At 48.8% G+C, this 57,671-nt stretch carries 56 protein-coding genes, 2 tRNA genes and 1 pseudogene (2 of these 59 running past the window's edge); 8 read left to right on the plus strand and 51 right to left on the minus strand.

Translation table 11 applies throughout. From position 1 onward, the window contains the following. On the plus strand, positions 1 to 1,052 hold the 3' portion of the coding sequence (locus RJD28_16450) for an alanine--glyoxylate aminotransferase family protein (protein WNV57757.1). Its footprint begins 76 nt before the window's first position; the window shows 1,052 of its 1,128 coding nt (coding positions 77-1,128); its start codon lies off the left edge, out of view; the stop codon is at positions 1,050 to 1,052. A 207-nt stretch (positions 1,053 to 1,259) separates the two neighbouring features. On the opposite strand, the gene RJD28_16455 is transcribed toward RJD28_16450, so the two are convergent. The 3 genes from RJD28_16455 to RJD28_16465 all read right to left on the minus strand — a co-directional run bounded on the left by RJD28_16455 (position 1,260) and on the right by RJD28_16465 (position 3,364). Then, the gene (locus tag RJD28_16455) at positions 1,260 to 1,730 is read right to left on the minus strand and encodes a methylglyoxal synthase (protein ID WNV57758.1); all 471 of its coding nucleotides are present in this window, start codon (positions 1,728 to 1,730) and stop codon (positions 1,260 to 1,262) included. A gap of 72 nt (positions 1,731 to 1,802) precedes the next feature. Continuing rightward, the gene (gene fsa, locus RJD28_16460; GenBank protein WNV57759.1) at positions 1,803 to 2,456 is read right to left on the minus strand and encodes a fructose-6-phosphate aldolase; all 654 of its coding nucleotides are present in this window, start codon (positions 2,454 to 2,456) and stop codon (positions 1,803 to 1,805) included. Positions 2,457 to 2,599: 143 nt separating this feature from the next. Further along, on the minus strand, positions 2,600 to 3,364 hold the full coding sequence (locus tag RJD28_16465) for a helix-turn-helix transcriptional regulator (GenBank protein WNV57760.1): 765 nt from the start codon (positions 3,362 to 3,364) through the stop codon (positions 2,600 to 2,602). A gap of 365 nt (positions 3,365 to 3,729) precedes the next feature. On the opposite strand from RJD28_16465, the gene RJD28_16470 reads away from it, so the two are divergent. The 3 genes from RJD28_16470 (at position 3,730) to RJD28_16480 (ending at position 4,952) form a co-directional block, all read left to right on the plus strand. After that, positions 3,730 to 4,434 carry an AzlC family ABC transporter permease gene (locus RJD28_16470; protein WNV57761.1) on the plus strand — a complete coding sequence of 235 codons (705 nt, stop codon included), beginning with the start codon at positions 3,730 to 3,732 and terminating at the stop codon, positions 4,432 to 4,434. Next, on the plus strand, positions 4,431 to 4,766 hold the full coding sequence (locus RJD28_16475; protein WNV57762.1) for an AzlD domain-containing protein: 336 nt from the start codon (positions 4,431 to 4,433) through the stop codon (positions 4,764 to 4,766). Before RJD28_16470 ends, RJD28_16475 begins: the two co-directional genes overlap by 4 nt. Before the next feature lie 112 nt (positions 4,767 to 4,878). Then, a tRNA-Pro gene (locus RJD28_16480) sits at positions 4,879 to 4,952 on the plus strand. Positions 4,953 to 4,994: 42 nt separating this feature from the next. Here the strand turns inward: RJD28_16480 and RJD28_16485 are convergent. The 19 genes and pseudogenes from RJD28_16485 to larB form a co-directional block, all read right to left on the minus strand. Beyond that, a complete protein-coding gene (locus RJD28_16485) occupies positions 4,995 to 5,777 on the minus strand; it encodes a ZIP family metal transporter (GenBank protein ID WNV57763.1) in 783 nt (260 codons plus the stop codon). Positions 5,778 to 5,951: 174 nt separating this feature from the next. Then, the gene (locus RJD28_16490) at positions 5,952 to 6,647 is read right to left on the minus strand and encodes a V-type ATP synthase subunit D (protein ID WNV57764.1); all 696 of its coding nucleotides are present in this window, start codon (positions 6,645 to 6,647) and stop codon (positions 5,952 to 5,954) included. 331 nt (positions 6,648 to 6,978) lie between these two features. Continuing rightward, positions 6,979 to 8,355, minus strand: coding sequence for a V-type ATP synthase subunit B (locus RJD28_16495; protein WNV57765.1), 1,377 nt, complete (start codon positions 8,353 to 8,355; stop codon positions 6,979 to 6,981). Further along, a complete protein-coding gene (locus RJD28_16500) occupies positions 8,355 to 10,127 on the minus strand; it encodes a V-type ATP synthase subunit A (GenBank protein ID WNV57766.1) in 1,773 nt (590 codons plus the stop codon). The genes RJD28_16495 and RJD28_16500 overlap by 1 nt, the downstream gene beginning before the upstream one ends. Then, positions 10,128 to 10,451 carry a V-type ATP synthase subunit F gene (locus tag RJD28_16505; protein ID WNV57767.1) on the minus strand — a complete coding sequence of 108 codons (324 nt, stop codon included), beginning with the start codon at positions 10,449 to 10,451 and terminating at the stop codon, positions 10,128 to 10,130. After that, positions 10,444 to 11,439 (minus strand): V-type ATP synthase subunit C, encoded by a 996-nt coding sequence (locus tag RJD28_16510; GenBank protein WNV57768.1) that lies wholly within the window; start codon positions 11,437 to 11,439, stop codon positions 10,444 to 10,446. The genes RJD28_16505 and RJD28_16510 overlap by 8 nt, the downstream gene beginning before the upstream one ends. A 22-nt stretch (positions 11,440 to 11,461) precedes the next feature. Next, positions 11,462 to 12,031, minus strand: a complete 570-nt coding sequence (locus RJD28_16515) for a V-type ATP synthase subunit E family protein (GenBank protein WNV57769.1) — start codon at positions 12,029 to 12,031, stop codon at positions 11,462 to 11,464. An 18-nt stretch (positions 12,032 to 12,049) separates the two neighbouring features. Then, positions 12,050 to 12,520 carry a V-type ATP synthase subunit K gene (locus RJD28_16520; protein ID WNV57770.1) on the minus strand — a complete coding sequence of 157 codons (471 nt, stop codon included), beginning with the start codon at positions 12,518 to 12,520 and terminating at the stop codon, positions 12,050 to 12,052. Next, positions 12,521 to 14,482 (minus strand): V-type ATP synthase subunit I, encoded by a 1,962-nt coding sequence (locus RJD28_16525; protein ID WNV57771.1) that lies wholly within the window; start codon positions 14,480 to 14,482, stop codon positions 12,521 to 12,523. A gap of 1 nt (position 14,483) precedes the next feature. Beyond that, positions 14,484 to 14,810, minus strand: coding sequence for a hypothetical protein (locus tag RJD28_16530; protein ID WNV57772.1), 327 nt, complete (start codon positions 14,808 to 14,810; stop codon positions 14,484 to 14,486). Between the two features lie 342 nt (positions 14,811 to 15,152). Then, positions 15,153 to 15,788, minus strand: coding sequence for a uracil phosphoribosyltransferase (upp, locus tag RJD28_16535; protein WNV57773.1), 636 nt, complete (start codon positions 15,786 to 15,788; stop codon positions 15,153 to 15,155). 19 nt (positions 15,789 to 15,807) lie between these two features. Continuing rightward, positions 15,808 to 16,659, minus strand: a complete 852-nt coding sequence (gene larE, locus RJD28_16540) for an ATP-dependent sacrificial sulfur transferase LarE (GenBank protein WNV57774.1) — start codon at positions 16,657 to 16,659, stop codon at positions 15,808 to 15,810. Positions 16,660 to 16,696: 37 nt separating this feature from the next. Further along, positions 16,697 to 17,578 carry an ATP-binding cassette domain-containing protein gene (locus tag RJD28_16545; GenBank protein WNV57775.1) on the minus strand — a complete coding sequence of 294 codons (882 nt, stop codon included), beginning with the start codon at positions 17,576 to 17,578 and terminating at the stop codon, positions 16,697 to 16,699. Then, the gene (locus tag RJD28_16550) at positions 17,563 to 18,594 is read right to left on the minus strand and encodes an ABC transporter ATP-binding protein (GenBank protein ID WNV57776.1); all 1,032 of its coding nucleotides are present in this window, start codon (positions 18,592 to 18,594) and stop codon (positions 17,563 to 17,565) included. The genes RJD28_16545 and RJD28_16550 overlap by 16 nt, the downstream gene beginning before the upstream one ends. 14 nt (positions 18,595 to 18,608) lie before the next feature. After that, the gene (locus RJD28_16555) at positions 18,609 to 20,210 is read right to left on the minus strand and encodes an ABC transporter substrate-binding protein (GenBank protein ID WNV57777.1); all 1,602 of its coding nucleotides are present in this window, start codon (positions 20,208 to 20,210) and stop codon (positions 18,609 to 18,611) included. 35 nt (positions 20,211 to 20,245) lie between these two features. Then, positions 20,246 to 21,160, minus strand: a complete 915-nt coding sequence (locus RJD28_16560; GenBank protein WNV57778.1) for an ABC transporter permease — start codon at positions 21,158 to 21,160, stop codon at positions 20,246 to 20,248. Beyond that, positions 21,154 to 22,083: an ABC transporter permease gene (locus tag RJD28_16565; protein ID WNV59661.1), complete on the minus strand. Its 930-nt coding sequence runs from the start codon at positions 22,081 to 22,083 to the stop codon at positions 21,154 to 21,156. Before RJD28_16565 ends, RJD28_16560 begins: the two co-directional genes overlap by 7 nt. 83 nt (positions 22,084 to 22,166) lie before the next feature. After that, a pseudogene (larC, locus tag RJD28_16570) lies at positions 22,167 to 23,517 on the minus strand (nickel pincer cofactor biosynthesis protein LarC). After that, complete coding sequence (gene larB / locus RJD28_16575) at positions 23,514 to 24,263, minus strand: nickel pincer cofactor biosynthesis protein LarB (GenBank protein WNV57779.1); 750 nt, start codon at positions 24,261 to 24,263, stop codon at positions 23,514 to 23,516. Before larB ends, larC begins: the two are co-directional and overlap by 4 nt. A 333-nt stretch (positions 24,264 to 24,596) precedes the next feature. Between larB and RJD28_16580 the strand changes: the two genes are divergently transcribed. After that, positions 24,597 to 26,672 (plus strand): hypothetical protein, encoded by a 2,076-nt coding sequence (locus RJD28_16580; protein ID WNV57780.1) that lies wholly within the window; start codon positions 24,597 to 24,599, stop codon positions 26,670 to 26,672. Positions 26,673 to 26,702: 30 nt separating this feature from the next. Here RJD28_16580 and RJD28_16585 read toward each other — a convergent pair whose 3' ends face one another. From RJD28_16585 to RJD28_16650, 14 genes are all read right to left on the minus strand, one after another. Beyond that, positions 26,703 to 27,722: a tetratricopeptide repeat protein gene (locus RJD28_16585; GenBank protein WNV57781.1), complete on the minus strand. Its 1,020-nt coding sequence runs from the start codon at positions 27,720 to 27,722 to the stop codon at positions 26,703 to 26,705. A gap of 56 nt (positions 27,723 to 27,778) precedes the next feature. Then, positions 27,779 to 28,975, minus strand: a complete 1,197-nt coding sequence (locus RJD28_16590) for an AI-2E family transporter (protein ID WNV57782.1) — start codon at positions 28,973 to 28,975, stop codon at positions 27,779 to 27,781. 306 nt (positions 28,976 to 29,281) lie between these two features. Continuing rightward, a complete protein-coding gene (locus tag RJD28_16595; protein WNV57783.1) occupies positions 29,282 to 29,851 on the minus strand; it encodes a TetR/AcrR family transcriptional regulator C-terminal domain-containing protein in 570 nt (189 codons plus the stop codon). A 108-nt stretch (positions 29,852 to 29,959) separates the two neighbouring features. Then, positions 29,960 to 31,375 (minus strand): radical SAM protein, encoded by a 1,416-nt coding sequence (locus RJD28_16600; GenBank protein WNV57784.1) that lies wholly within the window; start codon positions 31,373 to 31,375, stop codon positions 29,960 to 29,962. Between the two features lie 31 nt (positions 31,376 to 31,406). Next, entirely contained in the window at positions 31,407 to 31,982 is a 576-nt protein-coding gene (locus RJD28_16605) for a manganese efflux pump (GenBank protein WNV57785.1), read from the minus strand. Positions 31,983 to 32,143: 161 nt separating this feature from the next. Next, the gene (locus RJD28_16610; protein WNV57786.1) at positions 32,144 to 35,404 is read right to left on the minus strand and encodes an aldehyde dehydrogenase family protein; all 3,261 of its coding nucleotides are present in this window, start codon (positions 35,402 to 35,404) and stop codon (positions 32,144 to 32,146) included. Between the two features lie 163 nt (positions 35,405 to 35,567). After that, complete coding sequence (locus RJD28_16615; protein ID WNV57787.1) at positions 35,568 to 37,253, minus strand: alpha-glucosidase; 1,686 nt, start codon at positions 37,251 to 37,253, stop codon at positions 35,568 to 35,570. 204 nt (positions 37,254 to 37,457) lie between these two features. Next, the gene (locus tag RJD28_16620) at positions 37,458 to 37,865 is read right to left on the minus strand and encodes a putative toxin-antitoxin system toxin component, PIN family (protein ID WNV57788.1); all 408 of its coding nucleotides are present in this window, start codon (positions 37,863 to 37,865) and stop codon (positions 37,458 to 37,460) included. A gap of 11 nt (positions 37,866 to 37,876) precedes the next feature. Then, positions 37,877 to 38,170: a type II toxin-antitoxin system RelB/DinJ family antitoxin gene (locus tag RJD28_16625; protein ID WNV57789.1), complete on the minus strand. Its 294-nt coding sequence runs from the start codon at positions 38,168 to 38,170 to the stop codon at positions 37,877 to 37,879. Between the two features lie 241 nt (positions 38,171 to 38,411). After that, positions 38,412 to 38,485, minus strand: a tRNA-Pro gene (locus RJD28_16630). A gap of 165 nt (positions 38,486 to 38,650) precedes the next feature. Next, entirely contained in the window at positions 38,651 to 39,370 is a 720-nt protein-coding gene (locus tag RJD28_16635) for a GntR family transcriptional regulator (protein ID WNV57790.1), read from the minus strand. A gap of 94 nt (positions 39,371 to 39,464) precedes the next feature. Beyond that, positions 39,465 to 40,229 carry a CoA-transferase gene (locus RJD28_16640; protein WNV57791.1) on the minus strand — a complete coding sequence of 255 codons (765 nt, stop codon included), beginning with the start codon at positions 40,227 to 40,229 and terminating at the stop codon, positions 39,465 to 39,467. Beyond that, on the minus strand, positions 40,226 to 41,155 hold the full coding sequence (locus RJD28_16645; protein ID WNV57792.1) for a CoA transferase: 930 nt from the start codon (positions 41,153 to 41,155) through the stop codon (positions 40,226 to 40,228). The genes RJD28_16640 and RJD28_16645 overlap by 4 nt, the downstream gene beginning before the upstream one ends. Before the next feature lie 2 nt (positions 41,156 to 41,157). Next, on the minus strand, positions 41,158 to 41,934 hold the full coding sequence (locus tag RJD28_16650; protein ID WNV57793.1) for a hypothetical protein: 777 nt from the start codon (positions 41,932 to 41,934) through the stop codon (positions 41,158 to 41,160). 195 nt (positions 41,935 to 42,129) lie between these two features. Here RJD28_16650 and RJD28_16655 point away from each other — a divergent pair, with 195 nt between their 5' ends. Further along, the gene (locus RJD28_16655) at positions 42,130 to 43,152 is read left to right on the plus strand and encodes a MaoC family dehydratase (protein WNV57794.1); all 1,023 of its coding nucleotides are present in this window, start codon (positions 42,130 to 42,132) and stop codon (positions 43,150 to 43,152) included. An 86-nt stretch (positions 43,153 to 43,238) separates the two neighbouring features. Here the strand turns inward: RJD28_16655 and RJD28_16660 are convergent, their stop codons facing one another. The 11 genes from RJD28_16660 to RJD28_16710 all read right to left on the minus strand — a co-directional run bounded on the left by RJD28_16660 (position 43,239) and on the right by RJD28_16710 (position 53,018). After that, positions 43,239 to 43,871, minus strand: coding sequence for a lactate utilization protein (locus RJD28_16660; GenBank protein ID WNV57795.1), 633 nt, complete (start codon positions 43,869 to 43,871; stop codon positions 43,239 to 43,241). A gap of 94 nt (positions 43,872 to 43,965) precedes the next feature. Next, positions 43,966 to 44,787 (minus strand): CoA-transferase, encoded by an 822-nt coding sequence (locus RJD28_16665; GenBank protein ID WNV57796.1) that lies wholly within the window; start codon positions 44,785 to 44,787, stop codon positions 43,966 to 43,968. Beyond that, positions 44,787 to 45,686: a CoA-transferase gene (locus RJD28_16670; GenBank protein WNV57797.1), complete on the minus strand. Its 900-nt coding sequence runs from the start codon at positions 45,684 to 45,686 to the stop codon at positions 44,787 to 44,789. The genes RJD28_16665 and RJD28_16670 overlap by 1 nt, the downstream gene beginning before the upstream one ends. Before the next feature lie 32 nt (positions 45,687 to 45,718). Further along, positions 45,719 to 46,129, minus strand: coding sequence for a thiamine pyrophosphate-dependent enzyme (locus RJD28_16675; protein WNV57798.1), 411 nt, complete (start codon positions 46,127 to 46,129; stop codon positions 45,719 to 45,721). Beyond that, the gene (locus tag RJD28_16680) at positions 46,086 to 47,171 is read right to left on the minus strand and encodes a thiamine pyrophosphate-binding protein (protein WNV59662.1); all 1,086 of its coding nucleotides are present in this window, start codon (positions 47,169 to 47,171) and stop codon (positions 46,086 to 46,088) included. Before RJD28_16680 ends, RJD28_16675 begins: the two co-directional genes overlap by 44 nt. Before the next feature lie 222 nt (positions 47,172 to 47,393). Further along, positions 47,394 to 48,827, minus strand: coding sequence for an FGGY family carbohydrate kinase (locus tag RJD28_16685; protein WNV57799.1), 1,434 nt, complete (start codon positions 48,825 to 48,827; stop codon positions 47,394 to 47,396). A gap of 65 nt (positions 48,828 to 48,892) precedes the next feature. Then, positions 48,893 to 49,966 (minus strand): TRAP transporter substrate-binding protein, encoded by a 1,074-nt coding sequence (locus RJD28_16690; protein ID WNV57800.1) that lies wholly within the window; start codon positions 49,964 to 49,966, stop codon positions 48,893 to 48,895. Positions 49,967 to 50,029: 63 nt separating this feature from the next. Next, positions 50,030 to 51,109, minus strand: a complete 1,080-nt coding sequence (locus RJD28_16695) for a TRAP transporter large permease (protein WNV57801.1) — start codon at positions 51,107 to 51,109, stop codon at positions 50,030 to 50,032. Continuing rightward, the gene (locus RJD28_16700; GenBank protein ID WNV57802.1) at positions 51,106 to 51,321 is read right to left on the minus strand and encodes a TRAP transporter large permease subunit; all 216 of its coding nucleotides are present in this window, start codon (positions 51,319 to 51,321) and stop codon (positions 51,106 to 51,108) included. The genes RJD28_16695 and RJD28_16700 overlap by 4 nt, the downstream gene beginning before the upstream one ends. 3 nt (positions 51,322 to 51,324) lie before the next feature. Then, positions 51,325 to 51,801 (minus strand): TRAP transporter small permease, encoded by a 477-nt coding sequence (locus tag RJD28_16705; protein ID WNV57803.1) that lies wholly within the window; start codon positions 51,799 to 51,801, stop codon positions 51,325 to 51,327. Positions 51,802 to 51,818: 17 nt separating this feature from the next. Continuing rightward, positions 51,819 to 53,018 (minus strand): CoA transferase, encoded by a 1,200-nt coding sequence (locus tag RJD28_16710; protein WNV57804.1) that lies wholly within the window; start codon positions 53,016 to 53,018, stop codon positions 51,819 to 51,821. Between the two features lie 414 nt (positions 53,019 to 53,432). Here RJD28_16710 and RJD28_16715 point away from each other — a divergent pair, with 414 nt between their 5' ends. Both RJD28_16715 and RJD28_16720 read left to right on the plus strand, forming a co-directional pair. Further along, the gene (locus RJD28_16715; protein WNV57805.1) at positions 53,433 to 53,741 is read left to right on the plus strand and encodes an ATP-binding protein; all 309 of its coding nucleotides are present in this window, start codon (positions 53,433 to 53,435) and stop codon (positions 53,739 to 53,741) included. A gap of 53 nt (positions 53,742 to 53,794) precedes the next feature. Continuing rightward, positions 53,795 to 54,880 carry an ATP-binding protein gene (locus RJD28_16720; protein ID WNV57806.1) on the plus strand — a complete coding sequence of 362 codons (1,086 nt, stop codon included), beginning with the start codon at positions 53,795 to 53,797 and terminating at the stop codon, positions 54,878 to 54,880. Between the two features lie 192 nt (positions 54,881 to 55,072). Here RJD28_16720 and yaaA read toward each other — a convergent pair whose 3' ends face one another. The 4 genes from yaaA to RJD28_16740 all read right to left on the minus strand — a co-directional run. After that, the gene (yaaA, locus tag RJD28_16725; GenBank protein WNV57807.1) at positions 55,073 to 55,867 is read right to left on the minus strand and encodes a peroxide stress protein YaaA; all 795 of its coding nucleotides are present in this window, start codon (positions 55,865 to 55,867) and stop codon (positions 55,073 to 55,075) included. Further along, a complete protein-coding gene (bcp, locus tag RJD28_16730; GenBank protein WNV57808.1) occupies positions 55,864 to 56,319 on the minus strand; it encodes a thioredoxin-dependent thiol peroxidase in 456 nt (151 codons plus the stop codon). Before bcp ends, yaaA begins: the two co-directional genes overlap by 4 nt. A 149-nt stretch (positions 56,320 to 56,468) precedes the next feature. After that, the gene (locus RJD28_16735; protein ID WNV57809.1) at positions 56,469 to 57,110 is read right to left on the minus strand and encodes a TetR/AcrR family transcriptional regulator; all 642 of its coding nucleotides are present in this window, start codon (positions 57,108 to 57,110) and stop codon (positions 56,469 to 56,471) included. Next, a protein-coding gene (locus tag RJD28_16740) for an efflux RND transporter permease subunit (protein WNV57810.1) crosses the window boundary here: on the minus strand, positions 57,049 to 57,671 show its 3' portion. It continues 2,458 nt past the right edge of the window; 623 of the gene's 3,081 nt are visible here — the last part of the coding sequence; its start codon lies beyond the right edge, outside the window — the gene reads right to left on this strand; the stop codon is at positions 57,049 to 57,051. Before RJD28_16740 ends, RJD28_16735 begins: the two co-directional genes overlap by 62 nt.

Below are 57,671 nucleotides of genomic sequence, written 5' to 3' on the forward strand. Positions count from 1 at the left end.
ACCCGGATATCGACCCTGATTTTTATGACTTTTACCGCGACACCTGCCGCCTCATGAGCGACCTGCTCCACACAAAAGATGAGACACTCATCCTTGGCGGCGAGGGCATCCTGGCTCTGGAAGCGGCCTGCGCCTCCCTGACAGAGCCCGGCGACCGGGTGCTTGTGCTGGACAACGGGGTCTTTGGCCGGGGCTTTGAGGACTTTGTCCGTCTGTACGGCGGCACACCCGTCCTCTACACCGTCCCCTCGGATCGTCCCATCGACCCGGAAGCTCTCAAGAAGTTTCTGGACAAAGACCACGACTTCAAATATGCCACCGTTGTCCACTGCGAGACGCCCAGCGGTGTGCTCAATGACCTGCACGCCCTGTGCACCCTGCTGAAATCCTACGACATCATGACCGTTGCGGATTCCGTCTCCGCCATGTTCGCCGTGGATGTCAGCATGGAAAACGACCAGATCGATATCCTGTGCGGCGGTTCCCAGAAGGTACTCTCCGCCCCTCCCGGACTGTCCTTTGTCACCTTAAGCCCGCTGGCAAAAGAGACCATCCGGAACCGTAAGACACCGGTGGCCTCCTTCTACGCCAATTTGCAGCCGTTTTTCACCTATTATGAGGATCAGTGGTTCCCGTACACCATGCCCATCAGCGACATCACCGGTCTCCGCCAGGCTGCCGAAAACATCAAGGCAGAGCCCGGCATCCAACAGCGCCACGCGACCCTGGCCAAAGCCACCCGCGCAGCCGTTCAGGCCGCAGGCCTTACGCTCTACCCGGTGTGCGCCTACTCTCCTACCGTAACAGCTGTTGTCATCCCGCAGGAGACCACCTCCAAGGCTCTGCTCGGCGCCGTGCGGGAGCAGCACAACATCCTGCTGGCAGGCTCCTTCGGCTGCTTCTCCGGAAAACTGTTCCGCATCGGCCACATGGGCGAAAATGCCTACAAAGAGCCACTGCAGGCTTCCATGCAGGCACTGGACGATGTTCTGCCCCAACTTGGCGTGAAAGTGAAAGAGTCCATGGAAGAAACTTTCCTCGCAAACCTTTAAAACACGCAAAATTCGCATGATCAACAGAATCACATTCACCGCTCGTCGCGTATGCCAGCATGGTGACTCACTTGCGTTCATTAAGTGCTAACAGTAATACTTTTTTGAATACAGAAAACCGCAGGGATCGGGATTTCCGGCATCCCGCCTGCGGTTTTTATCTCTTATTTGCTTTGATGATATTTTGAGAAACTTTCTCATTTTAAATCAGAGGGTTTCTGCCCGTTCTTCGATATTTCTTCGGAAATTGATGACCTCATGATCGTATTCCTTGTCCATATACGGGGAAGTGATCATGAAATCAGCGGTGGCTTTCGTATTGGCGATGGGAATATCGTATACCTGCGCAATACGAAGGAGCGCCTTTACGTCCGGGTCGTGAGGCGCTGCGGTCAGCGGGTCAGAAAGGAAGATCACCAGGTCGATCCGGCCCTCTACGATCTTGGCGCCGATCTGCTGGTCGCCGCCCAGCGGGCCGCTGTTGTAGCCTTTGACACTTAAGCCGGTCTGGTCTGTGATCATGCGCGCGGTCGTCCCGGTTCCGCACAGATCATGCTTTGCAAGAATGTCTTTGTTCGCCCGGCACCACTCGATGAGCTCGTGCTTTTTGCTGTCATGGGCAATGAGCGCAATGCTCTTCTTCACCGGGATTGTCAGGGTAATAAATGCCTCGTTCATCTGTTTCTCTCCTTTTCTTCCGCATATCGAATCACAGGTTCCTTCGTTCCAGTATGTACGTTTTCCCGGAGATTAGTCGCCGAATACGGCCCGGTAATCTGCCTGGAACTTCTCAATGCCCTGTGCGGTCAGCGGATGCTTGGTCATCTGCTCCAGAACCGCATACGGAACCGTCGCAATATCAGCGCCTGCCAGTGCACAGTCTGTCACATGGATGGGGTTGCGCACGCTTGCTGCGATGATCTCGGTCTCAATGCCATGGATATTGAAGATCTCTGCGATGTCGCTGACCAGATCGATGCCCGGCTGGGAAATATCATCCAGACGTCCCAGGAACGGGGATACATAGGTAGCGCCTGCTCTTGCAGCCAGTAATGCCTGGTTGGCGGAAAAGATCAGTGTCACGTTGGTCTTGATGCCCTCTTTGGACAGCACCTTGACAGCCTTCAGGCCTTCTACGGTCATCGGGATCTTCACTACCATATTCGGGTGGATCGCTGCGATCGCCCTGCCCTCTGCGATCATGCCTTCTGCATCTGTCGTGGTTGCCTTTACCTCGCCGCTGATGGGGCCGTCTACGATAGATGCGATCTCTGCGATCACCTCTTCAAACACGCGTCCTTCCTTTGCAATGAGAGAAGGGTTGGTGGTCACTCCGCAGATCACCCCCATATCATTGGCTTTACGGATGTCCTCCACATTCGCTGTGTCGATAAAAAATCTCATGTTATTTTCCTCCATTTCCCATTTCCAGTATAAGTTTCATTCGTAACTTGATAGTTCCATCATACCATTCTGCTTCTCATTTGTAAAGAAAAACAAAGAAGGACCGGGATGCTTTTTCCAGCCGTCCGGTCCTGCCATTTTTACTAATTTTCTTTTTCTTTTACGAGTTTAAACATCTGCACCCGGTTACGGATGCCCAGCTTTTTGTAAATATTGAGAATGTGTTTTTTCAGCGTGTTGTTGGTGATACAGGCGTTCTGACAAATCACGTCCGCCTCCAGGCCGTCCACCAGACAGCGCAGGATCATTTCCTCCCGGCGTGTCAGTCCGTACAGCTCCACACATTCATGGACGGTGTGTTTCGGATCGGAGTCCGGATGTTCACTCATATCCTGATACAACCGCAGCGCCAGATGATCCTGGAGCATTTCCAGCACAAACACGTCCTTGTAACTGAAATCCTCCTTGCCCTGCCTGCGGAACAGGGCCAGTGTCCCGACAGAACGTTTTTCAAAGGCCAGCGATGCATGCAGGGAATAATGCCAGCCATTTGGCTGATAAAACTGCTTATAATACTCCGTCTCCTGCCGTTTCTTGTCTTCCATAATGTCCGTCTCCCGGTAAACCCGGCTCTTGCCGTCGAACATCAGCCCCTTCTGGTAATCCAGCTTCTCGTACAGCCCCACATAATCCTCCCCCAGCTTCTCTGAGAAATTATAACCGGCCATATTTTTCAGAATGCGGGGATCCTCACTGTCCGTCACAAAAAAATTGGCACTGTCAAAGTCGATGATGAGCAGCAGCTGCTTCAACAGATTCTCCCGCATTTCCTGGGAATCCTTCAGGTAGTTGATCTGATAAATAATATTGTTAAGAACCATCCAGTCATTTGTCTCTAAAAGTGCCATGGGCAATACACTCCTCTCATAATGAAAAAAGTCCATGCCGGGGAACTGTATGCTCCTTCGCATGAACTTTTCATATATTCTAAAATACTTTCTTCCAAAAATCAATACCTTTTTTTGAAAATCTTCTCCTTTTTTAGTATAATGACTACCAGTTCACTCGCATATTCTGTGGACAGATTTCGTGCTCGCATGAAAATCTGTCTGCGGAAATATGCGAAGGGAGCGCCTTTTCATGAGCAAAAGTGAGCTGCGAAGCAGCGGAGAGCATCTCTGATGCGGTTTTGCGAATGGCGCGGGTGAACTGGTATTTGCTGTGGTTGCCATTCCTATTATTTTTTGATAAAATACGGCAGGAGGTTTTTACCATGAAGAAAAAATTACTGTCCTTTGCTTTCCTCACGACTTTGCCGGTCTTTTTCGGCTATCTGTTCCTGGGCATCGCCTTCGGGCTGCTCCTGGCTGACGCAGGCTACGGCGCCCCCTGGGCCCTTTTTATGAGTATTTTTGTCTATGCCGGTTCCGCCCAGTTCATGCTGGCAGGCCTTCTCGCAGGAGGCACTTCGATTCTGACTGTTTCCATTATGACATTGCTGATCAACAGCCGCCACATGTTTTACGGGTTGTCTTTTCTGGAAAAATTCCGCCAGATGGGGCGGCGGTATCCTTACATGGTATTTTCCCTGACCGATGAGACCTATTCCCTGATCTGCTCCCTGAAAGTACCGCCAGAGTATGCCGAAGACGATGCCCTGTTCCTGATCTCCCTGCTGGATCATCTCTACTGGATCTTCGGATCCGTGCTGGGCGCCCTGCTGGGACAGATCGTCCCCTTCGACACCACCGGCATCGACTTTGCCATGACCGCTCTGTTCATCGTCATTTTCACCGAACAGTGGCTGTCCTATCCTACCCATCTGCCCGCCATCCTCGGCTTCATCTGCGCTGTCATCAGCCTGGTGATCTTCGGGCCGTCCAACTTCATCCTGCCCGCACTGATCGTCACTGTGACATTGCTGTTTGTCTGCCGCAGGTACCTGGAACCATTTACAAAGGAGGAAGAACAAGCATGACCCCATTCGACACTCATGCAGCGCTAATCATCGCCGCTGCCGCTATCTGTACTGTTTTCACCCGGGCACTGCCCTTCCTCTTCTTCGGAGGCAGCCGCGGCATTCCCGGCCCCATCCGTTATCTGGGAAAAATCCTGCCCCCCGCCATCATGGCGGTGCTTGTCGTGTACTGCCTGAAAAATATTTCCCTTCTGCAGGCCCCTTTTGGCGCCCCGGAGCTGCTGGCCTCAGCTCTCACCGTCATCCTGCATGTATGGAAGCGGAACAACCTGCTGAGCATCGCCGGCGGAACGATCTGTTATATGCTGTTGGTACAGGTGGTATTTGCGTAAATTTGAGGGGATTTTTTGGTGAATTTTTTTATGAAGTTCTTAAAATAACGCTTGCATTTTTTCTATATCCATGATAGAATAGATTTGCTTTTGACGAGTAGTTATAAGCAATCGATGCGTGGCTCAGCTTGGTAGAGCACTACGTTAGGGACGTAGGGGTCGCAGGTTCAAATCCTGTCGCATCGATTTTTTTATTGCCCGGATATCTGCCATTCCGGCATTCCTGTTTTATGTGCCAAGCGCCACATCCAGCATCATCATGATGCTGAAGCCTGCGGCAAAGAAGATGGCACCTCTGTTTTTATCTTTTTCCCGCGCCATTTCCGGGATCAGTTCTTCCACCACGACATAAAACATAGCACCTGCAGCAAAACTCAGCAGATAAGGCAATGCTGCTGCCATCATCTGCGCTGCCGCCATCGTCACCCCGGCACCAACAGGCTCTACCACGCCGGACAGGACGCCGCTGCCAAACGCTTTTCCTTTGCTCATTCCTTCTGCCCGAAGCGGAAGTGAAATGATCGCACCCTCCGGAAAATTCTGAACAGCGATTCCCATGGATAAAGCCAGTGCCCCGGCCATGGTGATCTGTACATTTCCCGAAAGATACCCTGCATATGCCACACCAACCGCAATCCCTTCCGGAATATTATGAAGGGTTACTGCCAATACCATCATCCTTGTCCGCTGAGGCTGACTTTGGGAAATCATAGCCTCCCCACTTTTTACACACAGGCACCTGACCATTTGATCAAGCAGCAGTAATGACAGAATGCCCGCCCAGAATCCAAGAAAAGCCGGCAGAAACGAAAATCTTCCCAGGGACATTGACTGCTCAATGGCAGGAAGCAGCAGACTCCACACAGAGGCAGCAACCATCACACCGGCAGCAAATCCCTGCAGTGCGCACTGCACCATGTCATCCAGCGCCTTTTTCATAAAGAACACACACGCCGCACCAAGCGTTGTACCAAAAAACGGAAGAAGTATTCCATAAAAGATCTGCAGCATAGAGAGGGGAACCTCCTTCATGAATCATATCAGTTAAATATATGCAAAAGATACGCTGCAAGACACGCCGAAAAAGAGCCGATCGACCCTGCACCTGGGTCTTTCGGCTCTTTTCTAAAAAGATATTCTTCCTGATTGCTTTTCTTTTTCGTTTCCGGGCAAAAATCCGCTCTCTTAACCCGCAAACGCTTCCAGAGACTCTTTGTCTCTTTCCCGCTTCTCCTCGATTGCCTCTTTTACCATCATATCTTTTACCTTCATCAGACGGGTCTGGTTGCCTCGCTCGTCCTCATCCAGCTTCATAGAGATATAACGGATGGTCTCCTCATACTGAGGGATTTTCACATACTCCAGCGCATTGACACGGCGGCGGGTCTTTTCGATCTCATCGGAAAGCATCCCGGCCTCCTTTTCCATAGCCGCCAGCTCCAGCATCTTCGGAAAGATTTCCGAGAGCTTCTCGATGGCGGTATCCAGTTCACCGGAGGTATTGGCGAAACCATAGGGGAAGACGTTTCCTTCCGCTCCTGCGCCGTTTTCGGTCTCGAAATCGAAAACAGGAACGTCCACACTCATGATGTTCTTACTGCCCACGGTCAGAGACACGCCCTGCTTGGGATACATGAGCGCCTCCTCCATCATGGCCGGTGTCATTACGGCACTGGCGATGGAGAAGCTTGCATATACCTCCATCAGCTGGGCTTCCACTTCCTCACGGAGCCGTTTGTTCTCACGGGCCAGCTCCAGGAAGCGCTTCATCAGCTCATCCCGCTTATCCTTCATCAGCTTGTGGCCGCGGACAGCGACCTTCATCTGTTTTTTCAGGTTGGTAAGCACCATTCGGGTGGGATTCACATTTAATCTTGCCATCTTCTCACCTTCCTTACTATGACTGTTAATAATATATCCGGCCTTCTACGGCATGCGTCAGCTCACGCCCTCTTGCAGCCGTCGCTGCGGGCGTTCGCTGATGGCTGATCGCCATATAAAAAGCTTCGTCCATCCCACGCTCTGGATGCAAGCATCCTCACGCGAAATGACTTTACTTCATATGGCTTTCTACGGCATGCGTCAGCTCACACCCTCTTGCAGCCGTCGCTGCGGGCGTTCGCTGATGGCTGATCGCCATATAAAAAGCTTCGTCCATCCCACGCTCTGGATGCAAGCATCCTCACGCGTGATGGCCTTGCTTTTTGCATGCCTAGACAGGTTGGTCATAGTATTTATCCAGGTATTCGTCACGGATACGCTTGAGCTCTGCCCTGGGCATGTCACGCAGCAGCTTCCAGCCGATCTCCAGCGTTTCCTCGATGGGACGGTTGGTCTCGTAGCCCTGGGATACATATTCTTTCTCGAATGCGTCTGCAAATTTTGCATACATCTTATCCACATCACTGAGAGCTGCCTCACCCAGGATGGACATGAGCTCTTTACACTCTTTGCCTCGCGCATAAGCGGCAAACAGCTGGTTCATGGTGTCTGCGTGGTCTTCTCTTGTCTTGCCCTTACCGATACCTTTATCCTTCAGACGGGACAGGGACGGCAGTACGTCGATGGGCGGCTTCACACCTTTACGGTACAGCTCACGGGAAAGAATGATCTGTCCCTCTGTGATGTATCCGGTCAGGTCAGGGATGGGATGGGTCTTGTCATCCTCAGGCATGGTCAGGATCGGGATCATGGTGATGGAACCGTCGATGCCTTTCTTTCTTCCGGCACGCTCATACATGGTAGCCAGGTCGGTGTACAGGTAACCCGGGTATCCACGACGGCCGGGAACCTCTTTCCGGGCTGCGGAGATCTCACGCAGTGCTTCGGCGTAGTTGGTGATATCTGTCATGATGACCAGTACGTGCATGTGCTGCTCGAAAGCCAGATACTCGGCAGCGGTCAGCGCCATACGGGGGGTTGCGATACGCTCAACGGCCGGGTCGTTTGCCAGGTTCATGAACATGACGGTACGGTCGATGGCGCCGGTCCGACGGAAGTCGGAAATGAAGAAGTCTGCTTCCTCATAAGTAATACCGATGGCTGCGAATACAACGGCAAAGTTACTGTCTGTATTCAGCACCTTTGCCTGACGGGCGATCTGTGCGGCCAGCTCTGCGTGGGGCAGACCGGATCCGGAGAAAATCGGAAGCTTCTGTCCACGAACCAGCGTGTTCAGTCCGTCGATGGCAGATACACCGGTCTGGATGAACTCGGACGGGTAGTCACGGGCTGCCGGGTTCATGGGCAGGCCGTTCATGTCAGCCATTTTGTCCGGGATGATCTCCGGGCCACCGTCAATGGGGTGTCCCATACCATCGAAGACACGGCCCAGCATATCCGGGGATACGGCCAGTTCAATGCCGTGGCCCAGGAAACGAACCTTGCTCTCTGCCAGGTTGATACCGGCGGAGTTCTCAAACAGCTGTACCAGTACGTTGTTGCCGTTGATCTCCAGAACACGGCAGTGGCGGATGTCGCCGTTGGGGAGCTCGATCTCACCCAGCTCGTCGTATCCGACGCCTTCTACTCCTTTCACCAGCATCAGCGGGCCGGTAACTTCGGATATGGTCTTATATTCTTTCAACATTATTCCTCTGCCTCCTTCCCGATCAGCTCATGAAGGGAATCCTGTAAAATCGTCTGGATCCGTTCAAACTCACCGTCAACCTTGTCTTCTGTCACATATTTGTAACGGCCGATCTCCTCGCGGACTTCCAGTGCGGAAATCTTGTTGAAGTCTGCGCCGTTTTTCAGTGCCTCCAGTCCCTCTTCGTAGAACAGAAGAACGGATTTCAGCATCTTGTACTGCTTGTTCATGGAGGTGTAAGTATCTACCTCATGGAAGGAGTTCTGATGCAGATAGTCCTCACGGATCATCTTACAGGTCTCCAGCTTCAGGCGGTCAGTTGCGGACAGTCCGTCCACGCCGACCAGCTGTACGATCTCGTTCAGCTCTGCCTCATCCTGCAGAAGGCTTAATGCCTGTGCACGAAGCTCCGGGAATTCCTTATTTACATGCTCTGCATACCACTTGTTCAGACGGTCGGAATACAGAGAGTAGCTGTTCAGCCAGTTGATGGCCGGGAAATGACGCTTGTATGCCAGAGAGGAATCCAGGCACCAGAATACCTTGACGATACGAAGGGTTGCCTGGGATACCGGCTCGGATGTATCACCACCCGGAGGGGATACCGCACCGATGGCGGACAGGGCACCTTCTCTGCCCTCTTTGCCCAGGCTGATGACCTTACCTGCTCTCTCATAGAACTGTGCCAGACGGGAACCCAGGTATGCCGGGTAACCTTCCTCACCGGGCATCTCCTCCAGACGGCCGGACATCTCACGGAGAGCCTCGGCCCAACGAGAGGTGGAGTCTGCCATCAGGGCTACGGAATACCCCATGTCACGGAAATACTCTGCAATGGTGATACCTGTATAAATAGAAGCCTCACGGGCTGCAACCGGCATATCGGAGGTGTTGGCGATGAGGACGGTTCTCTTCATCAGGCTCTCTCCGGTCTTGGGGTCTTTCAGCTCCGGGAACTCCATCAGTACGTCGGTCATCTCGTTACCACGCTCGCCGCAGCCGATGTAAACAACGATGTCTGCGTCAGCCCATTTTGCCAGCTGATGCTGGGTTACCGTCTTACCGGAGCCGAACGGTCCGGGGATGGCTGCCACACCGCCCTTGGCGATGGGGAACATGGTATCGATAACACGCTGTCCTGTGATCAGCGGTGTCTCGGGAACCAGCTTGGTCTTATACGGACGGCTCACACGAACCGGCCATTTCTGCATGAGCGTCAGCTTCTCTTCTGTGCCGTCGGGTTTTTCCACCACGCACACGGTCTCCTCTACGGTGTAGGAACCGGAAGCAATGCTCTTGATCTTACCTCTCACACGGTAAGGCACCATGATCCGCTGCTCAACTACAGCAGTCTCCTGTACAGTACCGATGATATCTCCTGCCTCTACCTCGTCACCGACAGACGCCGTAGCCACGAACTCCCATTTTTTCTCACGATCCAGCGCCGGAACGGAAATACCTCTTGTGATGTTCGGTCCGGATAATTCCATCATGCCCTTCAGCGGTCTCTGGATACCATCGTACATGGTCTCGATCAGTCCGGGTCCGAGTTCTACGGAAAGCGGTGCTCCCGTGGAATACACGCTGGATCCCGGTTTCAGACCTGCAGTCTCCTCATATACCTGTATGGATGCCATGCCGTCGCGCATCTCGATGATCTCTCCGATCAGGTTCTGCTCGCCGACACGAACCACATCAAACATATCCGCGTCCTGCATGCCTTCTGCAACAACAAGCGGGCCGGATATCTTAACAATCTTTCCCTGCGTCATCTACCTGTCACCTCCAAATAAAATATCTGCACCAACGGCCCGTTCCACAGACTTCTTTACATTGGCAATGCCGATGCCGAAGTTGCCGTCCACGCCGGGGATCGGGATGATGGCAGGGGTACGTTCACTGACATACCGGTCCATCTCCTCCTGCAGCTCCTGACAGAACCGCTCCGTGATGTAGATAATCCCATATCCTTCTTTTGCAATCTGATGAAGCTTTGCTGCGGCCTCCTCTGCCGTATTGCAGGCAAACACATCGAGGCCGAACGCCTTGAATCCCAGGATGCTCGTGGCATCCCCGATCACTCCTATTTTAGCCATATGTTTCCCTCAACCTTTCCCGGATCAGATTCGGTGCAAGACCGGCCGCCTTGCCCGCCAGCACGATGCGGACGCATCGGATCTCCGCCTGCTTCGCCGCCATGTAGGCGATCAGCGGCTCGATACCGAAGGAAATGTATTTCGCGTCCTTCACATAATCCATCAGTGCATCATCACACAGCCGCTCAATGTCTGTGAAGCTGCCGGTCTCCTTCATGGAAGCCAGCCCTTCCTCAGCCGCTTTTTTCAGCGCTGTGCCTTCCAGCCTTGCGGCAAACTGCGCCACAGGCTCCTCATAACCTGACACAAATACTTTCTCGGAAATGTCGCCGCCGCTGATAAATACCGTTCCGAAGAAGCTCCAGGGCTGGCCCATCTTCCTGGCCCGCACAAACGTCTTCAGATTGATCGTATCGATCAGAAGCTTCACATATCCGATCACAAATGCATTGCCGGAGCGTTTTGCCGCCTCGCAGATGTCTGCGTAACACTCCCTGTCACAGATCAGATCCACACACTGGGGATCCTTCGTTCTGGCGTGGGTGTCCACCGACTCCTCAATGGCTGCGCGCATGTGACGGGTCATCCCCATGTAATTGCGCTCCTTCACAAGAACGGCCATGGCAGCCGGATCGATCGTTCCGCCGCTCATGAGAATGCTCTTGGCATCCGTTCCCAGAAACTCCGCCTTCAGTAATGCCTTGATATTGTGATAATCAAAGGGATAGGAAAAGATCTTGAATGCTTCCTCTCCCGGTGCGATTTCTTTCATAAAATCGTAAAGCTTTGTGGTCTCCTGCTCCAGCAGGCGCTCATACGCCTCCGGCTGGGTGACCTCGCCCTCATTGCCATACTGCGCTTCCGAAAGCACCTTCAGCGCATCTTCCATCGTCTTGGCTTCTGTCATGATTCCAAGCTTCTCTCTTCCAAGAAGATTGCGTTCCGCGCCGCGGACTCTCGCGCAGGCAAATATAAAATCTGCTCCCACAGCGATTCCTCCTTTTTAGGGATCAGCCAAACAGAATTCCGGCTACCTCTCCGGTCATCTGCTTCTTCTCTGTCTCCAGAATTTTTTCCAACGAAGCATTCACATATACTTTTCCCTGTTTCAGGATGAATCCTCCTGCGATGTTCGCCTGTTCGGCGCCCACGGTCAGTTTGGAACCTGCCAGTGCCTTCTCCAGGCTGTCCTTCAGATTGGCGTAATCTCTCGCGTTCAGGGAGATCTCGCCGCCTTCCTCCTTGTACGGCTCCAGTGTCTTTACGATGAAATCAAGATAAACACTGCCGTCCAGTGCTGCGATCTTCTCGGCAGCCTCCTGGAAAGTCTCCTCCAGTGCCTCCTGCTTGGCAGCCAGGCGAAGCTTTCTCGCTTCCAGCTCGGCTACGGAGTTTCTTCTCTCCAGCAGCACCTTGGCATCCTCTGTGGCCTTTTCCGCCATCTTCGCCTCTGCAGCGGCAGCATCCTGGGCAGCCTTCTCAAGCATAGCGGCCTTCTGTGCCGCAGCTGCTTCCTGTGTCTTCTTCGCCTCGTCTTTTGCTTCCTGCAAAATCCGTGCGGTGATATTCTCTATGCCCATACCTGCACCTGACCTTTCTTACAGCGAAATTGCGTTGTACATAAGGAAGGATACAAGAAGAGCAAGCACTGCGTATGTCTCAACCATTGCTGCGTAAACCATGCCTTTTGCCAGCTCGCCGGGACGTTTTGCGATCAGCATGATGCCGGCTGCTGCTGTTTTGCCCTGTGCGATAGCGGAGAAAATACCAACCACGCCGATGGGGATACCGCATGCCAGCAGATACAGACCCTGCATCCATGTCAGGTCAGCCGGAGCGCCGCCCAGCATACCGATCTTCTGTAAGATCAGGAAAGCGATCAGCAGACCGTAGATACCCTGTGTACCGGGCAGAGCCTGCAGAACCAGTGTCTGACCAAATTTGTTGGGATCCTCTGCAACCACACCTGCAGCTGCCTCACCGGCAATACCAACACCAATACCACTACCAACACCTGCGCATGCTGCGATTGCAGCTCCTATAACAGCTAAAGCTAATCCTAAATTCATTTACTTTTCCTCCTTTACGATATTGACATATTTCGTATTCTTTTTAAAAGGTTTGAACGGAACACCTCCGCCCGTGTAAAACTTTCCGAAAAACTCTACATACTGCAGACGGCTGGCATGTACGAACGTGCCCAGCGCATTGATGGCGAAGTTGAATACATGGCCGATCACTGCAATGATGATAAATCCGATAACTGCCACCACGCCATGTCCCAGCATGCCGCCCAGCGCATTGAATACCTGCGCGATAACTGCGGATGCAAGGCCCAGAGCCAGCAGACGGGAGTAGGAAAGTACATCTCCCAGATATCCGGTACAGCCGTACAGGTTCCACAGACCCAGCAGCTTGCCGACGCCCTTGCCCCGGAATACTGGAATGCCAACGATACCAACCGCACCGATGATGGCCAGCCACTTGCCGATGCCTGCTGCGCCGTCAAACAGGCTGCCGCCGAACAGAAGCAGTACCACGCCGATGAGGAATGCATACCATACGAAAACACTCTCGATGGCATCCAGCACCTTGCCGTCCCGCAGAAGCAAGTAAGCGTTGACGCCCATACCGATGAGCAGGTGCACACCGCCGATGACGCAGGAGAAGATCAGCATCTTCATCGGGTCTGCCAGCGGGTCAAACCAGAGCGGCTTGATGGTGATCGCATGTCCGAAGAACGTCTCGGAGATCACAGTGATAATGTTTCCGAAGAAACCGCCGAACAGTGCGCCCCAGATAAAGGTGGAGATTCCGCAGAAGGCAAGCATCTTGACCAGCTTGTATGCCAGCCCTTCCATCTTGATGCACTTCAGTGCCGCGAAACACACAACTGCCAGGATAATGCCATATCCCATATCGGCGAACATCATTCCAAAGAAAATAAAGTAAAAGATCGAGAAGATCGGCGTCGGATCGATCTCCGTGGAGCTCGGCAGAGAGTACAGATCCGTGACGGTCTCAAAGGGTGTCACCAGACTGTTGTTCTCCAGGAGCACCGGTGTCTCCTCATCCTTGGCAGGCTCGGTAAATTCATACCAGCAGCCCTTCTCTTCCAGAAGCTTCTGCACCTTGTCTTTTGATTTGGAAATGACCCAGCACTCCAGATAAAAGCTTTCCTTTGTCCGCAGAAGGTTCTCCGAGGCTTTCGCCTTGTCCCTGGCCATAATCAGGGAGTCATAATAATATTGCAGCTCTTCCTTCAGGGAAGCTGCGGCGGTGAAGCGGGCCTCCACCTGCTTTTCTTTCTCGCCTGCCTGCGCAAGCTGCTCGTTGAGCCGTGTCAGGTTGTCTGACACCGTTCCTGTCATGTCCTTGAACAGCGTCTGGGTGAAACCGAAAGATTTGAACACATCCATCACGGCTTCTTCGTCTGCCTTCATATACATGACGCTTAAATACTGTTGTTCCTGATCTTTGGATATGACTGCCACATCCGTCGCATCAGAAACTTCTGTCACCTTGTTCTTGAGCTCCTGTACATCCGCCACCGCGGGGATGACACCGCACAGCACCCGGACTGATTCGCTTCCGCCGTATTCCAGCGGCAGATCGTAATCCACCCAAGGCATCAGCGCTGCCCTTGCAGAGGTCAGGACATTTTCCTGTGTCTTGCATGCATTCCACTCTTCGTAGAGTGCGTTCAGCTCCTCCACATCCTTACGGGCCTGACTGCCGTCGCCCAGCAGCCTGTCATAATCCATGCGGCTGATGACTTTCCGTTCCGGAAACAGTGGCTTCTTCCCGTTGTCGTAGCGGCCGATCATGTCCAGGATCGTTCCGACTTCGGCGATCTGTCCGTCCAGAACAGATACCTCGTCCTCATTGCCATCCCGTCTTGTGATCTTCGTCCAGTCTTCTTCCTGAAGCTTCTGGCTCTGGTCACGCAGCTCCGTGACTCCCAGATCCATCAGGCGGTCGAACAGATCAGCTTTGTCGGTCTCCAGGCCGATGACAGAGAGCTTGCTCATTTTAACAATAGCCACCTGTACCCACAACCTTTCCTATGATTCGTTTTACAGCCTCCTCTTTATGTCCCTGTGCCTGCGCTTTCATTCCGGCGCATTCTTCCTTCACAGCTTTCAGATGGGCGTCATACGCTTCCCGGGCCTCTTCCTCCGCTTTCGCAAGCGCCTGCCGGTAAGCTTCATCGGCTCTTACCCTGGCCGTCTCCAGAAGCGCCGCCGCTTCCTTCCTGCCCGCATCCAGCGTCTTCCTGGCTTCGGTCTGTGCGTCCTTGCGGATGGTCACGGCCTGTGCCTCGGCTTCGGAAACCATTTTCATATTCTCGATTGACATCTTATCCCTCCTTTCAGAGTTATTTCCTTAATATAACCAGAATACGAAATGTAATTCTATGCCTCTTATCTTAACGAGTTTTTTATGATAATTCAAGAATAATTATATTATTAACATACATAATTCACGAATTGTCGTTTCTTATTTTTGTTGTTTCATATTCTGCATACAATAATCAATTTATTACCGTCGTTGTGCGCACAATTTTAGAAATTTGTGTCTTTAAATCCTTGTTTATTTATTATTTAACGATGTATTCGAAAAATATTGTGAAAAAAATAGCGTAAAAATGCAGGTCACAACCAATTATCACCGGTCATGACCTGCATAAATGATATCATATTATTTTGTGCCAAAAATTCGGTCACCTGCGTCTCCCAGTCCCGGACAGATGTACGCGTGATCGTTCAGGCAGCGATCCACATGCCCGCAGTACAGCTGCACATCCGGGTGCGCCTTGCGGAACCGCTCGATGCCCTCCGGCGCCGCGATGATGCACAGGAACTTGATGTTCTTTGCTCCCTGCTTTTTCACAAAATCCACGGCTGCCACAGCGGAACCGCCGGTGGCCAGCATGGGATCCAGCACCATCACCAGCCGGTCCTCAATGGATTCCGGCAGCTTGCAGTAATATTCGTGGGGTTCATGGGTCACCGGATCCCGGTACAGCCCCACATGTCCCACCTTCGCCGTGGGCACCAGCGTCAGAAGGCCGCTGACCATGCCAAGGCCTGCCCGCAGCACCGGCACCAGCGCCAGCTTCTTCCCTGCCACAAAGGGCGTCTCACACAGCTCGATGGGGGTTTCCACCGGCCGGTTCTCCAGCGGCAGATCCCGCAGCGCCTCATAGCCCATCATCGTGGCGATCTCCTCCACCAGCTTACGAAACTCATTGGTTCCCCGGTCCTTCTCCCGCAGCATGGATATCTTGTGCTGAATCAGCGGATGATCCATAACGATGACTTCTTTTTCTTCCATAAATAATACAATCTCCCTTCTATTCCGCCTGTCCCTGGCTTTTCTGGGCCTCGCTCAGCACCAGATCCATGCTTCCGGAACGGAAGCCTTCCAGATCCAGCGTCACATAGCAAAATCCCAGCCCTTTGATATAGGATACCACATCTTCCGCCATTTCCAAAACAGTTTTCATGGCAGAACGCTCCACTTCGATACGGATCACATCGCCGTGGAGGCGGAGACGGACATTTTTCAGCCCTTTTTCTTTCAGATATTCCTCGCCCATGCCCACTTTTTCCAGAACGGCAAAATCCACCTTCGTGTTGTAGGGAAGCCGGGTGATGAGACAGGGCGCCGACGGCTTGGATGCTGCCTGCACGCCCAGCTCGGCTGCCAGCGCCCGCACCTCTGCCTTGGTCAGATGAAAAAGTGCCAGGGGGCTGTTGACATGGAGCTCCCGCACAGCCCGGATGCCCGGCCGGTATACGTGCAGGTCATCCTCGTTGGTGCCCTCCACCACACACCTGGCGCCCACTTTTTCAGCGATTGCCAGCAGGTTCGTAAACAGATATTTCTTACAGATGTAGCAGCGATCCGGCGGATTGTTCTGAATGCCCTCCTGGCTTCTCTCATCCACCTCCAGCACAATATGCTCTGCCCCCAGCTCGGCCGCCGCCTGTCTGGCATCCTCCAGTTCCCCGTGGGGATGCAGCTTGGTGGAAAAGGTCACCGCCCAGATGGGTACGCCAGCTGCCTTCCCCGCATCACAGGCCATTTTCAGCAGAAGGCTGCTGTCCACACCTGCGGAAAACGCAATGCAGATGCCTTCCTTTACGTGATCCGCCATCCACTGTTCCAGTGCTTTTTTCTTCTGTTTCAACGCTTCTGTCATGTCTGATCCTCCTGGTGTATGTGATACAGTTCATCTCTTATTCCAGCACAAAATGTCCCGGGGAACATTCTTTCATCGTCTCGCCCAATGGCTGACCGGTATCGTAATACAATATTTTTTTCTTTCGTTCAAGAATCGGATCCGGTATGGGAATGGCGGAAAGCAGCGCTTTCGTATACGGATGCACCGGATGCGTATAAAGTTCTTCTGTCCCGGCAAGCTCTACCAGCTTCCCCTTCAGCATCACGCCTACACGGTCACTGATAAACCGGACAACCGATAAATCATGGGCAATAAACAGAAAAGAGAAGCCTTTTTCCCGCTGCAGGCGCTGAAACAGCGTGATGATCTGTGCCTGTATGGAAATATCCAACGATGCAACCGGCTCATCTGCGACAATCAGCTTCGGATCCAGAATCAGACTTCTGGCAATGGCAACCCGCTGCCTTTGTCCGCCGGATAACTCCCCCGGCCGTTTGGACAGGAAATCCCTGTCCAGTCCCACATCCTTCATCAGCGCCTCTAAGCGCTGCCGGCTTTCCTGCATATGTCCCCGCTTCCCCTGTATGAAAAGCGGTTCCAGAATGATCTGTTCCACTGTCATCCTCGGATTCAACGATGCTGCAGAATCCTGAAAGATCAGCTGCATTTCCCGCTGCAGCTTCTTTCGTGCTCCCGCAGGATACCGCCCTGTGATCGGTTCCCCTTCAAACAGCACCTCCCCTTCCGTCGGCTGATAGATGCCCGAAATCATCCGGGACACCGTAGACTTGCCACACCCGGTCTCTCCCACCAGGCCAAACACTTCCCCTCGTCGGATTCCGAAGGAAACGCCATCCACCGCCCGGATGGTCATTCGGTTGCTGATGCGAAAATACTGCTTCACATTTCGCAGTTCCATGATCATATCTGTGTCCATTTTCCGCTCCTTTCCCGCAGCGCAACAGGCGGTGCGATCTGTGGTGCACGAGCATCCAGCAGCCACGATGCGGCATAATGCGTATCTGATATCCGGAACATGGGCGGCATCTGTTCATAGTCAATGGCCAGCGCATATTCATTTCGTACCGCAAAAGCATCCCCGGGCGGCGGATTCAGCAGAGACGGCGGTGTTCCGGGAATATACCTGAGCACACCATCTTCCACCGCCAGAGACGGCAGGGAAGACAGCAGGCCCCACGTATACGGATGCCGGGGATCATAAAAAACATCCTCCGCCGTACCGGTCTCCACCACCTTCCCGGCATACATAACAGCAACCCGATCTGCGATCCGGGCAACGCTGCCCAGATCATGCGTCACAAAAACAATGGCCACACCGGTTTTTTCCCGAAGTTCCAAAAGAAGATCCAGGATTTTAGCTTTTACCGTCACATCCAGTGCAGTGGTAGCTTCATCCGCAAACAACAGCTTTGCATTGGCTGCCAGCGCTGCCGCAATGACACAGCGCTGCCGCATTCCACCGGAAAAGAAATGGGGCTGCAGCGCAAAACGATCCGCAGCCTGTTCGATCCCTACCAGCTGCAGAAGCTCCAGCGCCCGTGCCTTTGCCTCTGCCTTCGATACCTTCTGATGCTTCAGAATCACTTCCATGATCTGTCTGCCGACAGGGACCGTAGGATTCAGCGTTTCCAGCGGATCCTGAAAAACCATAGACATCACATTTCCGCGGAGGTTTCGCATCTGTTTCTCTGTATAATGTGTGATATCCTCCCCGCAGACAGTCATCCTGCCGCGCCTGATGCGGGCAATCGGAGGCAAGAGATGCATCACAGAACGGCACATCACCGTCTTACCACATCCGGATTCTCCGACAATACAGAGGATCTCACCCGCATCAACATGAAGATCAACACCCCGGACGGCTTCGACTTCACCCTCCGGTGTATCAAAGCTGACCGCAAGATCCTCCAGTTCCAATACTTTTTCTGCCAATCTTTACACCTCGATTATCTGTTCAGCGTCCACTCCTCGATATTCCACATCACACCCACCGCATGATGACCGAGCACACGAGTCGTATCCAGACCGGTCAGCGCATTGGTTCCCACATAATTACCATCCAGATAAGCCACCAGCAGAACGCCCGGTTGCTCTGCATACACCTTCTCAAATTCCCCGTAAAGTGCCAGACGCTCATCCGGATCCTCCGTGTGCCTTGCCTCTGTCAGCAGACGGTCTACCTCTGCATTGGAATAGTGCATCGTATTATCACTGCCATCGGTCACAAACTGGCCAAAAGCCATATCCGGATCAAACTGGGTTGCAAACCCGGCCAGGAATCCATCATATCCCGCATTCCAGTCAAATTTGGCCACAAGAACCACTTCCATCTCCACACCGGCCTGTTTCAGCATTGCAGACATCAGATTGGCGATATCTACCCGTTCCTCTTCAAAATCCCGAGTCTGAATCGTGAAATGGAACCGCTGCCCATTCCGGACATAGATACCGTCTTCTCCCTTTTCCCAGCCAAGGGCTTTCATTTTCTCTGCAAACTGATCCAGATCATATGTATAAATATCCGCTTCCGGATTCGTACCCAGCGGATTCTTCTGAATAGGACTGTATGCAATACATCCCTGTCCGTTCAGGACACTGTTCACAATTGCCTCTTTATCCAAGGCATAGTTCAGCACCCCGATGGAATCCCCGTTATCCTTCCAGAAATCACTGGCCATGTTCATAGAAGCGCCGCGGTAATCCGCTGTCTTAAAGTCCCAGTTGGTATAACCGTCTTTCCCGCGGAACTTTTCTGCATAATTGGCATTCAGCCAGGCCAGATCCGCTTCTCCGGACTCCAGCATCGTTGCCTTGGTGCTTTCCACAGCGACTGTTTTGTAAATCACCCGTTCAATATTGGGAACCTTTCCATAATAATCTTCGTTCCGTTCAAAGGTAATCATTCCGCCGGTCATATCCCAGTCAACGAATTTGAAACGACCGGTTCCTACAGGGTGCTGGTTGAAGGATGTGGTATTCATATCCTCTCCCTCCAGCAGATGCTGCGGAATAATCCCTATCGTAAAATAACCCGGCATGTTGGCGCAATATTTGTCCAGCGTGATCACAACCGTCTCATCATCCGGCGCTGTAATATCCGTAATGTCTTCATAATTACTTGTCACAGAGCTGGTCAGTGTCTCATCCTCTGTCAGCACCTGGTATGTGAACACCACGTCCTTTGCGGTAAAAGCTTCCCCGTCATGCCATTTCACACCATTTTTCAGGTGAAAAGTATAAGTACAGGTAGCCTCATCGTATTCACAGCTTTCTGCCAGATCCGGCACTGCTATGCCATTGCCGTCATATTTCATCAGACCGGAAAATACCAGCTCCACAATCTCATCGTGAGAACTGAGAACCGGATTGATCGTACTCTCATTCTCGCCGGCATAGACCAGCGTATCAGACAGATTCTCCGCCCCGGTTTCTGCTTTTATATCTGTTTTTGCCCCACTCGTCGAGTCACTCTGTCCCCCACAGGCACAAAGACCAAAGCTTACCGTTAATGCCAGCAGCAGTGCTGCCAAAGTTTTACCATTCTTCATTTCTTTTTCTCTCCTCAAATTTACATATTTTTCCGTTACAGATTACTGTGCCTGCGATTCACTTCCTTCCGGAGATAGTTGCCCACATTCGTGATGCACAGTAAAGTAACGACCAGAAACAGACCGGGAATCACAATCACCCACCAGGTATTCATGATCAACGCCCGGTTTGCCAGTGACAACATACTGCCCCAGGACAGCACATCCACAGGCAGTCCCAAGCCCAGAAAGCTTAACGTGGACTCCATCGTGATACAGGTGCTGATATTGGAAACAGCTGCAAACATTACCGCCGACAGAAAATTCGGAAGCAGATGCCGTCTCATCACATACAGAAACCTGCCTCCGGTACATCTGGCATACAGTACATATTCACAGTTCCGGATCTGCCGGACTTCACTGCGCACAATACGGGCCATGCCAAACCAGCCGGTGATCCCGATCACGAACGAAAGCACAACTACATTTTTGGTCGGAAATATCGCAGAAAGGATCAGCACCAGCAAAATACCGGGAATACTGCCTCCGGCCTCTGCAATCCGCATCATCACCGCATCAGCCCGATCCGGCAGCGTCCCGCTGATACATCCGTAAAGGGTGCCGGTCACAGCAATGATCGCCGCTCCCAGAATACCGATGGTCAGGGATGTGCGTCCTCCGTAAAACATAATAGAATAAAGATCCCTGCCCAGCGAATCCGTTCCGAAATAAAATTCCGCATTCGGCGCTGTGTTTAAACTATCCAGATAAAATGCCGTTGGATCATGATTTGCAAATACTGGTGCAAACACACAGCCCAGAATGATCAGTCCCAAAAGAACCGCAGAGATCACCGGCTTTCCTTTCCATCTTTCTCTATATCCTCTTTTTTCTCCGGCAGCTGCTCCGGTCTCATGTCCCGCACCGACAACCACAAACCGGTCATCCTTCGACTCCATTGTTTCTACCATTTTACAGACTCCATTTCCTTCATTCTCGGATCTATTTCTTCATTTACAGTCTGTGCGATGAAGCTGCCGGCAAAAACGGCCATGCCGGTGAGCAGAACCGTAACCATGAGCAGGTTGTAATCATGGTATTTCGCACTCTCCACTGCCAGATTCCCGATTCCCGGATAATTAAATACCGCCTCCACCACAACGGTTCCGCCTGTCACATGGGGAATGGAAATCGCCATGATACTGACAATAGTCGGTGCAACATTACGCAGGCAATGCTTCCAGACAATCTCCCTTCCCGTACAGCCCTTTGCTTTTGCAAACAGCACATAATCCTTCCGCACTTCATCCAGCAGCTTATTGCGGATCATGTAGGCATAATACCAGAGATGACTGGTGATCATAACGATCAGCGGCAGGATCAGATGCTGCACCCGGTTGCCGATATTTCCTTTCATCCCCACATCATAGGCGCCGCTGCTGGGAAGCCAGCCAAGATTCACACTGAAGATCAGAACCAGTACCACTCCCAGCCAAAAGCCCGGGATATAATAAGTCGCTGTCCCGATTTTACAAATTGCTTTATCTATGAACCGGTCTTCATATAAAACGCAGAAAACAGCCAGCACAACTGCCAGGGCAAACACCAGCACATACGCCAGCAGGCCGAGCAGCAACGTATTCCCGATTAAAGGCCGAATCACATCCAGCACCGGCATTTTATACTTGAAGGACAACCCGAAATCTCCCTGAAATGCCTGTACAAGCCAGTGCGCATACTGTGTGCACAACCCGGCCTGCAGGCCAAGGCGTTCCCGCGCCGCCTCCTTCTCTGTCTCTGTCATCAGTTCCAGCGCATCTCCGTAGAACGATTGCAGCGGATCCCCCGGAGCCAGCCTGGCAATAAAAAATACGGCAATGGACAGCAAAAACATGCACAGTACCAGAAGAAGCAGCCGTCTGATCAGGCGTATACCGGGGGCAGACGTTTCTTCAGCTATGGTACGGTTGGCTTTCCTCAATCTTCTTCATCCTTTCCCTTTATCTGTTCCATGGCCGTCTGCAACACGCCATGGTATACCATCTGAAAATCCTCCCCGGAACCTTTACAAAGCTTTTTGATACTCTCATATTCCGGATAGATCCGCATCTTTCCTTTCCTGGTACAGATCTTCACATCCGCCGGTCCATACGGGGAATTCACTGTTTCAATCCGGCGATCCAGCACCGCCCGCTCCACAGGCATCTTCCGGATACCCACCGTTGTGGTATGTGCAAAGATCAGATCTTCCATCTCCTCAACCTTATCTTCCGTACAGATCACCCGCAGCAACACAGCCGGACGGTTTTTTCTTCATATAAACCGGTGTGTAGAACACATCTCTGGCTCCGGCCTCCAGCAGACACTCCATGGTGAAACCAAGCGCCTCCCCGGTACTGTCATCCACATTCGTCTCCAGTACCCAGATGTGGTTCTCGTCACAGGAGGACACTGGCGTCTCCTCTTCCAGCAGCATCGAGCGCAGAATATTTGCCCTGGGAAAATCCTTCTTGCCGGCACCAATGCCGATGCCCAGCACCCGGTACTGCTCAGGCAGTTCCTTTCGGGTACGCAGCGCTGCCGCAATGGCTGCTCCGGTGGGAGTCACCATCTCGCCCTGATTGTCTGTGATCTTCAGCGGCAGAGCGTTCATGGCAGAGATGTTCGCCACTGCGGGCACCGGTACCGGCAGAATCCCATGCTGACAGCGGGCATGTCCGGTTCCTTCATACAGCGGAGAAACCACTACTTCATCAATGCCCAGATTGTCAAAGCATACTGCGGTACTGATGATATCCACAATGGAATCCACTGCTCCCACCTCATGAAAGTGTACCTGTTCAATGGGCAGGCCATGCGCCTTTGCCTCCGCTTCTGCCACGATACGGAACATCTTCCTGGCCAGTTCCTTCGCCTTCCCGGAACCTTCCATCCGATCGATAATCGCATATACATCCGCAATATTCCGATGTTCATGTGCGTGAAGGTGCCCGTGGTCATGTCCATGATCGTGTCCGTGCCCATGCTCATGTCCGTGATCGTGATCGTGCTCGTGTCCGTGCCCATGCTCATGTCCGTGATCGTGCTCATGTCCGTGCTCGTGCTCATGATCAGGCACACAGGCACTCTCGTCCAGGATCACATCAAAATCGCAGGCATCGATGCCGCACTTGCATGTTCTGCCAATCCGGATCTGATATCCATCCACATGTAAGCTTGCCAGTGCATCCTCCAGCACCTTCCGGTCTGCACCCAGATCCAGAAGAGATGCCACTGTCATATCTCCGCTGATACCGGAATAACACTCTAAATACAATATTTTCTTCATACTTTTTTCACCGCCAGTCTGTTTATCTGCGTGGCCAGATAGCCTGCCCCGTATCCGTTGTCAATATTTACCACTGAAATGCCATTTGCACAGGAATTAATCATCGTCAGCAACGCCGAAAGCCCATGAAAGCTGGCGCCATACCCTACGGAGGTAGGCACGGCGATCACCGGGTTCTCCACCAGCCCTGCGATTACGGTTCCCAACGCCCCTTCCATACCGGCCACCGCTACCACGCAGTTGGCTTTCCGGATGCGTTCCCGCTGTGCCAGCAGCCTGTGGATACCCGCCACTCCCACGTCATAAATCCGCTCCACATGACTGCCGAAAAATTCTGCTGTCTGAGCCGCCTCTTCTGCCACCGGGATATCCGCCGTCCCACCGGTACATACCGCAATATTCCCCACATGCGCCTTCCCGGGCTTCTCCGCCTTCATGATCCGGCTGACGGGATCATAGACGATCTCCGGCACAAGTGCCTTCACCAGCTCATACTGTTCCCGACTGGCTCTCGTCCCCATCACTTCCCCATCCTCTTCATAAAACTTCTGAAAAATTTCCGCCAGATATTCATCCGGTTTCCCGGCACAAAAGACCACTTCCCCGAACCCTGACCGGAGTTTCCGGTGATGATCCAGCTTGGCATATCCCAGGTCCTCATACGGCAGATTCTTCAGCAGTTCTTCTGCCTGTTCCACGGGCATCTGCCCTGCCTGCACCTGCTCCAGCATTGTTTTGATGTCCATAAGCCTCTCTCCTGTTCTTCTTCCAAAACCAGTGCATGTTTTCCGGATCCGGACACCCAGAGCATCCCTCCGGATTAAAAAAGACCAGAAAAACAAAGCGTCCGATTCCGACGCCATGCCTTCCTGGTCAGTTATTCTCATCTGTCTTATCCTGATTCCGTTCACATACAAATGGTGCTGTCTTCCTGACAGCTGTTCATGCATATTTTAGCACAACTCATACCGGCAAACAAGCATTTTCTTTCCTATTAATCTAATGCGATGAAAAAGATGGCTAAACCGCCCGGAATAGTGTAAAATAGAACCAGTATACAAATGCGGTGGGAACTATTTATGAAACAGATCAAGCAGCTGCTTGCCGGACGACGGAAAAATATGTATATTCTGGCAATCCTTGTTATCCTCTGCCTGGCAGCAGAACTTCTTTTAGCCAACTGGAGGGATTTTTCCATCAAAGATGCCCCCGTGACCGTTCTTCCGTCAGAAACACTGACTTCAGCAAAGGGAGCCACACTGCTTCCTGACGGGACCATTCAGATTGACAGCGCCGGTGCCGAACTGGAATTCACCGGCCTGTCCACAGAAGCGCATACCATCACCATCCATACATCCGCACCGGAAGGGACGGTATCCATCGCCTCCTGCTTCCTGACGGATGATGCCAGCCAATATGACTACAAGCAGGCGTGCCTTCTGTACTTTCATCCGGCCGGCGGGCATTGTTTTTCCCGCGGGCCACTCATCAGCAACGGGAATCTGCACGGAATCCTTCTGTCCTTTGACCGGATGCACGGGAATTTCACCATTGACCGCATCGTTCTGAACGAACGCAGAGGTTTCCATTTTGACAAACTGCGGTTCTGTCTGCTGCTTCTTTTCGCCTGTTTCGTATGGGCCTGCCGTTCCCGGACACTGCGCACTCTTTTCTATGATCCTTCCAGCCGGAAGCACAGGCTTGTACTGACTGCAGGTGTTGCCCTGTGCCTGGCGGTGGTATGCTGGATCTACGGAGCCCTGGCTTCCTTTGGCAGTGCAGACCCCATCTCCTATCCTCTGGAAGAACCGGTGGCCTCCTACGGTGCCTACGTCCAGCAGTTTGATGCCTTTCAGAAGGGGCAGCTGTTTCTGGATCTGGAACCGGATCCCCGACTGAATACCCTGCATAACGTTTATGACTACAGCGAGCGGATCCACAGCTCTGACACTGCCGACTGGAAGCAGCCTTACTGGGACCGGGCCTTTTGCAACGGGCATTATTACTCCTATTTTGGTATCGGCCCGATTCTGACCGTATATTATCCGTATTATCTGCTCACCGGGGCACTGCCCGGGGATGCCTTTGTCAGCATGATATATTCTGCACTCTGTGCAGTCCTCCTGCTGGCAGTTCTGGAAGAACTCCGGAAGAAATTTCTGCCCCGTGTGCACCTGTTCCTGTATGTATTTGGATATATTACATTATTTTTTGCCAGCCTGATCCCACTTGTCATGGTCAGCTCCAACTTCTACTACATTGCCGTCAATGGGGCAATGGCGTTTGCCCTGCTGTTTTTCCTGCTTTTCTTTCATGCATTTTCCATGAAACAGGGCATCCCACGCAGACTTTATGCCGCAGCAGCCGGCATAGCCTTTGTCCTGCTGGTACTCTGTCGGCCCAATGCAGCCATTGCGGTCATGTGCGCTGCTGCTCCCACTGCCCTTTTGTATCTGGCAGAGAAGGACACTGTCTGGAAACATAAGCTTCTCGATCTGACAGCCTTCATTATTCCGGTTGCCATCGGCGGTGCCCTGATCTGTGCATACAACATGGCAAGATTCGGAACACCCACGGAATTCGGCACCAGCTACCAGCTCACCGTCAGCGACATCACTTACAACACGCTGCGGGCAGACCCTTCCCGGCTGCTGGCCTTTGTTTATTATGATTTCCTGGAACCCCCGGATGTCAGTCTGATCTTTCCTTTTATCAGTCTGCATAAAGAGGTGGTATCCACCTTAGGCAATTACATATACCACACTTACAACATGGGATTGTTCTGTATCCCGCTGTTCCTCTGTCTGTTTCTGTTCTCACACCCGTCGATTGAACAAAAACAGCTTTCCAAGCGGCTGACTTATCTGTTCCTGCTGCTCGGATCCCTGCTGGTTGCGTTCCTTGATTTTTCCCTTGGAGGAATCTTCATCCGTTATCTGTGCGACATTACGCTTCCCCTGGGTATCCTGGCCCTGCTTCTGGCACTGGAATATGAAGCCCGGCTGGAGAAAGACCGCTGCATCCGCAGCATTCTTCCGGTTCTTTTTATCTGCAGTATCTTTATCGGCGCCATGCTCATTTTCGCCAATGAGAACTGTATGCTGCTCAATGATGCACCGGAAAAGTATCTGCGCATCATGGATCTTTTCCGGTAAAAATGATCCTCTTAATGTCCTGTCTTCCCTTTACCTGGAAAGCCCGATCCCGGCTCCCACCGTGTATACATCCCGCATGGCGTCTTTTACCAGCGTCTCCACCTGACGGTCATCCATCTTCTTCGCGCCGATCTGGGTCATGATGGCACTCATCACCAGATTGCTCAGTTCCGCGGAAAACCGCTTCAATGCCTGCCCCTCCACACTCTCATAGGAAATTCCCATCAATGTGCAGGCATATTCATCCATGCATGCAAACCCTCTGGGATCAAACAAACCGCTAGAAATGCCCCGGGCGGAAAAATCTCCCCAGTGGCGTTTCCACAGCTGGGCAATGCCTGCCCCGCCGTAAAAGCAGCATACCGCCGCCGCCTTCACCTCTTCCAGCGTGTACTTTTTCTGTCCTGTCAGCCGGACAATACATTCCGGGATAAAGCAGTCCGCAATGGCCGTCACGTCAGCAGCCACCGGCAGTCGATCCTGCACATAGCCCTTCTTCACGGCCAGGCGGATCATCTGCTTTAACAGGCGGTTCTTCTCCTCCTGCTTCTTCGCTTCCTTCGCCTCATCTGCCGCTGTCATCTGTAAAATCTCTTTTTTCAGCGTCTGGCACGGTTCGTAGTCGTACAGTGCCATGACTGTCTCCACCGCTTCCAGCGCTTCCTTGGGCCGATGCAGATTTTTCAGCGCCACAGCTCGTCCATACAGCGCTTCCCCAAACCGATCATCAATGAAAATGGCCTCCTCATAGGCCTCCAGCGCCCGTCCCAGGTCTCCCCGGAAGGCGGCCGCGTTGCCCAGTGCCAGCCAGGCGTCCGCATAGTCCGGCTCCCGGGACACCGCATCCTCATAAAGCTCTGCCGCCGAATCGTAGGCCTGCACCTGCATCATGAAATCGCCCTTTAGTTTTATGGAAAAACAACACTCTGCACAGTCCTGCGGGCACTTCTTTTTATTCTTATATTTACAGCGGATATGTTTTTTCTCATCCAGTCCAAGCCCGCTGTGTTTCGCCTTCGCAGGCTCCTTTTTTCTCAGAAATGAAAACATCTCTGCACGTCATCCCCACTCTCATCTTGTATATGTGTTCACCGGTGCCTGAACTGTCAGCGCAGCGCTTCCTCCTGTGCCTTGCTGATGCCCCGCAGCCGCAGAAAATAGCGGATACATTTTCCCACCAGGTCATAGATCACCGCAAACAGCGGCACACCCACGATCATGCCGACGATGCCCCACAGGCCGCCGAAAAATGTGATGGAAAACAGCACCCAGAAGCTGGACAGTCCCGTGGTGTTGCCCAGGATCTTTGGCCCCAGGATGTTGCCGTCAAACTGCTGCAGCGCAAAAATAAAGATCAGCAGATAGACCATTTTCAGCGGGCTCACCATGAGCATCAGCAGCGCCGCCGGCACCGCACCGATAAACGGCCCGAAAAACGGAATAATATTCGTCACGCCGATGATGGTGCTGATCAGCACGGCAAAAGGCCATTTGAAAATATTCATGAAAAAGAAGCAGATCAGGCCAATGATCAGTGAATCGATGAGCTTGCCGTTGATAAAGCCCTCGAACATGCCGTCCACAATGTGGATCTCTTCCCGGATCCGCTGAAACCATTTTTCTCCAAACACACCCAGCAGAATCACCTTCACCTGGTACGCCAGCTTCTCCTTACAGCTCAGCAGGTAGACACTGACCACGATACCGATGAGAAAATTTTTCAATAACACAATGATGCTCCATACCTGCACGGACACCTCCGCAATGATCGCCTGGATGTTGGGCATCAGCTTATTGCCCCGGGTCAGATTCGTCACATTCTCCTGGATCATGGCTGAAGCACTGTCAATGACCTGTTTTGCCGTATCGTTGTCTCTGGCAAACTGCTCCAGCCAGGCAGAAGCCCGGTTGATGTTCTCCGGCAATACCTGAATAATCGTCGTGACACTGGAAATGATCTGCGGAAATACCAGCGCCACAAACATATAGATGATGCCCGTAAACAGGATCAATGCACCCACGATCCCGGCCCCCCGGGCCACCGTGCCCGCCCGCTTCATGCCAGGCGCATGCCTGTCCAGCAGCTTTTTCACCCTGTGTTCAATGAAATCGCAGAAAGGCCGCAGCAGATACGCCAGCACAGCACCATACAGAAAAGGCTTCAGGATATCGACCACCCGCGTGATCACACTCTTGAATTCTCCAAATCGATAAAAAATAAAGAAAATAATGATGACCGCTGCCAGGACCAAAATCTTAAACAGCGCCGGATACAGGTATTTTTCTCGGTTTTCCTCTTTCATTGTCTTACAGGATCTTCCTTTCTTTGGGCTGCGCATCAGTTTCTGATAACAAGTATAACACATTCCCGGGAAAAACAACATCCATTGTCACAGAACATACATAACCAGTTCACCCGCGCCATTCGCAAAACCGCATCTTTGATGCTCTCCGCTGCGTCGCAGCTCATTTTTGCTCATTAGAAGGCGCTCCCTTTGTATATTCGCACAGCCAGATTTTCATGCAAGCATGAAATCTGACCATACGAATATACAAGTGAACTGGGACAAAAAGTGCCATGTATCTCCTGTGAAATACATGGCACGAAATCAGACATCTTCATTGATGATATCATAAATCGAATGCGTGATCAAAAATTCATATGCTTCTGTCAGCTCATCCACCGACACCTCGTTGTCGCCGCCGGCCAGCCAGGCCTCGATGGAAGTCGCAAGCCCCAACGCATAATACCGGCTTACATAGGTAACGTTGAGCACCCGGTTCTGGGGAACGTCCTTGATGCCCTTCTCGGTGATCTCCCGGCGGAACAGCTCCTCCAGCCGTCGCACCAGCACTTCCTCCAGACTGTTCTGTCCGCTGACCTGCAGCATCTTGGCATAGAATTTCCGGTTCTTATGGATACCCGTAAACAGGAACTTGATGGCTTCCTGCTGCATACCGTGTTGCAGAAGGCGATCCACCTCACTGACAATGTCCTCCGAAAATATCCACTCCACCAGGTCATATTTATCCTGAAAATGGTTGTAAAAGGTTGGTCGGATCAATCCCGCCTGATCGGTGATCATGCGGATCGTAATTTTATCAAACGGATGCTTCTCCAGAAGGCTCTGGAAGCTTTCAGCAATCAGCTTCTTTGTCAGATCTTTCTTTTGTTCCATTCTTTTTCACCTTTGTCCAATCCTGATTTTTCCCAAACCATAAATCTCTCAAATGGTACCATATTTTCAGGCAAAATGCAAAGGGCTTGCGTTATTTTTTTAATTATTTTACAGAATTTCCCAGCTTATTTTTTTCTTGTAATTCTCGTATTTCGGCTTCTTATGCTCCTTGGAATCCCACAGCTCTGCGGCCGGGCCTTCCCATTCCTTCGCATAGTTTTTACATTTTCCGCACAGATGCTCCACGCTCTCCGGGGACTGCAGGTCTGTGGACTTGGCTCCGGTCTCCTCCACCATCTTCTGCAGAAGCTCCGGATTCTCCAGCATCGGGCACGGTCTTAAGTGGTTGCCATTGAAGGGCTGGTTATCCCGGTATGCCATGAACAGCGGCTGCTTCAGTGCTTCCAGCAGTGTCACATCGTGGATGTTGGCGCTGGAATAATGGATGAATACACAGGGCTCCACATCGCCGTTGGCGTTGATATGGAAATAGTTTCTGCCGCCTGCGATACAACCGCCCACGAACTCACCATCGTTCTGGAAGTCCATGGCAAAGATCTGCTTGCCGCCTGTGGCGCCTCTGATCTCCCGTACCCGATGGTACATATATTTTCTCTGCTCCATGGTAGGCAGCAGATCTACGGATGCGTCATTTCCTACCGGCATGTAGTGGAAATACCAGGTGAACCGGCAGCCCTTCTCGATGATCATATCCAGGAACTCATCGGAAGTAACGGTGGAAATATTTTTACTTGTATAGCAGATGGATGTACCGAAGATCAGGCCGTATTTTTTCAGCAGATCCATGGCCTTCATGACACGGTCAAACACGCCCTCGCCACGGCGCAAATCATTGACTTCCTCAAAGCCCTCCAGGCTGATGGACAGGGACAGGTTGCCTACCCGCTGCATTTCCTTACAGAAATCCTCGTCTACCAGTGTGCCGTTGGTAAATGCATGGAACTCGCAGTCGTTGTGTTTCTCGCACAGACGGATGATGTCTGCTTTGCGCACCAGCGGCTCGCCGCCGGTATACATGTAGAAGTAAACGCCCAGCTCCTTGCCCTGGGTGATGATGCTGTCCAGATCCTCAAAGCTTAAGTTCAGCTTGTGGCCGTACTCTGCTGCCCAGCAGCCGGTGCAGTGCAGATTGCAGGCGCTGGTGGGATCCATCAGGATCAGCCACGGAATGTTGCACTGGTGGATCTCACGCATTTTCCGGATGGTCTTGGTGCCATGGAAAGCAGCCTCGAAGCCTAAGTTCAGGGCGGTCATCTTTGCCACGTGGGGATTGATCTCGTCCAGACCTCTGTTGATGTACTGCATCCATTTGCTGTCCGGATCCTGGATCATCTTTCTGGCATTGTCATATACCTGATCTCCGAATGTGTCACCCAGGAACTTCTCCGAGATATCCACGATATCCAGCAGTCCTTTTTCTCTGTCTTTATAAATATGTTTTAATGCCTGATCAATCGCTGTTGAAAATGCCGCTCTTGCAGCCTTATGTGTTAATGTTCCCATAACCGTATCCTCCATATCTCTTTAAAAATATCTATTGTATCAGGTATCGGATGATGACATCAATACCTGCAATAATCAGTATGATTCCGCCAATGGCGTAGGCCTTCGTCCGCTGCTCATAACCCAGTCGGTATCCCACGAATGTCCCCGCCAGCGCAAAGATCAGGGTGACCAGTTCCAGGATCAGCCCCACGGCCAGGATCTCTGTACCCAGAAAACCAAACCCGATGCCTGCGAAAAATGCATCCAGACTGGTCATCATGGCGGCTGCCCAGGCTTTCTGATAGCTGATCTGTCCGCGCCGCTCCAGGAAGTCTTTCTTCCGCCAGCCCTTCGCAAACATATATACCCCTAACGCAAGAAAAATAATCACCGAAAACGCATCCCACATGTTCTGCATCTCCGACGTCCGGGTCTGCATCACCGGGAATCTGGCGACCAGAAATCCAAGCCCCACAGCGATCAGCTGCCAGATACAGAAAATCAGGCCCATACAGACCAGTTTCTTTTTCTCTATTTTCTGCAGCGTAGCACCGACACAGACAGTTACCGCGAAGATGTCAAACGAAAGACCTATCGAAATGATCAGTATCTCGGCCAGATTCATTGTTTCACTCCCTTTCCGGAATCTCCTTTGTTCCTCTGTCTGCCTATACTGTAGCCTCCGTTCCCGAAAAAATCGACAGACAAAAAAAACCGGGTGTAAAATCCAAAACGACAAATATGGCCAAATGTCGTTTTGAATTCTACATCCGGTGTTGATTGTTGTTATCGTAAAAATAACCGTAACAGCGCCTGCTTCCACCATCGGTAAGGCTGATACCGCACGGGCAGATCCATCCAGGTGGATTTGTCCACGATGCTCTTCCGGTGACTGAACGTCTCGAAAGAATCCCTACCGTGGTAGCTTCCCATGCCGCTGTTTCCCACGCCGCCGAAGCCCATGGCTGAGGTTGCCAGATGGATCACGGTGTCGTTGACACAGCCGCCGCCAAAGGGAACCTGCCGCAAAATCTTGGCCTCGGTCTTCCGATCTGCAGTGAACAGATAGAGCGCCAGCGGTTTTTCCCGTTCTTTTACAAAACGGAGGGCTTCCTCCAGCCGGTCAAAAGCCAGCACCGGAAGCACCGGACCAAAGATCTCCTCCTGCATCACAGGCGCTTCGGGAGAGACATCCCGCAAAACGGTGGGCGCGATCTGCAGCGTCTGCCGTCTGCCATAGCCGCCGATGACCGCCAGCTCCCCGGCCAGCAGATGCATCACCCGATCATAGTGCCGCTCATTGACCATCCGGGGATAATGGGGATTTGCCAGCGGTTCCCGTCCCAGCTGCCGTTTTGTCTGGCGGCACAGCTCCTGCATAAACTTCTCCTGCACGGAGCGCTGTACCAGCACATAATCCGGCGCCACGCACGTCTGCCCACTGTTTAAAAATTTGCCGAAAACAATTCGTCTGGCCGCCAGGGACAGATCCGCCGTCTCATCCACGATACAGGGGCTCTTGCCGCCCAGCTCCAGCGTCACCGGCGTCAGATGTTTTGCCGCCTGCTCCATCACCAGCTTTCCCACCGATACACTGCCAGTGAAGAAAATATAGTCAAACCGCTGTTCCAGCAGAGCTGCACTGATCTTCCGGTCACCTTCCACCACAGTTACATAGCTTTTCGGATAAATCTCCTCCAGCAGAGAAGCGATGACCGCCGACGTCCGGGGCGCATCCTCCGAAGGTTTAAGCACACAGCAGTTGCCTGCCGCCAGAGCACCGATGAGGGGCTCCATCGTCAGCAGAAACGGATAATTCCAGGGTGCCATCACCAGCACCACGCCGTACGGCTCCGGCACGGTGAAGCTTTTCCCGTGAAACTGGGCCAGCGGTGTGGGGACCTTTTTCTCCCTCGTCCAGCCATCCAGATGCCGCAGCACATAGGTCAGCTCACTTAACGTCAGCCCCACCTCAGTCATGTAGGATTCAAAAGGCGCTTTTCCCAGATCCGCCTGCAGCGCCCGGCTGATCTCCTGTTCCCGCCGACGGATGGCCTGCCGCAGGCGAAGAAGCGCCGCCTTTCGAAAGCGGATATCCCGTGTCTTGCCTGTGTTGAAAAAATCGCGCTGTTTTTTCAGTAACTGTTCTATATTTTCCTGCATTCCGCTTCCTCCATTACTCCGCGCAGAACCGGTATCCGGCGTCACATACATCTGATAGGGCATGACGCCGCCGGGCAAAAATGTCAGGGAATTGCCGGTCAGCGACTCATATTCCGTGTTGCAGGTGCCGCCGCCAAACACCGGTGTCTGCAGATAGCCCTTGATGGTATTTTCCTGCAGGCTGTGAATAAAGGTCAAAACATCCTCGCTGGGTGCAAAGTTGTTAAACACACTGTAGTCCGTCAGGCTCTCATTCATGATCATGATGATATTCTGCGGCACCGTCTTCACTGTAGAAGTCCCGTCCATGGACGCCGTACTCTGGTCAATGGAATCCCGGATGCGCTGCACCGATTTCTGCGAATAGCCGTCCGGGGCCTGCACATTTTTCAGCCCCAGATAGGACATGCTGCTCAGCAGGAATCCCTGATTGGCATAATTTCCGCTGATGTCCCACTGATCGGTGCCGATGCCACGCCGCGCCTGAAAACCGCTTTCATAAAAAATCATGACAAAGCCAAACCCAATCAGCACCAGCAGGGCATCCTTGAAAATACGAAAACGAAAGGCCTGTCCTGTCGTCGCAGATAGCTGGCGTCGATGCGCACTGCTGCAAAGCCGGAATGCCAGAACAATAAACACCGCTGCCGCCAGCACTCCCGTCAGAAGCTGCTGTGTCCACTGCAGATCATACCCACCGGCCACGGTTGCCGCTGTCTTCGCTGCTTTCAGTTCCCAGGGAAGCACCGGCTTGCCCCGGAACTGGAGCACAAAATAATTCGCAGCCGCCAACGCCAGAAACACCAGGTTCACAATGGCTGCCGCCCAGGCCGCCCGGTCTGTCACCACATAAATGGCCGCATAAAACAGAAAATACCAGATGATATTGTAAAAACCATAGCTTTTGCTGACATTTTCCCAGTTGCCGCCGGCGTATTCCACCAGCCAGTAGGTAAATACCGGCCCCAGAAATAAAACTGCCGCCGACGCCAGCATGGACAGCTTCTGCCGGTTTTCCTCCACAAGAAACGGCTCTGTCAGAGTTCCACAGGCGCCATGACCGCCGACGCCGATCTTCCGCAAGATTCCCTGAATAAAGGAGGCAGGCACTGCAAGCAGTCCCACCAGAACCAGCACCAGGAAAATGGCCCGGGCAAAGGCGCGGATGTTCATCCGCTCATAGTCAAAAACCACGGTGATGCCGTCTTCCAGCGTGCCGCCATCTCCCACCGCAGGCATCTCCAGCGCCGCGCTGCCGCTGCTGCTGCTGCGGAAATAAATCACGCCCTGTGCCTCACCCGGATCACCAGCAGACGCCGCATCTGCCTGCACATGGCTTCCGCCGTTGGCCGCCGTGCGTTCGTAGTTCAGCGTAACTGTGTAAGATTTGCCCTTTTTCAGATCCTGATCCATGGGCACCCATACCTTGGCCACATCCTCGGCATAATCCGCCATGGCCACAGACTGGGTCACCAGCGTACCATTCTCATCATCCAGCCGCACCAGCAGCGTGCCGTCGGCAGACGCCGCCCCTTCGATCCAGAGAAACAGCTGATCCAGATGCTGCCCCTCTGACTGAAAGCTCTGAGACAGCTCATGGCCCTCCTGCAGCGGGATCGTCCCGTAATCAGCCGCCAGATTGATATTCGTTCCCCAGGGCTCCTCAAAAACATTTTTGTGGCTGATCAGAAACGCCAGCAGCAAAATGCCGATCAGTGCACAGACGATCAGACGTCCCCTGTGGGCTTTCAGTTCTGCTTTTACCTCTGTTTTCCATCCGGTGGCTCCTGTACCCGTCTGCCTGGTTCCTGTTCTTCCTTCTGTTGCTGCTTCTGGCTGCCCATTTTCCGTTTTCTTGATGCTCTGCGCCAGCTCTGTACCCATATCTGCTCCTGCCTTTCTATGCTTTATCAGTTTTATGCTAAAATAAAACATTAAACAGGAAGATATGGGATTTTAAACTTTTTCTAAACTCTGTTTAGCAAGACAACGCAATCCTGATCTGGCAAATTCCAGAAAGATTACGTTTTTTGCTTTCTACATCGGCTTACTGGCACTCTGCAATGATGACCTGATAACCGTCCAGCGTGATCACGCCTTCCGCCGCCTGCGCCTGCTCTTCCTCCGTGTATGCCCGGTTGGTCAGCAGAATCTCCTTCACCGGTGCCTCCAGCTGCAGCGTCCGGGGTTCCTCCCGGAAGTTTGCCAGCACCACCAGCCGCTGTCCCTCCCGCTCTCTTGCAAAAGCGATCAGGTCATGCTCCTCTTCAAACAACGCACGAAATGCGCCGTAGACAACTGTCTCTCCGTATGTTTCCGATTTGCGCAGCGCAATGAGCTGCCTGTACCAGGAGCGGACAGAATTCGGATTGCCCATCTGCGCTTCGGCGTTGATGCGCGTATAGTTGGGATTCACTTTCAGCCATGGTGTCCCTGTGGTAAATCCTGCCTCTGTCCCGGCATTCCACTGGAACGGTGTCCGGCAGTTGTCCCGGCTGTAGCGCTGCACCGCCGCCATGGCCTGCTCCTCTGTGCATCCGGCCGCCAGGGCCACCCGATACTCGTCCCTGGAATTGAGGTCATCCATTTCTTCAATATTTTTGAAGGCACAGTTTTCCATGCCAATTTCCTGCCCCTGATAAATAAAGGGCAGGCCTCGGAGCATCATCAGCACCGCTGCCAGCATTTTCTTACTCTTCTCCGTGCAGCCGCCGTCCGGCAGATACCGGCTGACGCCCCGGGGCTCATCATGATTTTCAATGATATTTGCCATAAAACCCACGTTGGCTGTGATCCGCTGCACCCGGTACAAAATATCCCGATACTCATCCGGCGAAAGCTTCCGCCGGTCATACCAGCCCTTCTCGCTGCATCCGGCCGCCTCCGAACTGAAATCAAAAATCGTAGAAAAATAACCGTTCTCTCCGATATACCGGGGCAGATCCTCCTCCCGGTAGTTGAACAACTCGCCCACGGTAAACGCATCCACCCGGTCGAAGGTTCTCTCCTTCATCTCCCGCAGAAATGCACCCGGCCCTTCCGCTGCCGCCAGCATCGTCGCACAGCTGCACAGGCCATCCGCCCGGTCCGCCGGAAAATCCTGGAACCGCAGATCCTTCTTTATATTAATGATGGCATCGATGCGAAAACCGGCCAGCCCCTTGTCCAGCCACCAGTTCATCATTTTGTAAATCTCTTCCCGCAGCTTCGGATTCTCCCAGTTCAGATCCGGCTGCTCCTTCGCAAACAGATGCAAATAATATTTGTTCGTTCCCGGAATCGGCTCCCAGGCACTGCCGCCAAAATAAGAGCGCCAGTTGCAGGGCGGCTGCCCGTTTTTTCCTTCTCGGATGTAGAAATACTGCCCATACTCCCCGTCCGAGTCTGCCAGCGCCTTTTGGAACCATTCATGTTCGTTGGAACAGTGGTTCACCACCAAATCCATCAGCACCGCCATGTCCCGCTTCTTCGCCTCCACCAGCAGCTCATCCATGTCCGCCATCGTGCCAAAGCACGGATCGATATTGTAATAATCTGAAATATCGTATCCCTGATCCACAAAGGGGGAACAGTATACCGGCGAAATCCACACGATATCCACACCCAGATCCTTCAGATAATCCAGTTTGCTGATAATCCCCCGCAGATCACCGATGCCGTCCCCGTTCGTATCCAGAAAGCTCTTCGGGTATACCTGATAGGCCACCTTCCCATGCCACCATTTTCTTTCCATACCTTCTCCTTCCTTTCCCTTTTTCTTCAAAAATACGCAAAAAGTTCACATTTATTTAAAGGGAACATCACAGTTTCTTCATAATCTTCCTCTATGATAAATCATGTAAAAGAAATAACTTTTTCATAACATACCTCTCTCTTACGGAGCCCTGCCGAAAGGCAGCGCTCCGATTTTTCTTTATTCCTCTTGTAACTAAAAGTTTTATTGAATAATCGCAAGCAACTCATTCGGTGTAACGATAAAAGGCTTTTGAGGAAAATGTTTCCCATTCCCTGTAACCAGATACGCATTATCCTCCTTCTTTGCCATAACGACTTCATAAAACACAAGATCCTTCGGGTCTGGAAGTCGCTCATTTGTAATAAGCCGCTCTGCAAATATCCCATTTGCTTTCATTACATTTAACAATAATTCAATAACACCATTATCAAATTTAAATTTTGGCCTGCGAAGCACCTGTGAATACTCCTCAAGAATTTCGTCATTGAAAACAGGAATAATCGTTCCATCAAAAACCGCCTCCAGCACTCGAACAGTTGCCGCATCTCTATGCTTGGACAACAATGCCGATATCAAAACATTCGTATCAATGACAACCAAATAATTCATAGGCGCCTTCCTCACTCCTTACTGTCACGGGCCAATCGGATTTCCTTATTAATCTCATCCAGCGACATATCCTGCAGATGATTATCTTTAGCTGCTAAACGTAATGCGTGAAATGCAGCACGTCCATCTTCTAAAGAATTTCTTATCGGCGCAGAAATTTCAAAAGGAATTTTCCTCTCCCGAACAACTGCACGGGCAAAAATATTAAAAGCGGTCGATGCATTCATCCCAAACTCTTTGCATAAATTATCAAACTGATTCTTTAAAGATTCATCCATCCGAACACTAAATGTAGTCTGTCCCATAAATCAATCCCTCTTTTCTCAAAATCAACAATAGTTATCTCTATATATTATACGAAAAAATTCATCAAAAAGTCAATAAATAGAACCTAAATAATCATATTTAGAACTTGTTGAGTTCGAATTATAGGATTTTAATTAAAATAAGTTGTCAGAAAACATCAGCGTGACTAAAAGTTCTTCGAATTATCATTACGCAAAAAAGAGCCAAAATCCTTTTAAAAGAATTCTGACTCTCTCAAAGTCGAAGTGACGTGATTCGAACACGCGACCTCTGCGTCCCGAACGCAGCGCTCTACCAAGCTGAGCCACACTTCGATTTGGATCATCCGTTCAGAAGATGTACTCCCTTGCCGAACGTCCAAGTGATATTATATATAAGCAAGTGCAGTTTGTCAACCGGTTTTTGAAACTTTTTTAACAAATTTTTTTACCAATAAAATTGGAGGAAATTTACCTTTCCGAGAAAATCCAATCTCTTTATTATCGTTTTAAAGTCATTGTAAGCATGTACCTGCTCGAAACATAAGAACTCTCTGAATATTCAAAACACTCCCCACTTTTTGTGTATGCTGTTCTATTAACCTTTAACATACATGTCTGTTCCGCCAGTTCCAAAAGTGCCGCAATTCGATAGGTTGCCATTACTGCCTGTATGCTTTGTGTCGCTGTATCAATCTCTACTCCTAATTTATGCTCCAATAACTCATACAACGAAGATGTTGACAATTCTTTTGTATCCAGATTCTCACATAATTTATAATTTAAGTATAATAACTGATAGCAAAGTGGCTTCCCATTCGCATATCGCAGCCGTTCTATTACCCATACCTTATCCTGACTATCAATCCCCATATAACCGGCTATTTCTTTCGGCGCTTCAATTATTTTAGCTTCAAGAATAAAAGAAGAACATTTGATACCCGCCTTTTCCAATTCCTCATGCAGGCCTCCCAGACGATTTAAGCTTCTGGGAACATTATCACCTTTTACGGTAGCTGTCTTTCCAAATCCACGTTCCAGAACATTTTCGGTAATCAGTTCATTAATAGCCCTTCTTATTGTAACTCTGCTGGCCTTATACTCTTCACATAATTGATTTTCTGTTGGGAGCACTTCTCCGGGTTTTAATTCTTCATTCTCTATCTTTCTTTTCAAATCTTCTTTAATGATATAGTAAAGGGGTCCTGTTTTTTTCTCCATACCCATTCCTCACTTTGTATTGCTATTGTATTTATTTTTATAATAATAATTTCATCTGTTTCTGTCAATAGCATACCAAAAACACTTTAAATTTTTATTTTCCAATATATTGGTGATTCATATCCAGATTTTTTATCAATTGATGAATTCTTTCACTTTTCTGCTTTGTAACTGGAATTTCCTCATCCATTCCAAGAATTTCAAATTGCGTATTATCAATGATCTCCTGCTTATCAACTCCCGGATGAATCGATAAGATTTTCATTCGTTTTGTCTTTTCATCAAACCCGAACACACCCAAATCTGTCAAAACTCTTACAGGGCCTTCTCCATTTAATCCATATCGTTCGCGATCGCCCGGTCCATTTATAAATCCCGGTGTCGTGATAAAAGAGACTCGTTCCGGGAATTTTCTTCGAATGTGTTTCGAAACAACAACTATTTTTTTCGCGCCAGACCCCATATCATTAGCGCCACCGCTTCCCGGTAAGCGACAAATCGGGTGCAAATAATCTCCCACAACTGTCGCATTCAAATTCCCATATTGATCTATTTCCGCAGCTGCCAGAAAGGCAATATCTACCTTTCCGCGTTGCACATACCCTAATGCATCAAACAATGACGTGTTCATTACGGATGTGCGTAATAACGGAAAATCTCCAGGTCCCTGAGGTAAATTCTCCGGTGAAGCGTCTATTGCACCCGATTCATATACCAGTTTTAAATTCGGTGCATGTGTCTGTTTTGCCAACATAGCAGCAAGATTAGGAAGACCAATTCCAACCAATGCAATATCGTGATCTTTTATAACATCAGCCGCTGCAGCGATCATAAGTTCTTCTTTCGTCCAGCACATCATATCTTCCCCCTGTTCTTTAGACTGATTCCATAGTATGGATCAGCTCTGAGTTCCATCAAGCGCTTCAATCCCACTTTATTCAAAAACGCATGCTCGTCTTTTGTTCCATAAATCCATTCCTCATAATATTCCTTCATTCCTTTTTCCGTTTTTCCACTACGGGTAATCATGGTTGTATGTTCAAGATCATAATCATAATATGTGTATACCCCTCCTGGATACGCCCCGTATGGTGCATGTACCACATAATCAACAAAAAAGGAGGGTAAAATTGTATGCTCATTTGTTTCTCTTATGCTTTCTGTACTAACAATTTCCTCCGCTGAAACAATTACTTTTTTTGCTGCACGTGCAATAATTTCAATTGAAGAGGTAATTCCATATAATTGACAATTTCCTTCCTGATCTGCACGGGCCACATGAATCAACGCAAAATCTGGTTCTAATTTTGGCACAATTCCGCATTTTTCACCACTAAAAGGGTCCTCCACTTCCATAATTTTATTGCCCCTGTCAATGTTCTGGATTGTCTGCATATCAGAACCCAACATAACTTTTACCGGCATAAATGGAACACCGATCGCTGCTGCGTAAAAACGATTTGTAATGGCAAAATGGCTATAGTCTTCCACCGCAATCTTTCCCTGTTCGACCATTCTTGAGAAATTAGGACACCTTCCATCTTTAGCCATATAATTGGAAAAACGAATTTTGTCAACGCATCCCGCTCCGCACAAAAGTTCTGCTGATTGTGCATCCCCCATTCCGGATAATTCCAAGTGTCTTTTTCTCATTCGAATCAATTGCCGTACAATACTCATCGGATTATTGGTCTCTGCAAAGCCACCAATTGCAAGATTACTGCCATCTGGAATTATTTCTGCAGCTTCTTCTATCGTAATTATTTTATTCTGAATTTCCGACATATCTATTCTCCTCTTCGATTCGTCGTCAGGTACAACAGTTTCATGACATCTATATCATTAATCCACTTTTCCCAGTCCTTATATTCCTCTATAGCCTTCAACAGCTGCACATCATCCATTTCATCGGCCCTATATCTTCCTTCTTCACAGGTAGGAAAACTCCCGTATGGTGTTTCCATCACAAAATCAATTTTATCGCTTTCCATTACCATATTGCGCTGATTCATTTGTATTGCTTTAGATGTAACAATCTGTTCCGCTGTAACTATAATGTGAGAAGCACACAAAGCCAGTCTAAGATTTTCCATTTCTTCTATCTTGTCTGTTGGATCGACCTGGATATTTCCATATATATCACAACGAGGGACATGTATGATCGCTACTTCTGGACGAATTGCCTTTCCTACAGTAATCATTTCCTGCGTAAAAGGAGATTTTATTTTTTTATAAATATTGGGATATTTATTTATCAAATCATCCGAAACATTACACGGTATATATTCCATGTTGTTTATACCTGCATACATTTGCTTTTTCATAACATCATCATTTATCTCTTCCGAAAATATTCTTTCACCATATCCCGCCCTTACAGCAACTTTCGCTGACAATGATTGGCCGTAGTCATATATTTTAAGACCATTTATATGTAATCTCTGCAATTCAAACAGCATTCGTATGGATTCATGTTTTCCAATAAATAAAATACTGCTTCCATGAAATACTCGTTTTTTCAAATCCGGTGTTGTTTTTTCTAATTTTACCTTTTCTGATCTCATATTTTTCCACACCTTTATGTTATTTATATTTTATTTTAATGTTATCAGTTTTTGTCAATATTGTCAATAAAACGTATTTTTATTGTGGTGTTTTTTTTATATTTTTCACTTGATATATTGATTTTTTTGTCTTTATATTATACAATAATAATACAAATTTATCTTTACATCTTATATTCATTGGAGGGAATAAACATGAAAAAAACTTTTTCTGACACTTACGTGTGGCGTGACATTTCAGATCCACGAAGAGCGCAAACTGTAGACGATCTTGAAGCCGGATTAAAATCTCCCGATTTTGAAAATCTAAGCATTCCCGAAACATTTGGACCCGTAAAAGAGATTATCGATGATCATAAAATCAAACGCTATGCTTTTGCACTTAACGATTATCTTCCCTGGGCAATGCAAGGAAACAGCCCCTTTGATAACACTCGTATCGCCCAGGCGGGATTACTTACAAATGACCTGTTGCAAATGTTCACTTTGGGATATCGCGGCAGTCAGGTTGTCGGTCTTCATACCGAAGAACAGATATGGTTTGATTCTCCCGCAAAGCTGGACGAAATCGTAACATTGGAGGGGACTTATGTAGACGCATATGAACACAGAGGACAAGGTTGCGTAGTACTGGAAGCCAATGCAAAAGGTGCTGATGGGAGAAGTATTATCCGTCACAGAGGAGTCGAAATTCTAAGAACCATCCCTGGAAATATCGTCGGCCGCGGCAGCGCTGCTCCTGAAAAAAGAGTGACCGGCAATCTGCCTCCCAATCCCCATTATATAGATACCATAACTTCTTCAAGTAAAATTGGAGACTGCTTAACTCCCTTATCTAAGAATATTACTGCCGAACAAGCTGCTGTATTTTCCCGTGTTGGTGAATTTGTCACCAATATTCATAATAATCTTTCAACTGCGCGAGCAGGCGGCCTACGCATGCCGATCGTGCAGGGAATGCAATCGTTTTGCACCTTTACAGAGTTACTTACACGCGCATTTGGAAAGGATTTCTTTACCGGAGGCTGGATCAAAGCTAAATTTATTGCCCCCATCACTGTATTTGAAGACTTTAATGTATACGGCATGATTACAAACATTGAGAAAGTGTCCGATACGCAGGAAAAAGTTTATTTAGATGTTTGGATCCGGCGCCAGGATGATCGCCTTGCAGTTGCCGGCTGGGCCAGCTGTCTCCGAAACACATCGGATGATTAAATAGAATACATTCACGGACTGAAAAACTGTGGTTAAATAGAAACCACAGTTTTTCAGTCTGTCTTACTCATTTTCTCTGTTACTATTCAAAATCCCAGTTCTTCTCCCACAAGTATCACTTTTATCCGATTTTTATAAGCAGAACGGCGCGTAATAAGAATCTGAGAACAAATACATTCCGGGCTCAAACAAGCCGTACATTCCCCGCTATCCCTGCAAGGAACCTTTCTTTCTAATTTCATTGCATTTTTCGGTGCTGCGACATTTTGACTCCTTTTAATTCCACTCTCCACATCAGGCACTACTTTATTCATTCCCGCAACTATCAATACATTTTCCGGGCCAAAACATAAAAAAGAAATTCGATCAGATCTTCCATCAATATTTATCATTTCTCCGTTCATTGTAATTGCATTTGTGCTCATTAAAAACCAGTCTGCCTGGAGAATATGTGCATACATTTCCATCTTTTCCTGTTTATTGCTATATTTTTTCCTGTCATATACAACATAAGGTCCATTTTGAATAACCTCCATTAATCCAATATCTTTTATTGTCTGAGAGCCTCCCCATCCAACAGAATTTCCCTCTGTAATTAATTCCAGTGCCTTTTTGCGCGCATCTTCTTTTGAATCGCAATAATAGCCCTGTATTTGCCTTGATTTTAGTCGTGCAATTATCGTTTGCGCAATTTTGCTATAATATTCATTCTTATTCATTTTCCCTCCAAAATATTTTAACCTTTATTTTCCTGTAAATAGCACAGAGGGCTGTGCAAATACAGCCCTCTGTAATTCAGGAGAATTTAAGCTATCACTCTTCAATCGAAGCAGGCTCACCTGTTAAATATGCATTAAGAAATTTCTTTCCCGGATCAATCTCTTCTCTAATCAGTCTCAGATCTTCTTCTGACGGAATCGGCGTAACAGGTACATTTTCCGGTATTTCAATATCAAATCCCGTATTCTCACGAACTTGTTCTACCGTTATTCCCGGATGTATGCTTTTCACACGCATCTGATGTGTCTCTGGATTAAAATCCATAATTGCCAGGTTTGTCATTACTCTGACCGGACCACCTCCGGGAAGTCCATCCCGATTCTCATGGCCTGCCGCTGTAATGAAATCAACATGGTCCACAAGAACACGTTTCGTATGCGGAACAATAATGCACACTCTCTTTGCATAGCACCCCAGCTCGCTCTGTGCCAGGCAGCCTGGTAAACGTACTTTCGGGTGCTTTATATCCTTTCCAATCATAGCAATATTCAAATTTCCCCACTTATCAACCTGTGCACCTGACGCAAAAGCCAATCCTACTTTTCCAAGCCGGAACAAACCTAACGCATCTTCCAGTGGGATCTGACTACGGCAGGGCCATTTGATGAGATCGTATTCCTGATTTGTCGGCGGAATGGATTGCTGATCCAGCAAAGGATCCAGTACCGGGCCCATCATACACAATGCATTTGGCGCATGTCTTTCCTGTGCAAGCCGAATACCGACCAGCGGAATGCCACAGGCACGAATGTACGCTTTGCCGCCTGTCCCAATTCCTGTAAAATTCATTTCATCATCCCGAACCAGTTTTGATACCTCAACAGCCAAAAGTTCTTCCAGTGTAAATCCATTCATTAGTTCCACCCTCCTCTCCCTAATTTCTTTTCTAACGCTTCAACGCCGCCAACTTTGTTGATGTACTCTTCCTCTGTAATTCCATACACATATTTGTTCAAATATTTCTGAAAACCTTCTTTTGTTTTGGAACACTCCTGGTAATATTCCCCATGTTCGTAATCCATATCATAGCGGCAGTCACATGAACTTGGATGTGCCCCAAAAGGAGCATGTACTACATAATCAACATAAAGTTTCGGAAGAAGCGTCTGATGTGGTGTTCTGATAATTTCCTCTTCCGGAACAATTTCCTCTACACTGACGATGCAGAGTTTTGCAGATCTTGCAATAAGAACGTCCATTTCATTATCCATCATTCGAATAGGATCGAACTGAACATTTCCATATTTATCCGCACGATGTGCGTGTACAATGGCAACATCTGGATGAAAAGCTTCCATTGCCGCATAACGCTCACCGGTAAACGGGCATATGATTTCTTTGAATTCAGGATTTTTCATAATATCCGTATTTAACGGCACTTTAGAAATAACAAAACTTCTGTTGAATACACCCGCCCGAAATTTATCTTTACAACAAGTCTCACTGAGATCTACGTATCGGCATCCACCTTCTTCGACCGTTCTTCTGAAATTCTGTGCAATTCCCAGCTGGAATAATCCACAATATGAAGACCATGCTTCTTTCGCGCATCCAGCGCCAATCAACATATCATAATTCATACCTGAACTCCAGGAATATAACGTTAAATCCTTTTTCTTTTGCCGGACAATTTCCCGAACCAAGGCCATGGGCGTTTTTCTCATAAGTGACCCACCGCTTGCTACTTTTGCGCCATCCGGAATATGAGATATCGCTTCACTAATCGATACTAACTTTGTTCTTCTCTCCTGCATAACTATCCCTTCTTTCTATAAAATGAATCTTCTTATATTGCTTCTGGCCACACAGTAAAACTTCCATCCAGCTTAACTTCAATCATAAAAGGTTTGTTTGCAGATCTTGCAAGTGCAAATGCTTCGGGAATTTCTGAAGCTTTCCGCACAATGCAGCCTCCTAATCCAAGTTCTTTTGCTACATTTACATAATCTATATTCGGAAAATCTACGCCAATATATCTTCCGTCTCCCATCTTAAAAAGCTCTTCCTGACGAATATTTCCAAAAGCAGAGTCATTAACTACCAAAACGATAATCGGGAGCCCTTCTCTTCCAATCGTTTCCAGATCCCCTAACGTCATGCCGAGAGATCCATCTCCAAGAAGCGCCACAACCTCTCTATCCGGGCAGGCTTCTTTACAACCAAGAGAAGCCCCCCAAAGCAAATCCCATATTTCCATAGTTGACTGGCTTCATGTAAGTCGTTCCTTTAGGGAATTTTGTAATATGCGTCCATGCACCAGGGTTACCAGCATCAACAACAAAAATGCCGTTTTCTCTTAATACTTTCTGCAATTCTATATGTAATGCAATAGGTGGAACAGGTGTTGCTTCCGTATCGACAATTGCGCCCTGGAACAGATTCTTTGCCCATTCTTCTTTCTTTGCAAAAATATAGTTTTTATAAGAAGCATCTGCCACATAGGATTCTGCTTTTAACTTTTTATTTAACTTATCCACAGAAGCTTTCGCATCTCCCACAACGCCGACAGCAACAGGATAGTGTCTTCCAATATTTTCCGGCACAATGTCAAACTGAATGATATTTTTCGCTTTAATCTCCCAACGGTTTGTGCTGATTGCAGTAAGTGTGGATCCTATCAGAATAACACAATCTGCTTCCTCAATTGTTGCCTTTGTAACAGCACTTCCATGTCTCGATCTTGGCCCAACCAAATTTTCAAAGTCTGTATCAATCGCACAGATACCATTATATGTACACACAATCGGCGCATCCAACAATCTGGATAATGCTTTCACCTCTTCCTGTGCATGAGCAAGTTTTACTCCATTGCCGATCCACAACGCGATCTTTTTATTTGCTTTGATCACATCAAAAGCTGCATCAATTGCTTCATCATTCGCAATACTCTCCGGCATTACACAGTAGTTCTTGGGATCAACATATTCATAGGAAGCCGTCTGATTTTCCACAACATCTCTGTACAGATCTACCACTACCGGTCCCGGCCTTCCTGTCTTTGCCACACGATAAGCCTCTCGCATTGCCCATACAACTGTACTAGCATCTCTTACCGGAATATATTTCTTACAAATACTTTCAAATAATAATTCATGATCGCTTTCTTGCGCATCTCCCTTTCCGGCATCTGGCAGTTTGTTCTGAAACACCAGGGCGATTACTGGGCTGGAATCTCTCAATGCTCCACCTAAACCTGTAATTAAATTTGTCGCTCCCGGTCCCGTCGTTGCCAGACAAATTCCCGGTTCCCCCTGTCAGTCTTCCCCATCCATCTGCCGCACATGCCGCGCCATTTTCATGACGCGTATGTACAAAGCGAATATCCGTATCATTCAACGGATCTGTTACATACAAGGTCTGTCCTCCGGGTACTCCAAATACTCTCTTTGCACCAAATTCCTGAAGCACCTTAACGACCAGTTCTCCTCCTCTATATACTTTGTTCATAAGTATCCTCCATTCTAAATTATATTCTTTACTTGTTCATGAAGCTGCATATACGCCCGATAAAGCTGACCGTATATTTGATTTACATTTGCATCTGGAATAAACTCTTTTTCTATCGGTATATCAGGGAATGTCTCCACCGGTATTCCTGTTGCAAGCATAGCCAGTTTACATGCTCCCGCCATAGTAGCCTCTTCTATGGAAGTTCTTTTCATACTTTTTCCAATAATATCTGCCTTTATTTTCAGCCATATGTCGCTCTTTGAACCCCCACCAAGTGCTATTACGTAATCACAGGCAACACCGGAAACTATTCCAAGTTCCATAATTTTTTTTACTGCATACCCGTTCGCCTCCAACATTGCTCTGTATATATGCTTTGATTTATGGAAAGGCTTTATGCCCCATATAATTCCACTCATATGTGGATTCCAGAAAGGAGTTCTCTCTCCCGAAAGACTGGGAAAAACATTCACGCCCTCACTTCCAGGTGTTACCTGTTCAGCCTCTTTATTCAATTCCTCCAACGATTTGCTTTTCTCTAACACATGATTTGTATACCACTCCAACGTCCCACCAAACATTCCCATCGGTCCACCCACAAGCCACAATCCTGGAACGACATGTGGATTTATAACCAGATTTTGACTTTTATCCTCCACAGGTGTCTGTGTCACAATAAAAAACACATCCGTCGTTCCCATTACAGAAACAGCTTTCCTTGCGGAGGTTCCTCCGCCTCCCAGTATACCTGTAGAGCCATCCACACTTCCGGCAACAACCGGAATTGTTTCCTGCAATCCGATTTCCTGACATGCTTTCTCCGTAACAAAATCAACAATTTCATATGGCCTGATCAATTCAGGAAGCAGTTTCTTATCCACACCAGCCCTAGCAATCAAAGCTTCACTCCATTGTGCTTTTCTGATATCATAAAGCATGGTGTAACAGGCACTGGTATGATCTATCGCCAGCTTTCCGCATAATTTTGCATTAATAAAATCTTTTAACGATATAAATTTGTATATTTGTTTGTATTTCTCCGGATATTTTTTTCTCAAATACTGTATCTTAAATACACCTAGTTCTGCGCTAACTCTTCTTCCATTTACATGGAACACCTGCTCATTTATATTTTTCCTCAAAAACTCTTCATATTCATCTGTACATTGATGCGCGTATGAATAACAAGGTGTTACCGCATTCCCTTCCTCATCTACACCTACCCATCCAACCAATGCGGATGCAATAATTGCTTCATACTTTTCATCTTTACTTATCAGCTTTTTTAGCATTGACCTGATCGTCTTCCATTCATCTTCAGGGTCAAAAACAGGCTCTGCTATTCGCTTAAAAATTTCAATTTTTTCAATTTCCAAATTTTCATTTTCTACCGCGACACGCAATGAGCTGGTCCCAATATCAATAATCAGATATTTCTTCAGCATCTTCTCACGCTCCTTTTATTCATTCCATGGAGGCTACACCAGCAGCCCCCATGGACATCAGGAACCTACTTATTCTGGATATCCTGAATAACTGAATAGATTTTCTGTCCAAGTTCACCATTTTCCTTCGCATATGCTGCAGAAGTTTCTTTTACTGCTTCAATCCACTTATCCCGGTCTGTCAGTTCCATGATTTTCAGTCCCGCATCCTCACACGCAGTATACTCTTCTTCTAATGCAGTGTCATGAAGAGAAAGCTGCAGTTTTTCTGCATCACTTACACATTCCAGAATCAAATTTTGGGTATCTGCAGACAATGCATTCCAAGCATCCAGATTATACGTTACAAATAACGGCTGGAACACATGAGAATCCATGATAATATATTTTCCCTGCTCATAAAATTTCTGCTGTGTAATGGTATCCATCGTTCCTTCCATTGCGTCAATCGCCCCCGTCTGAAGCGATGTATAAACATCTCCCAGAGGCATAGAAATTGCCTGCGCTCCCAATGCCGAAATGCTATTTACATAAATATTACTTCCCGGTGCTCTCAGCTTTAATCCTTTCAGATCCTCAATATTTGTAATCTCTTTGTTAGAAAGGATCTGTCTTGGTCCATCAAAAAAGCATCCTAAAAGTTTAAAGCCTTCTGCCTGGCAGGCCGCATCCAAATCATCATATAAGGTATCTACTGCCTCCTGAATCTGAGAAATGTCTTCAAATGCATAAAAGCATTCAAATACTGCTGTTGCCGGAACATACAGACCAATCCCCGCGGTGCCGGAAAAAATTAGTTCTACAGAACCTTCTTTCTGCGCCTGAATATGATCCTGCTCGCTGCCAAGACTTCCTCCGTGATACATATCAACGGTAATTGCTCCACCTGATTTTTCTTCAATCTCCTGCTGGAACAAATCCAATGCCTGCCCATGGGTCGTTGATTCATTATAAATATTACCTACGCGCATTGTGATCTTATCATAGTCACCGGCACTTTCCACTCCTTCATTTTTCTGAGAAACAGCTTCCTCTGTTTCCTTAGACGCGTTCTCATTCCCTGTATCAGACGCGCCGCATGCTGCCAGTGAAAACACCATAGCTGCTGCAAGAAGTGTGCATAAAATTTTTTTCTTCATTTGTAAATCCTCCCTTTTCTTTTTTACAAACCCCTCTTCGGGATATTGTTTCATAAAATCACATCACCCAAATAACAACGTCGGAATAAATGTAACCATCCCCGGAAATGCAATCAGCAACACTGTCACAACCAACAATACACATATAAACGGAATCAACATCGGCGTAATCTTTGTCATTGATATATTTCCAATTGTCGTTGTGACAAATAAAATACCTCCTACCGGCGGAGTCACAGCTCCGATCATACAAATCAGAGTAAATAAAACGCCAAAATGTACAGCGCCAATTCCGACACTCGCAGCAATACCGGCGAATGTCGCAGCAAACATAATAACCATCGGTGTCACATCAACAAACATGCCTAGAATGAAGATAAAAATAATAATTGCAAGCAAAATTGTGGTTGGTGTATGCGCAATTGAAAACAGGATTTCCTCGATTACCTCCTGGAAATGTGCCCGAACCAGAACATTGGCAAAAATTCCGGAGAGTGCTAAAAGAGTAAAAATGGTACATGTGGAATGTGCAGCACTTTTTGTAACCTCCATAATGTCTTTCCACGAACGAATACTTTTATAACAAATACCCAGTACCAGTGAAACAACACAGGTAAGTGCACCAGCTTCCGATGCTGTCGTCCAGCCAAATACAATTGCCACAAAAATAAATACCGGAATACAAAGGGCTGCCCAGCCTCTGTATAAGGCTCCTCCCAGTTTTCTTAATGAAAACGGCTCCACTTCCTGTCTGTAGCCTTTGGCTTTACACACAAACCGTCCCATAATCATCAAACCAATGCCAATCACTATTCCGGGGATCACACCTCCCATGAATAAGTTTGCTACCGATGTATTCGTGTAATATCCATATAAGATAAATAAGGTACTCGGTGGAATAATCGGTCCTACAACATTGGCGCAGGATGTCAGTGCCACTGCATACTCTTTTGAATATCCTCTCTCCTCCATATCAGGAATCAATGTTTTTCCAAGCATTGCCGCGCAGGCAGTTCCTGATCCTGAAATACTGGCCATCATCATTGCAGCCAGGACATTGACATAGGTGAGGCCACCTTTCAGAGAACCAACCAGAGCTTCTGCTATATCCAAAATTCTTTTTGTAATTCCTGCTTTATTCATAAGCTCACCAGCAAGAACAAAAAAAAAGGAATTGCCATTAATGAAAAGGAATCCACACCAGAAAAGGTTTTTGCCGCCACCATTGTAAGCGGAACTCCCAGTTTAAAAATATAAATCGTTGCAATGCTGGCCAATCCTATACAGCCAGCAACCGGTACGCCGATGATGATAAGCACAAGTAAAATAACAAAGATTGCCAAAGATACATACATAAATTACGCCTCCTTCCCGGTGATAATTTCATACAGTTTAAAAATAACTTCTATTACCACAAAAAATGATCCCACCGGTATTGCCAAATATGGCCAGAACATACTAACCCGAAGGACTACCGAAAGCTGTGTACTGTTAATTATCGCTGATTTCATTCCATATATCATAAGAATTCCAAACATCAGAATAACCATTAACCAGACAACAATTTCCATAACTTTTCTCGTAGTTCCATGCAGACGATCAGACAGCAGTGTAAGCTTTGTCTGTGTGCCCTTTCTGAAACCGATTCCCATCAATAACATTGCTGCCCAGATGATCGTATATCTTGTTACCTCTTCCGCCCACACAGCCTTCAAATTCAGCCCACATGTTCTGTCAATTACTCCTATCGCTGTTGCCAATACACCAATCATAAAAAATAGTGCAGATAGCGTTGGCAGAACTTTGTCAAATATTCCCCTTATCTTTTCAATCACAAATATCCACCTCCTGTTTAAATGATTTTCCGCGCATATAATTCCTTTATTTCATCATCCGAAAGGTTCAGATACTCTTTCAGAATTTCTTCATTATGTTCTCCCAACAACGGCGGACGATACCTGATTTCACCAGGTGTCCCTGACATTTTCACACATATTCCTGGAACTGCAATTTCACCAACTCCCGGATATTCTACATATCCAATCGCCTTTCTGTGCTGGAGCATGGGATTATTTACAATATCCGATACATCAGCAATTTTCGTAACCGGTACCCCCACTTCTACCAGCGCTGTCTCAGCTTCGTTTGTTGTAAGATTTCCAATCCATTGCTGAACAATAGCTTCCACTTCTTTAATACATTTCATTCTTTTTTCTACAATATTGTATCTATCATCCTCAGCAATTTCCGGTTTCCCCATCGCTTTGCATAATCTCTTAAAGAGCGGATCCGTCCCTGCATGTAAATAAATATTTCCATCTTTACATTTGAACAGATTTGCCGGACCCGTCACATCATCCCGGTTTCCTCGCCTTGGCTGTATTACACCATTTGCAACATAATTAGGAATCGCAGTTGCAAGAATGGTACTGGTACATTCAACCAATGATAAATCCAAATGCTGTCCTTCTCCGGTTTTTTCTTTGTGAAGCAACGCAGATACCGTTCCATATGCCGCATAAATTGCTGTCGTAAAGTCACCGGCCCAGGTTCCAACCAACAAGGGATCGCCACCATTTTCCCCGGTAACTCCCATAAGACCTCCCATCGCCTGACCGATACAATCAAATGCTGCACGGTCCTTATACGGGCCATCCTGGCCAAAGCCTGAAATATGTGTGACTATCAGCGATGGATTTATTTCTTTCAATGCCTCTTTTGATAAACCCATCTTGTCCATGGTACCTGCCCGAAAATTCTCAACAAGCACGTCCGCTTTTGCAATCAGCTTTTTTAAAAGTTCTATACTTTCTGGATTTCTAAAATCAACCGTAAGACTACGTTTGTTTTTGTTGTATTGTGTAAAGTAAAGACTTACAGAATCATCTCCCACTTTTTTAAAGGGAAGAAGGCCTCTTGAATCCTCTCCTACTGCTCGTCTCTCAACTTTTATCACATTTGCGCCCAAATCCCCCAAAAGCATTGAACAATATGGTCCTGCAATATACCTGGACATATCAATAACGGTATAACCTGTCAACGGTCCTGACATAAAACGCCCTCCTGCCTATGTTTTCGCAACACCTTGTTTGCATTTTATATTTCTATATTGTCTTGTTATTGTTATAATACATTGTCGTTTGTTTGTTGTCAATTCTTATTTTGTATATTTTTATCTTCTATAATTTGTGCATTTTGCCAATATTTGTTTTTAATTGTCTTTTTAAGACAAGTAAACGGAGATGATTTGCCGACGTCCTCTCAGCCGAGTATGTAAGAGGACTTTTCCTCAAAAGTTCATGTAGCAAATATCGTTGTGAGTATGCTATAGTATTCATGATGATGAAGTTTTTATTATTGACACAAAATTGGAAACTGAGTTTCATAAGATACAGGATGTAAAAGAGGACATGATGAGTGAATTGCACACACAGACCGAATCAGACTTTTATAAGGAGGCAGTAACGTGGAAAATTTAGATAAACTGGTAAATGAGCTGCGAAAGCTGCCCAATAAAACGCAGTGGCTGGAGTTCAAACACAACAACTATGAGCCAGATATGATTGGGCAGCACATCAGTGCGTTGGCAAACAGTGCCGCTATGTATGAAAAAAGCTGCGCCTATATGTTATGGGGCATTGATGACAAAACCCACGAAATTGTTGGCACAGACTACAATTTACAGACTCTAAAAAAGGCAACCAGGAACTGGAGAACTGGCTGCGCTCCCTGCTCTCCCGCAATGCGGATTTTGAATTTCATACAGTCCCGATGAATGAAAAAAACATAGGTGTGCTCATAATATATAGAGCAACTAATCAGACCGTGATGTTTGAGAAAGTTGACTATATCCGAGTAGGGAGTTACACGAAAAAATTGAACGAATATCCCGCTTTGCAAGCCCAAGTGTGGGACAAAATCCGCAACACAAAATTTGAAGAGCGTTATGCAAAGCAAGACCTGGAACTTGCCAACGCTTTGCGCCTGTTAGACTTTTCCGTATATTTTGATATCCGGAACATTCCGCAACCATCCAACAATGACGGTATTGCTCATTATATGGCAGAAGAAGGTATTATCGTCAAACAGGACAATGGTCTCTATGCCATTACGAATCTTGGTGCAATTCTCTTTGCTAAACGGCTGGTCGATTTTCCCCGCATTTCCCGCAAAGCCATCCGTGTTGTGCAGTACCATGAGAATAATCGTCTGAATATGCTGAAAGAAGATGTTGTCGAAAAAGGCTATGTGGTTGGTTTTGAGTGGCTAATCAAGTTTATCGAAGCGCTTCTCCCGACGCAGGAAATAATCGCCAGCGCATTACGGGAAAAGAAAACCGCCTATCCAAGCATTGCGGTCAGAGAGGCGGTTGCAAACGCATTGATCCATCAGGACTTTTCTGTGACAGGCACTGGCCCGGTAGTCGAAATTTTTGAAAAACGTATTGAGATCACGAATTCTGGAACACCACTCGTGGATGTACGACGCATTATCGATAACCCGCCAAAATCCAGGAATGAGAAATTGGCGTCTTTGATGCGGCGTCTCAGAATGTGTGAAGAATTAGGCACCGGATGGGATAAAATCGTTATTACTTGTGAGCTATATCAACTTCCGGCTCCGAAAATCGAATTATTTGAGGATAGTACCAGAGTTACTTTATTTTCTGAAATGCCCTTCTCCAACATTTCTATGGAGGATAAGTTGTGGGCCTGCTATTTGCATGCCTGTATTAAGCATGTGCAGGGCGAACAGCTGACAAACAGTTCGCTGAGGGAACGATTCGGATTAAAAGATTCCGCGGCGGGTACGGTATCACGACTGATCAAAGAAGCGGTTGCATCGGAGTTTATCAAACCCCTTGATCCAACAACCGCTCCGAGATACATGAAATACATTCCTATCTGGGCGTGATTTAACTTGCCGGCAACTTGCTCACAGGAAAAGTTTGACGTGATCTCCAGACCAAAAATGCAAGATATAGTATAAAATTGGGATTAAATAGGCTAAATGTAGTGTTCGATTAACTTGCTGGTAACTTGCTGAAAATCTTCGATCATACAGTAAATAGTTCACATTCAACCGAACCCTATGTTGGCAGGAGCGTCAGACAAAGCGTGATGCTTTTTTTTCCTTTTCCCGCTGGGCAACAAACACATAGGTATTCTCATCCGACTCAGCCTCGTCAAACCGATACCCCAATCCTGTAAAGCCCCTCATCTGTCTAGGATCTTCCACCTGGTGCTCCGCCAGGAAGCGTACCATCTCTCCCCGGGCCATTTTGGCAAAGGTGCCCTTCTGCTTCAGTTTGCCGTCCACCTGCTCACAGAATTCCACCGTGATAAAGTAATCCGCCGGGGCGATGTATTTCTCCACCGCTTTGGCATATTCTTTCGAAGCCAGGTTGATGAAAACACCGTCCGCATCCCGGGTGCCCTGATACAAAAGGTCGCCCCAGTACGCATAGAGATCTTTCTCCTGTAAATCAACCATCTGCCGCGCATCGGAAAGCTTCGCCTGCATTTCCAGCCGGTAGGGCACCACCCCGTCGAAGGGTCGCAGCACGCCATAAAAGCCGGAGAGGATCCGCAGATGCTCCTGTAAATAAGAAAGCATACCCTCCGTCATGACGCCGGGCGCCATATACTGATAGGCCAGCCCCTCATAGGCGAGCACCGCCGGGGTCAGCTGCCGCTCCAGATCCATATGGGCAAACCGCTCATAATTCAGCTCTGCCAGCTGATCGTTGCATTTCCACAGGGCTTTCGCCTCCGCCAGAGAAAGGCTCTGCACAGCATGCATCAGCTCACGGGCCTGTTCCAGGTATACCGGCAGGCCCAGCGGTGCCAGAGAATCAGTATCTACCCTCATTTTCTTGGCAGGTGACAGTAAGATCCTCATGCCAGTTCTCCCAGCATCTGTGCCGGATTATCCGCTGCCTTCACCTTGTCGTGAGCTTTTTCAATGATGCCATTCTCATCGATGAGATAGGTCGTCCGCACCACGCCCATGCTGACTTTTCCATACATCTTCTTTTCCTTCCACACATCGTATGCCTGGATGCAGGAAAGTTCCGTGTCTGACAGCAGCGTAAACGGCAGGCCATATTTTTCCTCGAACCGTTTATGAGATGCCACGCTGTCCTTGCTGACGCCCAGCACCACTGCACCCTTTTCTACAAACTGGGGATATAACTCGCCAAAGCCACAGGCCTGTTTGGAGCAACCCGGGGTATTGTCCTTGGGGTAAAAATACAGGATCACCTTTTTCCCGCGATACTCCTCCAGTGTATGGACGTTTCCGTTCTGATCCGGCAGGGAAAACTCCGGTGCCTTCGTTCCAACTTCTAACATTTTCATTCCTCCTCCATGTCTTTTTCTCATTCTACCTTATTTACAGCCGTTTGCCCACCAAAAATTTCACCCCGCTATAGAACGCAAAATCGGCAGAGCGATGCCGTTATCCTGCACCTCTCTGCCGATCATTTTCTGCGTGGTTCTCTTTATTTTACCGTTTTTAAAAATCCTTCACAGAGAAATTCCCGCATTTTCCCGCATTTCTGCGCATCTACGCCTTTTTCCTGTCCTATATACATGAACAGGGAGCACAGATTGCCCAGCAGGATATAAGCGGCATCCTCCGGCGAAATTTCTTCCCGGATATACCCCTCTGCCTGTCCCTGTCCGCACAGGTCACTGAGAATCTCCACCGGCTCCAGCACGCAGCCGGATTTGTTTTCCTCATAGATCTGCTTCATCTTTACCACCACCTCATCCGGGACGCCGCCGGGATGGTGGGTGAAGAACAACAGCTTTCCGAAAGCCTTCTGTTCCCGCACGCATTCCTCCACCCAGTGGAAGCAATACCGGATGCGGGCCTGAAAATCAGGTAACTCCCGCAGTTTTTCCCGTGTTTCCATCCCCTGCCTTCTTGCGTCATACATGACCGCGCAGGCGATGATCTCTTCCTTACTTTTGAAATAATCATACGCGGTTCCCTTGCCAATGCCGGCCCGGGAAGTGATATCAGACACCTTCATGGTACTGATATCCGCATTTTCATTCAACAGTTCCAGGACAGCCTCATAAAGAGCTCTGACCTTCGGTTTCAGTTCGTTTTCCGTTTCCGGCTTCTGTGGCTCCATTCTTTGGCTTCCTCCTTTTTCCGATTCTTTTGCGTTTTTCCTTCTTCTCTTTCCCGTATACCATGCGGTAGAACACCGGCAGAAGGATCAGGATCAGCAGAGTAGAAGCGATCAGGCCGCCGATGATAATGATGCCCATGCCCTGCATCATTTCCGTGCCGGTACCGATGCCCAGCGACATGGGCACCATGGAAATCACGGTAGTCAGGGTGGTGATCAGAATCGGGCGCAATCTCGTCTTGGCACTCTCGATGAGGGCATCGTCCAGCGACAGGCCATCCTCATTGATCAGGGCATTGACGCCATCCACATACAGAATACCATTGTTTACCACGATACCTACCAGCATCATGATACCCATAAGGGAGGTCATGGTCAGTGACTGTCCCGACAGGAACAGTAACCCAAAGGAGCCGATCAGGCTGAACGGGATGCTGAGCATGACCATCAGGGAATATTTCGGGGATTCAAACTGCATAGCCATCACAAGGAAAACGAGGAAAATTGCTGCCGCAATGGCTTTGCCAAGAGCGGTAAAGTTTTCCCGCATCATCTGATCCA

The organism is Oscillospiraceae bacterium NTUH-002-81 (genome assembly GCA_032620915.1).
In the GTDB taxonomy this organism is placed as follows: Bacteria; Bacillota; Clostridia; order Lachnospirales; family Lachnospiraceae; genus JAGTTR01.

What these genes read in the sequence shown, in the direction of transcription:
- RJD28_16500 (WNV57766.1), bottom strand. Translation starts at nt 10,127, where the DNA reads ATGACGCAGGGAAAGATTGTTAAGATATCCGGCCCGCTTGTTGTTGCA.
- RJD28_16700 (WNV57802.1), bottom strand. Translation starts at nt 51,321, where the DNA reads ATGTATGTATCTTTGGCAATCTTTGTTATTTTACTTGTGCTTATCATC.
- RJD28_16710 (WNV57804.1), bottom strand. Translation starts at nt 53,018, where the DNA reads ATGTCAGGACCGTTGACAGGTTATACCGTTATTGATATGTCCAGGTAT.
- RJD28_16650 (WNV57793.1), bottom strand. Translation starts at nt 41,934, where the DNA reads ATGAGATCAGAAAAGGTAAAATTAGAAAAAACAACACCGGATTTGAAA.
- RJD28_16485 (WNV57763.1), bottom strand. Translation starts at nt 5,777, where the DNA reads ATGCTGCAGATCTTTTATGGAATACTTCTTCCGTTTTTTGGTACAACG.
- RJD28_16590 (WNV57782.1), bottom strand. Translation starts at nt 28,975, where the DNA reads ATGAAAGAGGAAAACCGAGAAAAATACCTGTATCCGGCGCTGTTTAAG.
- RJD28_16565 (WNV59661.1), bottom strand. Translation starts at nt 22,083, where the DNA reads ATGTTTTTGCTGTCCATTGCCGTATTTTTTATTGCCAGGCTGGCTCCG.
- upp (WNV57773.1), bottom strand. Translation starts at nt 15,788, where the DNA reads ATGGAAGAAAAAGAAGTCATCGTTATGGATCATCCGCTGATTCAGCAC.
- RJD28_16685 (WNV57799.1), bottom strand. Translation starts at nt 48,827, where the DNA reads ATGCTGAAGAAATATCTGATTATTGATATTGGGACCAGCTCATTGCGT.
- RJD28_16525 (WNV57771.1), bottom strand. Translation starts at nt 14,482, where the DNA reads ATGAGCAAGCTCTCTGTCATCGGCCTGGAGACCGACAAAGCTGATCTG.
- RJD28_16655 (WNV57794.1), top strand. Translation starts at nt 42,130, where the DNA reads ATGAAAAAAACTTTTTCTGACACTTACGTGTGGCGTGACATTTCAGAT.
- RJD28_16475 (WNV57762.1), top strand. Translation starts at nt 4,431, where the DNA reads ATGACCCCATTCGACACTCATGCAGCGCTAATCATCGCCGCTGCCGCT.
- RJD28_16675 (WNV57798.1), bottom strand. Translation starts at nt 46,129, where the DNA reads ATGGAAATATGGGATTTGCTTTGGGGGGCTTCTCTTGGTTGTAAAGAA.
- RJD28_16735 (WNV57809.1), bottom strand. Translation starts at nt 57,110, where the DNA reads ATGGAGCCACAGAAGCCGGAAACGGAAAACGAACTGAAACCGAAGGTC.
- RJD28_16670 (WNV57797.1), bottom strand. Translation starts at nt 45,686, where the DNA reads ATGCAGGAGAGAAGAACAAAGTTAGTATCGATTAGTGAAGCGATATCT.
- RJD28_16720 (WNV57806.1), top strand. Translation starts at nt 53,795, where the DNA reads ATGTTTGAGAAAGTTGACTATATCCGAGTAGGGAGTTACACGAAAAAA.
- RJD28_16645 (WNV57792.1), bottom strand. Translation starts at nt 41,155, where the DNA reads ATGTCGGAAATTCAGAATAAAATAATTACGATAGAAGAAGCTGCAGAA.
- RJD28_16665 (WNV57796.1), bottom strand. Translation starts at nt 44,787, where the DNA reads ATGAATGGATTTACACTGGAAGAACTTTTGGCTGTTGAGGTATCAAAA.
- RJD28_16505 (WNV57767.1), bottom strand. Translation starts at nt 10,451, where the DNA reads ATGGCTAAAATAGGAGTGATCGGGGATGCCACGAGCATCCTGGGATTC.
- RJD28_16555 (WNV57777.1), bottom strand. Translation starts at nt 20,210, where the DNA reads ATGAAGAATGGTAAAACTTTGGCAGCACTGCTGCTGGCATTAACGGTA.
- RJD28_16610 (WNV57786.1), bottom strand. Translation starts at nt 35,404, where the DNA reads ATGGGTACAGAGCTGGCGCAGAGCATCAAGAAAACGGAAAATGGGCAG.
- RJD28_16605 (WNV57785.1), bottom strand. Translation starts at nt 31,982, where the DNA reads ATGAATCTGGCCGAGATACTGATCATTTCGATAGGTCTTTCGTTTGAC.
- RJD28_16600 (WNV57784.1), bottom strand. Translation starts at nt 31,375, where the DNA reads ATGGGAACATTAACACATAAGGCTGCAAGAGCGGCATTTTCAACAGCG.
- RJD28_16470 (WNV57761.1), top strand. Translation starts at nt 3,730, where the DNA reads ATGAAGAAAAAATTACTGTCCTTTGCTTTCCTCACGACTTTGCCGGTC.
- RJD28_16495 (WNV57765.1), bottom strand. Translation starts at nt 8,355, where the DNA reads ATGTTGAAAGAATATAAGACCATATCCGAAGTTACCGGCCCGCTGATG.
- RJD28_16465 (WNV57760.1), bottom strand. Translation starts at nt 3,364, where the DNA reads ATGGCACTTTTAGAGACAAATGACTGGATGGTTCTTAACAATATTATT.
- fsa (WNV57759.1), bottom strand. Translation starts at nt 2,456, where the DNA reads ATGAGATTTTTTATCGACACAGCGAATGTGGAGGACATCCGTAAAGCC.
- RJD28_16635 (WNV57790.1), bottom strand. Translation starts at nt 39,370, where the DNA reads ATGGAGAAAAAAACAGGACCCCTTTACTATATCATTAAAGAAGATTTG.
- RJD28_16455 (WNV57758.1), bottom strand. Translation starts at nt 1,730, where the DNA reads ATGAACGAGGCATTTATTACCCTGACAATCCCGGTGAAGAAGAGCATT.
- RJD28_16620 (WNV57788.1), bottom strand. Translation starts at nt 37,865, where the DNA reads ATGAATTATTTGGTTGTCATTGATACGAATGTTTTGATATCGGCATTG.
- RJD28_16660 (WNV57795.1), bottom strand. Translation starts at nt 43,871, where the DNA reads ATGAATAAGAATGAATATTATAGCAAAATTGCGCAAACGATAATTGCA.
- larE (WNV57774.1), bottom strand. Translation starts at nt 16,659, where the DNA reads ATGACAGAAGCGTTGAAACAGAAGAAAAAAGCACTGGAACAGTGGATG.
- RJD28_16560 (WNV57778.1), bottom strand. Translation starts at nt 21,160, where the DNA reads ATGGTAGAAACAATGGAGTCGAAGGATGACCGGTTTGTGGTTGTCGGT.
- RJD28_16615 (WNV57787.1), bottom strand. Translation starts at nt 37,253, where the DNA reads ATGGAAAGAAAATGGTGGCATGGGAAGGTGGCCTATCAGGTATACCCG.
- RJD28_16585 (WNV57781.1), bottom strand. Translation starts at nt 27,722, where the DNA reads ATGTTTTCATTTCTGAGAAAAAAGGAGCCTGCGAAGGCGAAACACAGC.
- RJD28_16640 (WNV57791.1), bottom strand. Translation starts at nt 40,229, where the DNA reads ATGATGTGCTGGACGAAAGAAGAACTTATGATCGCTGCAGCGGCTGAT.
- RJD28_16515 (WNV57769.1), bottom strand. Translation starts at nt 12,031, where the DNA reads ATGGGCATAGAGAATATCACCGCACGGATTTTGCAGGAAGCAAAAGAC.
- RJD28_16625 (WNV57789.1), bottom strand. Translation starts at nt 38,170, where the DNA reads ATGGGACAGACTACATTTAGTGTTCGGATGGATGAATCTTTAAAGAAT.
- larB (WNV57779.1), bottom strand. Translation starts at nt 24,263, where the DNA reads ATGGACATCAAAACAATGCTGGAGCAGGTGCAGGCAGGGCAGATGCCC.
- yaaA (WNV57807.1), bottom strand. Translation starts at nt 55,867, where the DNA reads ATGAGGATCTTACTGTCACCTGCCAAGAAAATGAGGGTAGATACTGAT.
- RJD28_16530 (WNV57772.1), bottom strand. Translation starts at nt 14,810, where the DNA reads ATGTCAATCGAGAATATGAAAATGGTTTCCGAAGCCGAGGCACAGGCC.
- RJD28_16520 (WNV57770.1), bottom strand. Translation starts at nt 12,520, where the DNA reads ATGAATTTAGGATTAGCTTTAGCTGTTATAGGAGCTGCAATCGCAGCA.
- RJD28_16490 (WNV57764.1), bottom strand. Translation starts at nt 6,647, where the DNA reads ATGGCAAGATTAAATGTGAATCCCACCCGAATGGTGCTTACCAACCTG.
- bcp (WNV57808.1), bottom strand. Translation starts at nt 56,319, where the DNA reads ATGTTAGAAGTTGGAACGAAGGCACCGGAGTTTTCCCTGCCGGATCAG.
- RJD28_16690 (WNV57800.1), bottom strand. Translation starts at nt 49,966, where the DNA reads ATGAAGAAAAAAATTTTATGCACACTTCTTGCAGCAGCTATGGTGTTT.
- RJD28_16545 (WNV57775.1), bottom strand. Translation starts at nt 17,578, where the DNA reads ATGGACACAGATATGATCATGGAACTGCGAAATGTGAAGCAGTATTTT.
- RJD28_16595 (WNV57783.1), bottom strand. Translation starts at nt 29,851, where the DNA reads ATGGAACAAAAGAAAGATCTGACAAAGAAGCTGATTGCTGAAAGCTTC.
- RJD28_16695 (WNV57801.1), bottom strand. Translation starts at nt 51,109, where the DNA reads ATGAATAAAGCAGGAATTACAAAAAGAATTTTGGATATAGCAGAAGCT.
- RJD28_16580 (WNV57780.1), top strand. Translation starts at nt 24,597, where the DNA reads ATGAAACAGATCAAGCAGCTGCTTGCCGGACGACGGAAAAATATGTAT.